The sequence below is a fragment of the Pseudomonas sp. ASL3 genome, from assembly GCF_056680425.1.
This window is the reverse complement of the sequence record NZ_CM155281.1, coordinates 1,441,545-1,498,343: the sequence shown is the minus strand read 5'-3', so window position 1 is coordinate 1,498,343 and position 56,799 is coordinate 1,441,545. Positions and strand designations below refer to the sequence as shown.

The window sequence follows — 56,799 nt, the reverse complement described above, 5'->3', positions numbered from 1 at the left end:
AGTACGACGTGCTGACGGAGTTGCCCAACAGCACGCTGCTGGGTGACCGTTTGACTCAAGCCGTTGCCCTGTCCCGCCGTCACAACAGGCAACTGGCGGTGATGTTCATCGGCCTCGATCGATTCGAACGCATCAATAACGCGCTGGGCCATCCCGCCGGCGATGAAATGCTTAAACTCGTCGCGCAATGCCTGGTCCAGACCGTGCGCCAGTCCGATTCGGTGTTTCGTTATGGCTCGGATGAATTCGTCCTGATCCTGGCCGATGTCCATCACCCCCAACAAACCAAAGGCATTGCCGAGAAACTGTTGGCCGCCCTCAAAACTCCGCGCTATATCGCCGGGCATGACCTGTGTATGACCGCGAGCCTGGGCATCAGTATTTTCCCGAACGACGGCGAAGAGGCTATCAGCCTGATCAAGAAAGCCGAAACCGCCATGCGCAACGTCAAGCTGACCGGCCCGGATGACTACTGTTTTTATGCCGACAACCTGAATCAGCGTGCCCGCGAACACCACTCCATCGAGTTGGGCATTCGACTGGCGCTGGAACACAAAGAGTTTGTCCTGCATTACCAACCCAAGTTCAACCTGGAAACCGGCAACGTGGTCGGCGCCGAAGCCCTGATCCGTTGGTTCAAGCCGGGGCACGGCTGGGTCTACCCGTCCGACTTCATTCCTGTTGCCGAAGACAGCGGCCTGATCGTCCCGCTGAGCAAATGGGTATTGCGCGAGGCCTGCCGCCAGACCTGCGCGTGGCAAGCTGCCGGGCTGCCACCGATTCGCATGTCAGTGAACATTTCTGCCACTGAGTTTCGCCAGAAGGGTTTTCTCGACGGCATTCGCACCGTCCTCGAAGAAACCGGAATGAACCCTGAACTGCTGGAGTTGGAAATCACCGAAGGCGTTCTCATGCAAAACGCCGACTCGACCATCCAGATCCTGCAGGCCATCAAGGAAATGGGCATCTGGTTGGCCATCGATGACTTCGGGACCGGCTACTCCAGCCTGAGCTATCTGCGTCGTTTTCCCATCGATGTGTTAAAAATCGACCAGTCATTTGTCCGCGACCTGAATACCGACAGCCATGATGCGGCGTTGGTCAGCGCCATCATCAGTCTGGGCAAAAGCCTCAAGTTGAACATCATCGCCGAAGGTATCGAAACCCTGGAGCAGCTTGATTTTCTGAGGGCTCACCACTGCGAAGAGGGCCAGGGCTATTTCTTCAGCCGGCCGGTAGAACCACGCGCATTCGCCAGGATATTGAGTGGAGGACGATTGGAAACGGCGCAACAGGAATAAATCGGGCATGGCTTGCCAGCGGGCGTATTTCGGATGAATCTGATGCCCGGGATAAATGTCATCAGGATCTATGTAATCAAGGAATCATCGATGCAGTTACATGGATTGGTCGCTACTTTTACGCTGTTGCTCGGCGTCTGTACTCTGGCCGGCGCCGCACCACTGGACGAACCGCTAAAACCGTTACCGGATGTCGTGATAAACAACCCTTTGCAGGTCGAACTGGGCCGTCAGTTATTCAACGATGCGCGCCTGTCAGCCAATAACAGCGTGTCCTGCGCCAGTTGCCATCACCTGGAAAAAGGCGGGGCCGACGACAAGTCTCTTTCCATTGGTCTTAAAGGCACCATGGTCGGCGTCAATACACCGACCGTGCTCAATGCGAGCCTCAATTTCAAGCAGTTCTGGAATGGTCGGGCAGATTCCCTGGAGGCGCAGGTCGAAGCGGTCGTCCAAAGCCCCATCGAGCTGGGCAACACCTGGAAAGCCGTGGTCGACACCCTTTCCAACGACCCTGGTTACCACGCGGCCTTCAACACCGCCTACCCGGACGGCGTCACGGCGGCCAATGTGCAGAATGCCCTGGCGACCTACGAGCGAACCCTGCTCACACCCAACTCGCGCTTCGACCTCTACCTCAAGGGCGATACCGACATCCTGACCATCGAGGAAAAATACGGTTATCAGCGCTTCAAGCAATATGGCTGCATCGCCTGCCATCAAGGTGTCAATATCGGCGGCAACATGTTCCAGAAATTCGGCGTGATGGGTGACTACTTCAACGCTCGGGGCAACCCGACCGAGGCCGACCAGGGACGTTATCTGGTGACCAAGGATGAAGAGGACCGTAACGTCTTCAAGGTACCGAGCCTGCGCAATGTCGCCCTCACAGCGCCGTACTTCCATGATGCCTCGGCCAAGACACTCGATGAAGCAGTCGATGTGATGTTCAAGTATCAGCTGGGGCGCACGCCGTCGGCGCTGGACAAATCCCTGATCATTCAATTTCTCAAGACGTTGACGGGTGAATTGGGAGGCAAGCCATTATGAAAGCTTCCCGGCGGATTCTCAGCCAGATCTTCCTGACGGCAATGACTGTACTGCTCATCTCGGTCCTGGTGTTTCTCTATATCAAGGCGAGCGCCAATGAACCGTCTGACTACTTCCAGTCCCAAAACTTGACTCGCCAGATCGGGCAACTCGATGCGCGCTGGGAAGCGGAAGTGCTGAAGTCGAGAATTGGTGTAAACCGTAATTACGACCCACTGGTCGAGCCGTTGAACAAGATCAACCAACTGTGGGCACAGTTCGAGGAGTCCGACACCTCCGTCAACTGGCGAAAAGGTCGCGAGGCCTACCTGGCTGCGATCAAAGAAAAAACCCGGCTGATCGAACGGTTCAAATCCCATAACGCCGTATTACGCAACTCCCTGGACTTCCTGCCCACGGCTGAAGAGGATATCGACAACCAGCTCGCCTCTCTCAAGGACAGCGATCAACAAATGCTGCAATCGGTCACGGCGAATGTCGACGATCTGCTGCTCTCCAGCCTGGAGTTCGCTCAACTGGCTACCGACGACAAGGCCGCCGACATCCTGGTTGGCCTCGGCCGGCTGGCGATAGACCAGCAACGCTTGCCTGTAGAGCTCCAGTCCTCGGTGGACCTCCTCGTCCAACATATCAACCTGATCCTGCGCGAACAGCCAGTGGTCAACCAATTGCTTGAGAAAATCTCCGCCGTACCGGTAGCCGCCTCGCTGAACAACATCACCGACCTCCTCGATATAGACCAAGAGAAGGCCGTTGAACTGGATCAGCAATACCACAAGTACCTGCTGATTTTATCGACGCTGCTGGTTGCCCTGCTGCTGTACATGGCCATTCGTTTACTGCGCAGCTACACCGAGATCAACCGTGTCAACAAAGCGCTTCAAGCCGCTAACGAAAGTCTCGAGCAGCGAGTGGAAGAGCGCACCCGCGAACTCAAGGACACCCAGAGCGCGCTACTCGATACCGCCCGCCTGGCCGGGATGGCGGAAATTGCCACCAACGTGCTGCATAACGTCGGCAATGTACTGAACAGCGTGAATATCTCTGCCGATCTGGTCACCCGCAAACTGCGCGCCAGCAAGGCCATCGGACTCAGTAAGGCGGTGCAAATGATCAACGAGCATGCGCAGGACCTCGGCGATTTCATCACCCACGACGAGAAAGGCAAACTACTGCCGGGCTACCTGATCCAACTGGACAAAGCCTTGACCGCGGAACAACAGAGCATGACCGAGGAGCTTGAGCAGTTGACCAAAAGCGTCGACCACATCAAGGATATCGTCGCCACTCAACAGTCCTATGCCGGCGCCTCCAGCCTGGCCGAATCCCTGAACATCAGCGACTTGCTTGAAGATGCCCTGCGCATGAATTCCGGCGCATTGACTCGCCACCAGGTCACGGTGGTCAAGGATTTCAGCGATGTGCCCTCCATCATGGCGGACAAACATCGGCTGTTGCTGATTCTGATCAACCTGATCAGCAACGCCAAATACGCCATGTCCAACATGGATGACCGTGCGAGGGAGATGACCCTGGGGGTGAAATTCATCGACGACGCGATCTTGCGGATTAGCGTCAAAGACGAAGGTGAAGGCATCCCGCCCGAGAACATGACGCGCATTTTTGCCCACGGTTTTACCACCCGCAAAGAAGGCCACGGCTTTGGTCTTCACAGTTGCGCCCTGGCCGCGATCGAGATGAATGGACAGTTGAGCGCCCACAGCGACGGACCGGGTAAGGGCGCCATTTTCACCCTTGAATTACCGTTGAAAATCGCGATGGGTGGCCAATGAAAAGCTTATCGAACCGCCGCATCCTGCTGATCGATGATACGCCCGCCATTCATGACGACTTTCGCAAAATCCTGCTCCCGCAAACGGACGTGAGCCCTGGTCTCGATCTGATGGAGGCCGCGTTGTTCGGCCACACAACCAAGGCCCAGGCCCCACCGTTCGAACTCGACTCGGCCTACGGGGGGCAGGAAGGTCTGGCCAAGGTGTGCACATCGCTCGAGGAGAGTCGCCCGTATGCGTTGGCATTTGTCGACATGCGCATGCCTCAGGGCTGGGATGGCGCCGAAACCATCGAGCATCTCTGGGAACAAGATCCGCGCCTGCAAGTGGTGGTCTGCACCGCTTACTCCGATTACTCCTGGGAAGAGTTGCTGGACCGGCTGCATGCCCACGATCGGCTGCTGATTCTGAAGAAACCCTTCGACAACATTGAAGTCCATCAACTGGCCAATACCCTCACCGCCAAATGGGAAATGACCGAGCGCGCGTCGGTGCAGATGAGCCAGCTTGAGCACTTGGTCGAACAACGAACCCTCGAATTCAAGCAGGCCAGCGAAGCCCTGCAGCGCGAAATCGACGAACGCAAACAGCTGGAAAGTCAGCTGGTGCAATCCGAAAAGCTGGCGTCCCTGGGGCAACTGGCAGCCGGGGTCGCCCATGAAATCAACAACCCCATCGGCTTTATCTCGTCCAACCTCGGCACCCTTGAAGGTTACTTCAGCAAACTGCAGAGCATGCTCAACGCTTACCAGAGCGCAGAAGAAGGCATCGCTTCGACCGACATTCTCGAGCAGCTGAAAAACATGCGCGAGCGCGTCGAACTGGACTTCCTGAGAGAAGACATTCCGCTGCTGATCAAGGAGTCCAAGGAAGGCATTAGCCGCGTCGGGCAAATCGTCAAAGACCTCAAAGACTTCTCCCGCGTCGACTCGAATCAGGAATGGCAATGGGCCAACCTGCAACAGGGGATCGACTCGACCCTGAACATCGTCGCCAACGAAATCAAATACAAAGCCGACGTCATCAAGGAATACACCGACCTTCCCGACATCGAATGCCTGCCCTCGCAGATCAATCAGGTGATCATGAACCTGGTGGTCAACGCCGCCCAGTCCATAGGCCCCCAGCGCGGCAAAATCACGCTTCGCAGCAGGGCTGAAGCAGAGAACATCTGGCTTGAAGTGGCCGACACCGGCTCAGGTATGGCGCAAGACACCTTGCAGAAAATCTTCGACCCCTTCTTCACCACCAAGCCCGTCGGCCAAGGCACAGGGCTGGGCCTGTCGCTCTCTTACGGCATTGTGAAAAAGCACGGCGGCCATATTACCGTCAACAGCGAAGTCGGCGTGGGCACCACATTCAGGGTGACTCTGCCTATTCGGCAAAGGCAATTGAGTGCTTGAATCACGGACTTGCTGCGCGAGAGCCGACCGGCTGTACCCATACTTTCCGCCAACGCTGCGGGCAGACTAAGCTCCTTTTGTAGTTTTCCAGCCCCTTAATCTGGGGGCATCTGAGGAGCCACGTCATGTCTACGCCTACGATGAAGCTTTATCAGGCCGTTGCCTCGCCGAACTCACGCAGGGTTCGGATCTTTATCGCCGAAAAGGGTATCGAGGTGCCAAAGATCGACCTTGATCTGGGCACCAAGCAGCAGTTCTCGGACACCTACCGCGCCATCAACCCACGCAGCGTGGTGCCTACCCTGGTACTGGATGACGGGACGTCGATTGGCGAAGTCCCGGCCATCTGCCGCTACCTTGAGGAGGTGTACCCGGAGCCTGTGCTGCTGGGGAGCAGCATAAAAGAGAAAGTATTAGTGACCATGTGGGACCGGCGCATGGAGCTTGAAGGTTTTGCCGCGGTCATGGACGCCGTTCGTAACTCTCTGTCGGGCCTCAAGGGTCGCGCACTCACCGGGCCCTACGACTACGAGCAAATCCCCGAACTCGTTGATCGCAGCAAGCTACGGGTGGTCAATTTCTACACCGATCTCGACAAGCGCCTGACAGAAGTACCCTTTTGTGCTGGGGAGCAGTTTTCCATCGCTGACATTACCGCGATGGCCACCGTCGACTTCGCCACGCGGGCCTTGAACTTGCCGATCATCAACAAGCACAAAGCCATCAAGCGCTGGTACGACGTGGTCGCTGCCCGGCCCAGTGCGTCGGCCTGAAGTCATGCCCCCTTTATCGCGAACACGTTCGCCCCACAGAAGACCGCATACCCCGTAAGAGTGAACTTGTTCGCGATCTGGCAGGCGAGGCTGAAGACAATGGCAATGGCAACTATCACTTGCGCTTCAGTTCATCTCGCCACGCGATTGCTTCGAGTTCGACCCGGACCGCGTCCTCTACGGCAACCACCGGGCGCGCCTGGAATTCAAACGCAGGAAACGTCGAGCAAACCTTGTGAACCGCCAGCGGATCGTCGCAGTCCACCAACATGTGCCCACCCCACTCACCCACGCGCACGACAAACACCTCGATCTTGAAATTGTCCGGTGCCTTCCATTGACTGAACACTTCAAGGATCCGTTTCTGCGCATTCTCGTACTCCGCAGGCGAACCTTGTGGGCGCTCGAACCAGCTGATCATGTACTTCATTGCCATCCTCCTCTATTGCATTGATGCCCTCGAAACGACTACTGCTTGAGCTGGCCACCTACAAATAGACACCAAGTGGTGCATTACACCCTGTGAACCGGCTTGGCGGATAACATTCTGAAGGCTGTACGCTCTACCGCTCTGAAATGCGGTGTTTGTGAAAGAGTGGGATATGAGGTAGTTATGCGCCATGACGACAACCCCCTTTACGTGCGGATTTCAGCAGTGTCAAGGATAGTTCTCGATGCAACGGAAAGCCAACCCAGACCGGGGGCCCCTTCGACGCAGCCATCCCCATCCTGGCGCTTCAGCCTGAGTGACCGCGCCTGGTGTCAGGCCTTGACCCTGCGTAAACCGTCAACGTACCCGATACCCATAGTCGTAACGCCAGCAGCAAGTGAGCTGCCGGCGGACGAGCGACAAACGCTCGCCGACTCCCTGTATGAGCGCGGCAAAGCAAAGGCCAGTGCGGCGAACAAGAACTAGGTTCTGTACGAAGAAACCGGATGGCATAAAGGCCCAGGTCTCGTGCGGGATAGATTCCGCAGTCGCCGTGACTACCGCCTCCTATCAAACAAGGGGCTTCACCGTTTTGAGTGGGTAATCTATTCTCCTCCCCATGAGAGATATTGATTTATATGCCCAAATTCTTGGGCTCCAGGCTCCGTGGAAAGTGGTCGCAGTTAACCTTGACCGTGCGTTGGGGCAAGTCGTTGTCGGCGTTGGAGTATCTGATGCTGCTGCGTTCACCTGTCCGCAATGTGGCCTGCACGCTTCGCGTTATGACAAACGCAAACGTCGTTGGCGGCATCTTGATACGTGTCAGTTCGTGACCATTCTAGAGGCTGAGGTGCCCAGAGTTCATTGCGCCGAGCATGGCGTGGTGACTGTCGAGGTCCCGTGGGCAGACGCTGGTTCAGGTTTCACCTTGATGTTTGAAGCATTGGTGATCAACTGGATCCAGGAAGCCAGTATTCAGGCGGTCTCGCGTCAACTCCAGACGAGCTGGGGCAGCATTGACCGGATCATGGCTCGCGCCGTCAGACGCGGATTGGCGCGTCGAAAACCGTTATCACCGACCCAGATATGCGTGGACGAGACTTCGTTTCAAAAGCGTCGCGAGTACGTCACCGTGGTGACCGACCCCGCAACGGGTCAGGTCTTGCATGTGGAAGACGGCAACCTTACACAGAGCCTGGAAGCGTTTTATACGAAGCTCAATAGTGACCAGAAGCAAGCAATTACAGGCGTTTCGATGGACATGTGGCCCGCCTTCATCAGCGCGACCCAACGTCATATTCCTGATGCCATGCACAAAATAGCGTTCGACAAGTTCCATGTGGCCAAGCTGTTAAGTGAGGCGTTGGACAGAGTGCGTCATATGGAGAACCGCGAGTTGCTAAAGGCCGGCTCCACGGTGCTCAAGAACACGAAATACGTCTGGCTCAAGCGGGCTGAGAACATGACTGAGCGACAACAGGCAACCTTCGAGTCGTTGCGAGAGGGTTCGTTGCGTACAGCCAAAGCGTGGGCGATCAAGGATCTGGCCATGCAGTTGTGGCGAGGTAAGGATCGGGATGAGGTCGAACAACAGTGGAACCACTGGCTGGAATGGGCCTTGAACAGTGGGCTGCCACCGATGTGGAAAGTCGCCAAAACGATCAAGCGACGACTGTGGGGCATCGTCAACGCCATCGTGTTGAACCTGCATAACGGTCATGCAGAAAGCATGAACGCACGCATTCAACGGCTCAAGCAACGCTCTTGCGGGTTTCGAAATCGGGAGCGTTTTCGCAATGCCATTTACTTTCATTTTGGTGGTTTGGATTTATACCCGGAACGTCTCCAAAACTCATAACACCCACTTGATCCGGTGAAGCCCCTCAAACAACGCATAAGTCATTGATAAATAAGTAATAAATTCTGTTAAATTTTCAGCCAAACGCTGACCCCCTGTAGGAGCTGACTTGTCTGCGATCCAGTGCGAAGCGCTGGCAAAAATGGTGAATTCACCACTGTTGGAAGGTCCTTCGTGTCGGACGCGACCCCGGCCTTTCGCAGACAAGTCAGCTCCTACGCCCTCAGGGCAGAATCGGTACTCTGTTTGCTGTGCGACAGCGCGGCGTCGAAGACGGGGCGGACCCTCCATCGGAGCGTCCGCAAGATTGAAGACCTATTTTGCTGTGTCGTCATGAGGCTTATAGAAAAGAAATTTTTTGGTCTCGGCTGTCTTGATGTACTTCCTGGCCCAGTCGGGTTTCACCTTCCTGTCGTGGAAATACATCGCGCCATGGGTTCGGTCCGTGAGTTGCTGGTTGAGCGCTTTTCGCGCTATTTCTTTGGCCGTTGCGTAGGCGCCCTCCTCGTCTGCCTGATCCGAATGCCTGTCACACCACCACGAAAACTGACAGGCCTTCTTTTCGGAGCCTTGCTTGACCACCTCGCAAATCGTACCTGGAAAGCCCTCATGACCTATCCGGTTCAAGACAACGTTGGCGACACCTTCCATGTCGGCAGCTGCCCCACCTTTGGCTTCCCAGTAAATGGTGCGAGAGAGACAGGTGATTGCATCGTGCAACGACGCTTTGCCTGCCGGATCGACCGCCTGCACTTCAGATTTGGTGATGGTTTCGGCCTTGGGCGCAGGTGCCACGCTCTCTTTGTCGGCGGCTTTCTGTTCCAGGACCTGCGCCTTGTCGATAGTCGCTCCGGTGCTTTGCGCGCTCTCAGCTGCGATCGCCTGACTTCCGAGAAGGACTGTTGCGAGGCAGGTTGCTATCCAAATGAGGCGCATGATCGATCCTGCTGACTGAAGCAAATTTGACTCTCTATTTTGCGCCACGTCTGACCCGACTTTCCGACCCTGCTAGTCGTGAAATACGCAACAAAACTCCGACGCTATAATGCTTCGAAGGATGCACCCTGTTGGCGACGTCGCCTTATAGAATCGACACTCTGGTAGTCAAATCATTCCAACAGACTGACAACAATCTGCACTTTTGCTGTTCGCTGAACCCCCTATAAAGGGTCGGTTCATGTAGTCCACTTTCCTACCCTTTGACGCACACCACCTGGCGCAGGGTGTGCAGCACTTCCACCAGATCCTGCTGGGCTTGCATGACGTCGTCGATGTCCTTATAGGCCATCGGAATCTCATCGATTACCGCGGCATCCTTGCGGCATTCGACATGGGCGGTGGCGCGAATCTGGTCTTCCACGGTGAACATGCTTTTCGCCTTGGTGCGGCTCATGGTGCGACCGGCGCCGTGGCTGCAGGAGCAGAAAGATTGTTCATTACCCAGCCCACGGACGATGAAACTTTTTGCCCCCATTGATCCGGGGATAATCCCCAGCTCGCCTTTTTTCGCCGACACCGCACCCTTGCGGGTGACCAGTATTTCCTGTCCAAAATGCCGCTCTTTTTGCACGTAGTTGTGGTGGCAGTTCACCGCTTCCAGCGCAACGTCGAACGGTTTGGCAATCACCTTGCGCACCGCAAGAATGACTGCCTGCATCATCAGTGCGCGGTTCTGCCGAGCGAAGTCCTGCGCCCAGCCGACCGCTTCAACGTAGTCATTGAAGTGCCGGCTGCCTTCTTCGAAGTAGGCCAGATCGCGGTCCGGCAGGCTCGCTATGTGCTGACGCATATCTGCCTGAGCCAGTTGGATGAACAGGTTGCCGATGGCATTGCCCACCCCGCGTGACCCACTGTGCAACATGAACCAGACCCGGTTCGCTTCGTCCAGGCAGACCTCGATGAAGTGATTACCCGTCCCCAGAGTTCCCAAATGCTTGCGATTGTTGGTGTTCGCCAGCGTGGGGTATTTGCCGGTGATGGCCTTGAACCGGGAATCCAGCGCAGCCCACGCCTGATCGGCCTGGTGCGGAATGTGTTCCCACGCGCCTTTGTCTCGTCCGCCACGATTGGACGTGCGCCCATGGGGCACGGCTTTCTCAATGGCACTACGCAGGCCGTGCAGGTTATCCGGCAGGTCAGCGGCGGTCAGTGAGGTGCATGCCGCGATCATCCCGCAGCCGATATCCACCCCGACCGCAGCCGGAATGATCGCGCCCACGGTGGGAATCACACTGCCGATGGTCGATCCCTTGCCCAGGTGGACATCAGGCATAACCGCAAGATGCTTGAAGATGAATGGCATCTTTGCGGTGTTCATCAGCTGCTTTTTGGCGTCGTCTTCCACTGGAACACCTTGGGCCCAGAGCTTGATTGGCTTACCGCCGACGACTTCCAGCAGTTGATAAGTATGTTCGTGCATGACTCTGCTCTTCATCCTGATGGCTGATTGTACGGCGATGTACTGGTTAAGCGACGACAAGGTATGGTGAAGCGTATAGGCGCGGCACAGCCCTCGCCAGCCGCGGCATCTCATTCAGGCCGGCGAACAGCCCTCACCTTGCCGCTACCCCCGCCTCCGCAGAAAAACTGATCGCCACCATCAGACTCAAGCCCCGACACCCCGACTCCTTCCGGCATCTTGACGCTCTCCAGAACCTCTCCCGTTTTCGGATCGACTCGCCGCAATTCGCTCTCATCTCCTTCCCACGTACCGTGCCAAAGCGCTCCCTCAACCCAGGTAACCCCGGTGACAAAGCGGTTGGACTCAATGGTGCGCAGAATCGCCCCGGTCTCGGGATCGATCTGATGAATCTTCCGGTCCCGATACTCGCCTACCCAGAGTGTCCCTTCAGCCCACGTAAGCCCCGAGTCACTGCTGCCAGGCGCGGGGATGGTGGCGAGCACATTGCCGGTCTCCGGATCGATCTTCTGGATGCGATCCTCGGCGATCTGAAACAGGTGTTGGCCGTCGAAGGCGGTTCCTGCATGGGCGGCGACATCAATCGAGCGTAGCGTCTGACCGCTCGCCGGATCGAAGGCGGTCAGTTTGTCTCCGGAAGCGAACCAGACGTGCTGACCGTCATAGGTCACGCCATGCACGCTGTCGACACCCGCAAAGGGTCCATATTCACGGAGGATTTCTGCTGCTGAGCGTTTCATTTTTCCATCCTCATCACTAGGGGGCGTTCTCAATTAATTTCCACGCCGCGTTGTCGCCTTAAAGCAGGCCAGGCAAGGCGCAGGCCGCAGGTAATGGTTGTTCCCTTTCCAAGGCCTGCAACGCAGCCTGGCCCGCTTTAAGGCACAACCCGAAGGGCCGGGCCTGCTGTTGTGCAGGGCTGCGTTGCTCGAAGCTTATTTGGAATGACCAAACCACGCTTCTCGCGCCTTGCCCTGCACAACAGCAGACCCGGCGCGGTGCGGAAACTAATTGAGAACACCCCCTAGGTAGTGAAGTGATCCTAGGGTCTGTTGACGTTTGGTGACGACCGCCACCAAACGTCAACAAATCCTAGTCACTCGGTAGTGGAACGGGGAGTAACAAGGTCGTCACGAAACCCGGCACCGGCGGGGTCATCCAGCGACGGGCTCGCCCGCAACCGAACGACTGCACCTTGCCAACGGCCGCCAGCGCGTCGAGTGTCCGCTGCACCGTGCGCTGGCTGACGCCAAGGGCAAGCGCCAGGGCCGAACTCGACCACGACTCACCGTCGGCGAGCAAGGCGAACACCGCCGTATCCTTCTCTTCCACGGGCCGCGCCAACACGACGACCTCCTGTGCGCCACGGGGCACCAGGACAAACCCGCGCTTCGTCGCGGTCACGCCGGCCAGGGGCCGAAGTGCCGCGCGAAGCCTCCCGACTTCGACACGCAACCGTGCGCGATGGGACTCATCAACGAACTTCAATCGAAAGGCCCGGGCAATCAGCGTTTCCCTCGACACGTCGGCGGGCCACGCTTCGCCCAGCGCCCGTGCCAGCGCGAACAACACCGGACGCCTTGCGAGGGGGACCAACGTGCCGGCGCCACGAACCACATGACGGCACGCGTCGACGACCAACGCCTTTGACGCCAGCAACGCTTCAACCTCCTCCAGCAGCAGGGGCCGCTCCTCGTCACGGGCAATCAGGCGCGCCGCAGGTGTGTTCAGGACGAGGGATGCGCTTTCGACCTCCGCTGTCAGCGCAGGGATACCGGCGTGGCGCGCGGCGTGCTCGGCCCGAGCGAGGGCAGCGCGCGCCCTATTCGTCTGGAGTCGCCGCATCGCGATTCCGGCCACGACCAACTCGTGAGCGGCCCTTAATGCAGGCGGTAAAGGCGTGGCGTCGAGCTCGGCGAGCCGGCACTCGGCCTCGTCGAGGCACCCGATCAGCAGCCAGCGCCGGATCTCGAGATACCGCGCATGGGCGGCGTTGACCCGGTCGCCGTGTGCCTCGAGCGTCGCCCGCGCGGCGTCGAGCACCTTCGCCGGCCAGCCCAAGTCGCGGGAGGCGAGCGCGATCTCGGCCTCGGCGACGACACACCGCGCCCGGGCCAAGGACTCTTTCGGGCCAAAGGCACGGGCCGCACTGCGCAGCAGCGCCTTCGCTCGAACCAGATCGCCGAGCTGCGCCATCGCGATGCCTCGCAGCGCAAGCGCCGGCGCATCGTCGCGTAAGGCGACCCGGTTCAGCGCACCAAGAGGGTCACCCGCCGCCAGCGCAAGCGCCGCAGCCGTGATCAGCGAGTCCATCTGAATCCCGCCACACTTGTCACTCCCACCGTCCGATGCCCAGCGTTTAGTCTATCTCACGACCACCCACCACGAAGGACGACACCCAAGGGAGCGAACAATCATGACCAGACACATGACCGGCACACGTGAACAATGGCTGGCAGCACGGCTCGAACTGCTCGAAGCGGAGAAGGCGCTGACCCGGCGCAGCGACGAACTGGCGCGGCAACGTCAGGCGCTGCCGTGGGTTCGGGTCGACAAGGCTTACCGATTCGACACCGATGACGGCAGTGCTTCGCTGGCCGACCTCTTCAACGGGCGCTTGCAACTGCTCGTCTACCACTTCATGTTCGGCCCCGACTACACGGCCGGGTGCCCGTCCTGCTCGGCAATCGCGGACGGGTTCGACGGCTTCGTCGTCCACCTGGCGAACCACGACGTCACGCTGGCGGCGGTGTCCCGGGCGCCGCTGGCGAAGCTGCAGGCGTACAAACGGCGGATGGGCTGGACGTTTCCCTGGGCGTCCGCATCCGACAGCGACTTCACCGCCGACTTCAACGTCTCGTTCACCGAGGCGCAACAGCGCGAAGGACTCATCGAATACAACTACCAGCGCGGCGGCCACACCATGGACGCCACACAAGTCCCCGAGCCCGTCGCGCAATTCGCCGCCACCTGCGGAACCGACGCACCTACGTACTCACGTGACAGGCCAGGCCTGAGTGCGTTCGTACTCGAGGATGGTGTCGTCTACCACACCTATTCCACCTATGCGCGCGGGCTGGATGGGCTCTGGGGCATGTACCAATGGCTCGACCGAGCGCCCAAGGGACGGAATGAGACGGGGCCTTGGTGGCGCAGGCATGATGAGTACAACGAGGGCTGATCTGAAGATCATCTGCGTTCGTGCTACCACCATCGCAGCCTTCGGCAGCTCCTACAAATATCGAGTCGCGCATGCCTCTGTAATAGGAGCTGCCGAAGGCTGCGATCTTTTGATCTTCAAGATGTAAAAAGCCTATTTCACCCACGCAACTGACTCGTCATTGTCCGTCCGCCCACCCCGGCTGCCGCTCAAACTCGTCGAACAGTTCAAAAATGGTCGCCTTGACCTTTTGCACCGCGTTGCTCTGCACGGCCGTGTCATGCCAGCACAGCGATAGATCACGTGTGAAGAGTCGATGATCGATCCTGGCCAGCTTGAGCTTATGTTGTTCAAGTTCAACATAGGCAGCCGCCCAAGGCAGGATCGTGACACCGAGCTTTGCCTTGACGGCCGAGAACAACAAGTCCGTGGAATTGGCTTCGAACTCAACCTCACAGTGCAGTCCGGCCTCCTGCAATGCCGACTCGACCCGACTGCGAATCGTGTTCGGTGCACAGGGCAGCACCAGCGGCATCTTCGCCAAGGCGTCGATCGACACCGGTTCATCCGCTATCGAAAACTCCGGCCACGCCACCAGATACAGGGTTTCGGTAAGCAGCCGCTGCGAGACCACACCACGGGTTTCGACCGCATCGACAATCACCGCCAGTGCAACCCGTCCAACCGTGATCAGGCCGCCCAGGTCGGCGCTCGGTGCATCGATCAACTCCAGCTTGATACCCGGATAGCGACTGCGGATCGTGCGAGCGAGCGGAATCGCCAACATACGAGCAGTACTCGACGGCATGCCGACCGATACCTTTCCCTGCGGGAATTCGGCGTCCTGACGCAGCAGTTCCCGGGTGCCATCGGCCTGGCGCAGCAGCTCGATGGCATGCCGGTACAGCGTCTGGCCAGCCGCGGTGGGCACCACGCCCTGCACGCTGCGCTCGAGCAATTGCATGTCCATATCCCGTTCCAGATTGCGCATCTGCTGACTGATCGCGGGCTGCGCGATATGCAGCGCTTCACTGGCGCGGGTGATGTTGCCGCACTCAACCACCTTGATGAAATACCGCAACTGGCGCAGGTCCATGAGGGGCGTCCAAAGAACCTGACTCTATATAAAAATCCGATGGGATCAAAGGAATTTCATATTTGATGCTTATGAGATGCGCTGCCTAGACTGATTTCACAATAAACGAAGCGCTGACGGCCATAACGGTCTCGCGGTGCTTCTATAGGCCTGATCAGGGCCAATGGGAGATCTTGATGTTTAGAGCATTAACAACATCGGCAACGAGCGTGAAACCCATCAAAACGCCCCTGACCCGCGAGCAGATTCGCGGTTTCTGGGCGGTCTACCTGGGATGGGTTCTGGATGGCGTGGATTCGGTGATCTTCGCACTGGTTTTGATTCCCGCCCTGACCGAGCTGCTCCCCAACTCGGGCATTACCCCAACCCCCGCCAACATCGCCATGTACGGCTCTGTGATGTTCGGGCTGTTCCTGATCGGTTGGGGTCTGTCATTCATTTGGGGGCCCCTCGCCGACCGCTTCGGCCGGGTCAAGACGCTGGCCGCAAGCATTCTGGTCTACTCGCTCTTTACCGGAGCGGCGGCTTTCTCAGACAACATTTGGCAGTTGGCCATTTTTCGGCTGATCGCCGGGATCGGCGTCGGTGGCGAGTGGGCACTGGCCGGCACCTACGTGGCCGAGAGCTGGCCGGAAGACCGGCGCAAGATGGGTGCAGGCTATCTGCAAACGGGCTACTACCTCGGTTTCTTCATTGCCGCGTGGCTGAACTACACCGTCGGCGCAACCTATGGCTGGCGCGTGATGTTTCTATGCGGCCTCGCCCCGGCGGTCGTTGCGATCTATACCGCGTTGAAGATCAAAGAACCCGGCCAGATACGCAACGCTGCGCATAACGTCGCACGCCCCCACTCGCCAACTGCTTGCGCGCGTGCACCGTGGTGGGAAATCTTCGCACCGGCGTTTCGGCGCCGCACGCTGACCAGCTCTGCCCTGGTCGGGGTCGCTATCGTCGGCTTGTGGGCCGGCTCGGTTTACGAAGCGACGGCCGTCGTGACACTGGCGACGCGCGCCGGTATCGACCACGTCGGGGCGGTGCATCTGGCGTCCATTGGCGCGGCGGTGCTGTCGCTCAGCACGATTCTCGGGTGCCTCGTGGCGCCTTGGCTGGCCGAACGACTCGGTAGACGGGTTGCACTGGGCATCTACTTCGGCGGCATGGCCGCGTCGATCGTCTTCGCGTTCGGCTGGGTGTTCTACATGGACGACGGCCTGCATCTGTTCATGGTGTCGTTGGTGTTCCTCGGCTTCTTCGGCGGCAATTTCGCGATTTTCTCGCTCTGGCTGCCCGAACAGTATCCGACCCGGATACGCGCCACGGCCTTCGCCTTCAACGCATCGGTCGGCCGCTTCATCGGCGCGGGCGTCAACTTCCTGCTGGCCGCTGCGATTCACTGGTATGGCTCGATAGGCGCACCGATCGCATGGACGACCGCCGCCTTCGTGCTGGGTGTGCTGATCCTGCCGTTTGCCGTAGAAACCCGGGATCAGACGTTGCCGCAATAAAACCGCACCGCTCAAACATTCACTGGAGAACCGTATGCAAGCTTTGCAAGGCGTGAAGATCGTCGACCTGAGCCGTGCGCTGTCCGGGCCGTTCTGCACCATGGTGCTGGCGGACCTCGGCGCCGATGTGATCAAGATCGAGCCCGGCCCGACCGGCGACATGAGCCGGACCTGGGGCCCGTTCGACCGGGGCGTGAGCACCTACTATCTATCGTGCAATCGCAATAAACGCGGCATGTGCATCGACTTCCGCAATCCCCAAGGGTTGGCCACGATCCAGCAGTTGATCGATGATGCCGACGTCGTGATCGAGAACTTCAAACCCGGCACCCTCGAGAGCATGGGGCTCAGCTATGACGTGCTCAGCGCGCGCAACCCGCGGCTGATCATGGGCAGCATCAACGCCTTTGGCACCGACGGGCCGATGAGCAGTTGGCCGGGTTTCGACCAGATCGCCCAGGGCTACTCGGGGCTGATGAGCCTGACGGGTTTCGTCGATGGCGACCCGACCCGCACCGGTACGGCCATCGGCGACCTGACCTCGGGCATGTGGCTGGTGACGGCGGTATTGGCCGCCTTGCTGGAGCGCGAACGCACCGGGCACGGCCAGCACGTCAGCACGTCGTTGCTGGCCAGCCTGGTCGGGTTGTTAAGTGTGCACGGTCAACGCTACCTCAGCCTGGGCGATGTCCCCTGCCGCACGGGCAACGCCCATTCAGTCATTGCGCCTTACGGCGTGTTCCAGACGCAGGACGGCCCGCTCAATCTGGCGCCGATCACCTCGGCCATGTGGGGACGTTTATGCGTGCTGCTCGATTTACCCACGCTGCCGGACGACCCGCGCTTCGCGACCAATGAAGCCCGGGTTGCGCGGCGTGACGAATTGAAAGCCATCCTGGAAAGCCGTTTAAAAACCCGCAGCAAACGAGCGTGGACAGAACTGCTCATCGAGGCAGGCTTACCCGCCGGCCCGATCAACACACTCGACGAAGTGTTCGACGACCCGCAGGTGCTGCATAGCCAGCTGACCAAGACACTCATGCACCCAACGCTCGGCGCACTGCGGCAGGTCGTGACCCCCGTGTTCAGCGCCACTGACGCAGCTGAACCGGCACCAGGCGTCAGCCAGCGACCACCGCCCCTTTTGGGCGAACACACCCTCGAAGTACTACGCGAGGCAGGTTTCGACGCCGCGTCGATCAATGCGCTGCTGGCCGCGAAGGCCGTGTACCAGGACACAAACGATTCGCCAGCAATGGCTTCCGGACAATCAACAGGAACAGCACAATGACCCCGACACAAACCTCTTCCGCCACCGTGACGGTCAACATTGTCGATGAACGAATCGGGCGGTTGGTCTTCAGTAACCCCACACACCGGAACGCACTCAGCGCGCAACTGCTGACGGCGTTCGACGAAAGTCTTGCCGCACTGGCGTCACAACGCATACCGGTGGTGATACTGGGCAGCGAGGTGGGCCAGGCAGTGTGGAGCGCTGGCCACGACATCCGCGAACTGCAACATGACCGCGACCCGATTGCCTACGGCAAGCCACTCGAACAGGTATTACGCCGCTTACGCGCCTACCCCGGCGTGGTGATTGCCATGGTCTCCGGCTCGGTGTGGGGCGGCGCGGTCGACCTGGTAATGAGCTGCGACCTGGTCGTCGCGGATCACAGCGCGAGCTTTGCCATGACCCCGGCCAACATCGGTTTGCCTTACACCACCAGCGGGTTGCTGCGCTTCTTCAACAACCTGCCGATTCACGTGCTGAAGGAAATGTTTTTCACCGCACAGAAACTCGATGCAGAACGCGCTGAACGCTTCGGTGTGATCAACAGGCTGGTCGACAGCGACGCGCTGGAGGCGACAGCGCTTGAACTGGCACGCGGTATCGCAAGCAAGGCGCCGCTGGCCGTTCAGGCGGTCAAGGAGCAATTGCGCATCCTCGAAGACCTGCAACCGATGCCTGTGCAGGCAATGGAGCAGATTGCTGAACTGCGTCGACAGGCGTGTGAAAGCAGCGACTTTGATGAGGGGCTGGCGGCATTTGCGGAGCGTAGGCCAGCGGTGTTCTACGGTAGGTAGGCCGCGAGGGGGCGAAAGAGAGTAACGTTCGCAGAACCTCGCGGCTGACCTCGGTTGTTTTCAGAAGCGGCGCTGAGCAATCCTTTCTAGTAGTGGTGAGGTTGGGAGCACAGTGCACGGCACTCATCACTCAGAAGCGAGCGCGGCGTCCCCCCTCACCTGTTGGGTGCCAGCGGCCGTCTGGCGACCCACCTTGAACCATGCGGCGTACAGCGCCGGGACGAAGAAGATCGTCAGTAGCGTCGCCACGGTAAGGCCGCCCATGATCGCAATTGCCATCGGCCCCCAGAACACACTGCGCGTCAGCGGGATCATTGCAAGCACGGTGGCCAGCGCCGTCAGCATCACCGGACGGGCCCGGTGAATGGCGGCATCGAGCACAGCATTCCACGGGTCGCGCCCTTCTGCGATCTCGGTTTGCACCTGGTCGATCAGGATCACCGAGTTGCGCATGATCATGCCACCCAGTGCGATGATGCCCAGGATCGCGACGAAGCCCAGCGGCGACTGAAACACCAACAGCGCCGGCACCACACCGATCAGGCCCAGCGGTGCAGTCAGGATCACCATCCACATGCGAGAAAAGTTCTGCAGTTGCAGCATAAGCAGCAGCAGGATCGTGACCAGCATCAGCGGGGCCACCGCGAGCAGCGCCTTGTTGGCCTTGTCACTTTCCTCCACCGCGCCGCCAACGTCTATGCGGTAGCCCGTCGGCAGCTTGGCTTCGATGTCCTTAAGCAACGGCTGGATCTCCTGCGTCACCGATACACCCTGCTCGCCATCTTTCACATCGGCACGCACGGTGATCGCCATGTCGCGGTTGCGGCGCCACAGCACCGGCTCTTCCAGCTCAGAGTGCACCTGTGCGACTTGCGACAGCGGCACCACCGTGCCCTGGCGCGTGTATAAGTTGATGTCTTTCAGTGTGTCGAGGTTCAAGCGTTCCTCAGGCACGGCACGCGCCACGATGTCGATCAGGTCCTCGTGCTCACGCAACTGCGACAAGGTTGCGCCGTTCATCACGGTCTGGGTCGCCAGCGACACGTCGGCCGGCGTGAGGCCCAGCGCGCTCGCCTTGTCCTGATCAAGCTCCACTTTCAGCGTGCGAACCGGGTCGTTCCAGTCGAGCTGGAGGTCACGCACCTTCGGGCTGGACCCGACCACCTTTTCTACCTCGCGGGCGACTTTGCGCACTACCTGGGTATCGGGGCCCACGATGCGGAACTGCACTGGGTAGCCGACGGGCGGCCCCAGTTCAAGCCGGGTTACGCGCACCCACGCCTGAGGGAATTGCTGGTCGGCTGCGGCCATCAGCCGCGCACGTACCCGCTCGCGCGCGTCCAGATCCTTGGTCATCACAACGAACTGGGCAAAGCCCGGATTCGGCAGCTCGGGATTGAGCGAGAGATAGAAGCGCGGTGCGCCGGCGCCGGTGTAGGCGGTGAAGTACTTGACCTCCTCGTCCTTCGACAACTCCGCCTCCATGCGCTTCACCTGCTCGGTGGTCGCCGCGAAGGACGAACCTTCTTTCATGCGCAGGTCGACGACCAGCTCAGGGCGCGAACTGTTGGGGAAGAACTGCTGCGGCACAAACTTAATGCCGGCCAGAGCAAGCACCAGGGCACCAAACGTTGCACCGATGACAACCCAGCGGCGCTCAATGGCGGTGTCGATCAGGCCGCGCAGCTTGCGGTAGAACTTCGAGTCATACGGATCGCCGGCATGCTGGTGCTTGCCGAAGTCATTGGGCAGCATCTTGACCGCCAGGTACGGCGTGAAGATACCCGAGCAGATCCACGAGAACAGCACCGCGGCGCCGACGATCCAGAAAATGCCACCCGCGTACTCGCCGGTGGTGGACTTCGAGAGGCCGATGGGCAAGAAGCCCACGACGGTGATGAGTGCGCCGGTCAGGCGCGGCATGGCGGTGGACTGATAGGAGAAGGCGGCCGCCTTCACGCGGTCCATGCCGGCCTCCATCTTCACCACCATCATTTCGATAGCGATGATCGCGTCATCGACCAGCAGGCCGAGCGCAATGATCAGTGAGCCGAGCGAGATGCGCTCAAGGTTCCAGCCCATTGCCAGCATCACCAACGCCACGCCACCCAACACCAGCGGCACCGAGGTCGCGACCACAAGACCTGTGCGCCAGCCCAGACTGGCCAGGCTCACCGCGATCACGATGATCAGCGCCTCCATCAGCGACCGCTCGAAGTCCCAGATCGCGTCCTTCACTGTGGAGGGCTGGTCGGCCACGCGCTCCAGTTCCACGCCGTGCGGCAGCTCGGACTGGATCTTGTCGACCGCTGTCTCCATCGCCTTGCCGAGGTCTACGATATTGCCGTCGTTGGTCATCGTGATGCCGAGCATCAGCACCGGCTGGCCATTGTGGCGGACCGTGTAGGTTGGTGGATCCTCAAAGCCACGCGAGACGGTCGCGATGTCGCCGAGCTTGATCAACCGGCCGCCCGCGGTGATGGGCACGTTGCGGATAGCGTCTTCGCTGGCGAACTGGCCGCTCACGCGCACCATGACGCGGTCGCCGTTGGTGTCGATCTGGCCTGCGGGCAACATGGCGTTCTGGCTCTTGAGGCTTTCGGCGATGGCCAGCGGTGTAATGCCCAGCGCTGCCAGGCGTTCGTGCGAGAACTCGACGTAGATACGCTTGGCCTGCTTGCCGATGACATCGATCTTCTTGACCATCGGTACCTTTAGCATGCTGCGCTTGATGTCCTCGGCCGCGTCCGACAGGTCGGCATGGCCGATGCCGTCGCCCTTGACCGCATACATCAGGCCATACACGTCGCCGTACTCGTCGTTTACGATTGGGCCGATCACGCCGTCAGGCAGCTCACGGTTCAGGTCGTTGAGTTTCTTGCGCGCCTGATACCAGGCCTCGCGCTGGTCGGCCTTGGAGGTGCCGCCGCGCACGGTAAGCGTCATGCCTGCGTAACCTTGCCGCGCGTAGGTGACCACCTTCTCGAAGTTGTCGATCTGCTCGAATTTCTTCTCCATGCGATTGAGGACCTGGTCTTGCATCTGCTGGGCGGTTGCGCCCGGCCAGATGACGATCGCGGTCATGGAGGGCACGGAAAAGTTCGGGTCCTCGAGCTGACCGAGCCTGGTGAAGCTGAAGACGCCGGCCACCGCTACGATGAGGAGCATGAACAGGACGATGGCGCGATGGCGCAGCGCCCAGTCGGTGAGGTTGAAGTTGTTCATCGGGCGGCCTGCTGCGTGATATTCGCGTCAACGATCGCCGCGCCGGGGAGCGCGACCTTGAGTCCGGACGTCATCTTCTGGACCCCGGCGGTAACGACCAATACGCCAGCCTGCGGCCCGGAGACGAGCACCTCGTCGTTGCGGTAGCCCCACACCGCCACAGGCATCAGTTCGACGGTGCCTACCGGATCCTTGCCCGCGGGCGTGACCACCCACAGCGCCGGCTGGCCGCCGCTTTGCGTCAGTGCCGTGGCCGGCACCGCCGCCACCGATATATGTGTCATCTTGCGCTCGGCCATTACCGTGGCGGTGGCGCCCAGTGGCAGCGCCTTCACCGGCTTAAGCCGCGCGCGATAGGTGCGCGTCTGCGCCGCCGCCTGCGGCGACAGCTCGCGCAGCGTGACATCGAAGGTCTCGTTCGGCGCACTGGCCAGCGAGGCCTTGAAACGCGCCTCCTTGAAGACGGACAACTGATCCTCGGGTACATCGACGACGATTTCGGATTCATCCGGATTTGCAATCGAGACAACCGGTTGACCCTCTGCCACGACTTGCCCCGCCTCAAAGCGTACAGACGTGACGACACCACCACGAGAGGCGCGCAGCACGGTGTACTTGAGTCGGTTGCGCGCGAGTTCGAGCTTTCGCGCCTCGGCTTCGGCGTTCGCATGAGCGGTCCGGGCATTGGTATGGGCACGCTCGTCGTCGGCCGCACTGACCGAGCCGTCAGCCTTCAGCGCGGTCAGGCGCTGGCGCTCCGAGTCGGCCTGGTGCGTCTGCTCGACGGCAACCGCCCACTGCTGTTGCGACGCTTCTTCAGCGAGGCGGTAGTCACTGTCGTCCAGCACAGCCAGTATGTCGCCTTCGCGCACAAACTGGCCTACATCGACCTTGCGCTGGGCTACCTTGCCGCCCACGCGGAAGGCCTGGTCGACTTCATGCCGCGACTGTACGGTGCCCACGTAGCGACTGACTTCGCGGGCATTGTCGTAGTTAATTTCAACGGTGCGTACCGGCCGTGGTGCCTGCACGGTGGGCTGGTCCGGGCTACACGCGGACAGCATGACGGCTACGGCCAAGGCGCCGGCCGCAGTAAGGGAATTCTTCAAGGCGGTTCCTCTTTGAAAAACGACAGGTTCTTAGGAAAGTGGTGGTCGGTCGGCTTCGGTGGCTGCAGTGGGGTTGGCGGGTTGTTCGAACACCTGCCAGCCCCCGCCCAGTGCTTTGTAGAGCTGCACGCTATCGAGCAGCATCCGGGTGTTGCTGTCGTTGGCGCTCAGGCGCACCGCCAGGCGCGCCCGTTGCGCGTCCAGCAGCGGCAACAGGTCGATCTGCCCCTTATCGTAGAGCGACTGCGCGTGGCTCAGCGCAGCCTCCGCGGACTCGGTGGCCGAGTGCAACGACTCGGCGCGGTGGCGTTCTTGCGCCTGCGTGACGAGGGCGTTCTCCACGTCCTCGAGCGCCCGCACAATGCCGTCCTCGGCGCGAAGTAGTGCCTCACGCTGGCCGCTCTCGGCGACCTCGTTGATCGCGCGCGTGCGCCCGGCGTTGAAGATCGGCATGGTGAGCAGACCGGCCACGTTGGTGAAGCGGGCGGCGCCGAGATCCAGACCGTTCATCTCAAGGCCCTGGCGGCCGTAGGATGCACCGAGGAACAGTCGCGGGAACCACTCGGCCGCGGCTTGTTTACGGCGCGCATTGGCGGCATCGAGCTGCGCCATCAGCGCCAATACATCAGGTCGGCGTTGTAGCAAGGTGGCGGGCTGCCCCTGCCGCGCCTCGGGCGCCACCACGTTGCCACGGGAGGGCTGGATGCTCGTGGCGTTAAAGGCCTGGTCACCGATCAGCACTGCGATGCGGTGCCGCGATACGGCTGCCAGCGTCTCCAGCGGTGGGATCTGCGCGCGCGCCGATGCGGCATCGGTCTGCGCGCGCTCGACGTCGAAGGAAGTTGCCAGCCCTACACGGTGGCGCGCGTTAACCAGGCGCAGTGTTTCGTCCTGCGCCGCCGAGATCGCGCGTAATGTTTCGACCTGGCGCAGCGCGCCGACCAGCGTGAAGTAGTTGCTGGCGACGTCGCTCATCACTAGCAGACGCACACCACGTACACCGTCCTCTGCAGCCAATGCCTCGGCCTCGGCCGCGGTCGCGCCAGCGCGCAGGCGTCCGCTCAGGTCAAGCTCCCACGAGACGTTCAGGCCCGCGCCGACGGTCTTGGTGTCTGGAAAGCCCTGCTTCTTGGCAGTGTCGTAGCTGCTGCTGCCGTCGGCGCCGAAGGCGGACACGCCGACACTCGGAAACAGCCAGGAGCGACTGATCGTCTCGCCGGCGCGTGCGGCGCGCACGCGCTCGGCGGCGATCTTGACGTCCCGGTTCTCGCGCATCGCGCGGCGCACCAGATCCGTCAACACCGGGTCGTTGAAAGTTTTCCACCACGCAGCTTCGGGTTCCATCTCGGAGGCGGTGCTTGCGGCGAACTTGGCCGGTAGGTCTACCGACGGCTTGGCGACCTCCGTGGAGCAACCGGTCAAGACCAGGGCGATAGACGCGGCGAGCGCCGCACCAACGACGACGCCGAGCAGGCGTTCAACATGTTGCAGGGGCGTCTGCCCGGCGTAGCGGATCAGCGGATGGGAGGTTGGAAGTCGCGGCATCGGATTGGACTCGTGTAGATTCGAGATTGCATCAGCGTAGGGCCCGGTGTGCGCGAAGTCGTCAGCGAAGCGTCGCCGTTCGGTCGCCATATCGAGCGCTCATTCATGTTGGAGACGTCACTCGCCGTCGGCATCTGCCGTGTGCTCGCCGGCCGCCGACACGAGGTCCGAGGCAATCGACTCCAGCAGCTCTTCGGCGGACGAAAACTCGCGCTGACGTCCGGTGACCAGGTTTTCGAGGCGGCCCACGAGGGCCCCCGGCGCGGCATCGCCACGCAGCTTCACTACGTACGAGCGGCGGCTCGGGTACTTGGATTCAGGGTTCAGGCTCATCGCAGACCAAGGGATCAAGAAAGTTCGACGACAGCGTAGGCCGCCCCCTGGGTCAAGTCGTAAGCGAAAGGTCAGACTTCGGTCAGGACAGGCACCCGCGCGCCAAAAGCGGCTGGCGCATGAGCGTCAAGCTCATCCCTGGAACGGGCTCTCCCTGCCCTGCCCGCTGAGCAGAGACAGCGATCACCGGAACGCTGGCGGCCACGCGGTTCCTGACCCACGCTGCAGTGGCGCGATGCCAGTCCGCCAGGCAATGAATGAAGGGTGCGCACCTGTCGCTTCAAGCCAAATTAGCAGCTTGAAGCAGCGAGCGCGCACGTTTCACCAGCTCGGTTCCGTCAGTTTCGGGTAACTGGTCAACCAGCGTCGCCAATGCCTGGCGGTCCTCGGCCGTGGCGTCGTGGTGCTCGCACAGCTCGACCAGCGCGAGCAGCTCCAGCCACGGTGCTTCCTGGGCGCGAGCCTCCTCAACCGCACGCCGCACCGCGGTATTGCCGGCATCGAGCCGGCCCTGCATCCGCGCAATCGCTGCCTCCAGCAGCAATAGCTGCGGCAGATACACGCGCTCGCCCAGTTCCTCCCCCACCCGTAGTGCTTCCTCTAGCTCGACTTGCGCGGCGTTGCAATCACCTGCCAGCAGCAGCGCCTCGGCGGCGTAGCCGAGCACTTCGCTGGCACCGGAGCGCATGCCGAGCCCGGTGTGTTCTTCGTAGGCCTCGCGGATGCGGCGGTAGCCGTCGCGCGGCGCGCCGTTGCGCGCGTCGGCCCAGCCGCGCCACCAGCGGCAAGCCGTACGCCCCAGTGCGAGCGAATACTCATCGACCAGCTTCTGCATGTCGTCAGCCAGCGCTGCCACACGCACAGGGTTCCCCATCCGTACCTCGATCAACACCTCATGCCAGGTGGCGACCAGCCAGGTCATAGGTTGGCGAAGCGCCTGCGCGCGGGTCCGCGCCCGCTGTATGTGGGCTCGGCCTTGCTCAACCAGGCCAGAACGCACGAGTTCTATGGCCAGCATACCGTGCAGCATGACCTGAGGATCGGCCGCAAAGATCTCGTTCGCCCCGATGTCCAGCGGCTCGGCGATAGCGAGGGCGCGCTCTAGCCAACTGCGGGTCGTCTGCGTGCGACCCTGGAGGTGATGCACCTCGCCCTGCACAATGCACGCCGCCAGCAAGAGCACTGGATCGTTCGCCTCGGACGAGAGGGCTTCGGCACGTTCCGCCATCTCCAGCGCCAGCGCATAGTCGCCGCGCAGACCGAGCAGATAGCCGAATCCGTGCAGCAGGCGACCGCGCATTGGATGCTCGGGTACATCCGCTAGCAGCGTGTACGCGCGTTCGAACGCGTTCTTGGCTTGGCTGCCGACACCGAACGTGTGGAAAGCCGACACCCCCTGCAGCGTGGCCAAGGTAATTTCGAGCGCATCGCGCTCCGTCCCTTCTGGTGCCTGCGTCAGCAGGACCAACGCACGCTCAGTGAGACCGATGCACAAGGCCGGGCTGAAGTGCAGCAGCGCGGCTTCTGCGGCCTCGGCGTAGTAGCGCAGCGCGATCATCGGCTGCCGAGCCCGGTCGAAGTGCATTGCCAGCTCCGAGGCAGTAACCGGCACGCCGGCCGTGCGCTCGCGTTCGAGGGCAGCGCCAACCTGGCGATGGAGGTGGGTGCGCAATGAACGCGGCGTGCGGTCGTACAGCACCTGGCGGAAGAGAGCATGCCGGAACAAGTAGGGTAGCTCTACCGTCTCTTCAACTTCGGTGGTCCGCGACCGTGTGAGCCATACCTGCTCGCGCACCAGTTCCTCGCAGGTGTCGGCCACAGAAGCGAGATCGCGCTCAAGGGCCAGCGAAACCGTCTCGACCCGGAATTCGACTCCGCACACCGCTGCCGCCGAGAGCAGCGCACGCTGCTCCTGTCCGAGCTTGGTGATGTAGTGATCAATGATGGCCGCGAGGTTCTCGGGGACCGCCAATCCCACCAGCCGAGCCTCGATGGTGGCGTCGTCGTCCGTTGGATCCATCACTTCACTGATGACTGACGATACGAACAGCGGCACACCGTCGGTGCGCTCGTGTAGGGCACGCACGAAGGCTTCATCGCGCGCCAGCGAGGCCGAACGCAGCGCAACATAGTCAGCGACCTCGGTTTCCGAGAACGGATCGAGCACCACTTCCTCGCACAGACGTTGCAGGCGCAGTTCGTGGCGCAACGAGTTGAGCGGATGATCGAGCGCTACCACCTCGGCGACGCGGAAGCTTGACAGCCACATAAGCCGCGTGCAGCCACGTCGCCGCGCCACATAGTCGATGAGCTGGACCGTCGCCCGATCGCTCCAATGCAGGTCTTCGGTCACCAGCAACAGCGGTCGCTGCTCCGTGTAGCGGTCCAGCAGTTCGCCCATTTCCCGCAGCATGCGATCCGGGCCGATGCCGGCAAGCTCGCGCCGCAATGCGTCTCGCTCCTCCGCAGTGCTCAGCCACGGCAGTTGCAGCAGCCAGGTCGGCGCGACGGCGCGCAGCAGCGCCGGCAGGGTGGGGTCGCTGCGGCACAGATCGGCCAACGCCTCTAGCACCGGCAGGTACGGCTCGCCGGTGCCGTAGTGTTCCACGCAATGGCCGCGTGCGCAGGCGATGCCGCCAAGGCTGGCGAGGAAATACTCGATCAACGTGGTCTTGCCAATCCCCGGTTCTCCGGCGAGCCAGACCACTGCACGTTGGCCGCCGCAAGCCCGCTCCCACGCCCTTTGCAGCTTTGAGACCTCGTCGGTGCGACCGATGAATGACGGCGACGGATGCGTGCCGGCCGCCGGTACCGTCACGGATGCAGGTGGCATCGAAGGTGCGGGGGACGGAACGGCGATGAAGCGATAGCCGCGCCGCGACACAGTCTCGATGAAGCGGGGACGCCTGGGGTCGTCGCCCAGCACCTTGCGGAGATCGCTGATGGCCGTCTTCAGCACCGAATCGCTGACAAACCGATGCCCCCACACTGCATCAAGCAAGGCATCCTTGGTCACCAGCGATCCCGGCTGGCGTGCAAGTGCGCACAGCAGTGTGAAGGGAGTTGGCGCCAATGCCACGGCTTCTCCGTTACGTAACAGGCAGGCGTTGGCCTCGTCGAGCTCGAACTCGACGAAGCGGAGCTGGACTGGGTTCGGATGGGGCTGCGGACGCGCCACGTTTGATTCCTAAAGACTAAAACATAGTTGTGCGCTGTGAGGCATGGCATGTGGACTAAACACCGTAGTGCCCGGCTTCCTGGTCCTGTCAACCAACAGCTTCTTGAACCGACTGTTCTCCAGCCTCAGCTCCAGCGCCTTGGGGGTAGTCCACTCTCTAGTATTGGGCCATTAATCCAATGACAACGCTGATCGGCTCAGAAGCCAAGCCTCACCGGTCGGAAACTGACGCACGCGTGACTTCACTCCTCAGGCATCCGGGATTCATCTCTTCGGACCGGACTCGATTCGCAAGCCCCCTGCCCCCCTCAGCACAGCCCACATGGCCTCATCTTGGTGCGGTAATGATCTCAAAAATTAATGACATAAACATCAATATTGAAATATTCCTCATTTTTGCATACCTTCACATTGCCTGACGATGAGACCTCCGCGTCTCACGACTTCAATCACAACAAGGGCTCGATATGAACAACAACAAAAAAGTTTCCGAACTGCCTCCCTCCGCCGTCGATGTGCTGGTCGTCGGTAACGGTCCGGTAGGTGCGACAATCGCGGCGCTGCTCGGCCGCTATGGGGTAAAGACACTGGTACTGGACAAGACCCATGAGGTGTTGCTGATGCCCCGCGCCATTGCCCTGGACAACGAGGCGCTGCGCATCCTGCAACTCGCGGGATTGTCGGAGGACGCGTTCGAGAAGATCGTAATCCCTGAAGTGAAGATGCACTCCCCGGTTCTCGGGCAATTCGGTCGGGCCAATACCGCGGGGTGCATCGACGGCCATCCTAAACTTGTGACGTTCTATCAACCCGACCTCGAACACGCGATGCGCAGCCAGGTTTCCCGGCTGAAGTCAGTGACCAGCCTGGGCGGCTTCGAGCTCGAGAGCCTGGTCGATGAGTCGGACTGCGTCGTCGCCTCCGTACGGGATCAGGATGGTCACTCGCATTCCGTTCGCGCCCAGTACCTGGTAGGTGCGGATGGCGCAAGCTCCAGGGTCAGAACGCTGATTGGCCAGGAATTCGAAGGACAAACCTATGCAGAGGATTGGCTGATTGTCGATGCCAAGAATCGGCATAAGTCAGCCATTGATCACATTGAGTTTATCTGTGATCCGCGGCGTCCAACGCCTCACATGCCCGCTCCCGGCGGAAGGGAGCGTTGGGAGTTCATGCTACACCCAGGCGAATCCCGGGAAGAGCTGGAAAGCCCGGAAAGCATAGCCCGGCTGATCGCGCCATGGGTCAATCCGCAGGAGCTGGAAATCGAGCGCAAGGCGGTGTATCGATTCCACGCGCGCTGCTGCAACAAATTCAGCAAGGGACGCATCTTCCTCGCAGGCGACGCAGCCCACGTTACCCCGCCCTTTGTCGGGCAAGGTCTTGTAGCGGGACTTCGAGATGGCGCCAACCTGGCCTGGAAGCTGGCCTGGGTCCTTCGCGGCTATGCCGCGCCTTCAGTCCTCGATACCTATGACGTAGAGCGCCGCCCCCATGCCCAAGCGATGATCAATCTAGCGAAACTCATGGGCCGTTTGGTGATGCCCAGAAACAAGATCGCAGCTTTTTTCATCCACGGCCTGATGCGCATGCTGGCGTTGACTCCCGCTACCAGAAGGTACTTCGAGCAGTTGGACATCAAGCCGAAGAACATCTTCAAACACGGTCTGTTCATGCAGCATCGTCGTGGCGACAAGCTGGTTCGTGGCAGTCTGTTTCCCCAAGCCTGGGTTCGCAACATGCAAAAGCAGATCAAACTGAGCGACGATGCTCTTGGAGACAACCTGACCCTGGTTGGATTCGGTGTTGACCCGTTGTCACTGCTGACCACTGCTCAGATCGTTTCCTGGGAAAAAATGGGAGGCCACTTCTTAGAGATCAGAACACGCGGCCAGCGCTCCGGCGGCAGTTGCGACTTCATCGAAGACCTGAACCATGACATCCTGCCGCTGGCTGCTAAAGGAACGCTCGTCGCGGTTCGCCCCGACCGCATCATCATGCACCACGCCCCTGGCGCAGAAGCGGCCAGTCTCCTCAGAGACTGCCGGGGTCTTTTGGCCAGCGAAGACGTCACTGCCGGTAGCATTTCCATTACCATCAACGAGCCCACTCGATTGCGAGCTTGAAATGCATTCCCCCACACCTCCTTCAGAAGCGGTTGCGCCACCACCCCTTACGAGAGGCCATAAGAAGCGTGAACGCACCCGCCGCGGCCTGGTGGACGCGGCATTGCGTCTTGTCGCACGTAAGGAGGTGGGGGAGATTGCACTGCTCGAGGTAGCCGCAGAGGCTGCGGTATCCAACGGCACCATCTACAACTACTTCCGAACTCGCGACGAAGTACTCGAGGCGGTTGGCATCGCCATGGCAGCCGAGTTCTCCGATGCCATTTCCGCCCTGAGCTCGGACGTGCACTGCGGCGCACAGCGGCTTTCGATTGGCGTGCGCATGTTCGTATGCCGGGCCGCCGACGACCACCAGTGGGCCAACGCACTGCTGCGCATCATCCATTTCGATCAGGCCATGCGCTCGCGATTGGCTGCCCATGTGCTTGGCGACCTGCGTGAAGGTCTGCGTGCGGGCACTTTCGCTTACGAGGACGAAGGGATCGCCCTGGACATGGTCGTATCCTGCACAACCGGAGCAATGCGCTCGGTTGTCGAGGGGCGCAGGGTGGCGGAGCACGATCTGCGGGTCGCCGAGATGATTCTCAAGGCTCTGGGCGTAACACCTGCCAGAGCCAAGCGAATCGCCGGTAAGCCGCTACCCTAGTCCTGATGTCATCTTCGGCCCGCTAGGCCCGGCCAATCCATTGCCGATAGTTCTTCGCCTGGCGACGAGATTTCAGCTGATTGCCGATCAATGCTATGAGTGGCGACGTCCTGGGTTTTGTCCGCTTCCCTTGGCTCAACAAGCCGAGCTGCTTCTTGACGACCGACGCCAATGCAAGCGATGCCAGCGCCTTGTTCTTCCAACGCACGACGATGGGCTCCACTTCGGTGTTCTGACCTGCCATCCACTGGCTTGGCAGGGCCGGCTCGATTGCCAGTGCAGTGGCAAGCCCCACCATCGACACCGAGCCGCTCACCACTCGCTCCGCGACCTCCTTTCTACGCACGCCGCCGGTGACCATCAGCGGCATGCGCGCTATTTCTCCTATTCTTTCCGCGAACTCGAGAAAATAGGCTTCTCGAGCCAAGCAGCTGCCATCGCGGGTCTGCCCCTGCATCGCCGGGCTTTCGTAGCTGCCACCTGACAACTCGACCAGGTCGACCGCCTTGGCGTTGAGCATTTCCACCACGCAAGCCGCATCCTCGGCATCGAAACCGCCTCGCTGAAAGTCCGCGGAATTGAGCTTCACAGCGACGCAAAAGGTCGGCGCCACTCGCTGACGTATTGCGTCGATGGTTTGCAGGAGAATTTGCGCACGATTTTTCAGGCTGCCACCCCAGCGGTCGCTACGTCTGTTGGTCAAGGGCGAAAGGAATTGGCTGAACAGGTAGCCATGCGCGGCATGAATCTCCACGCCGGTGAATCCGGCACGCTCGGCCAGCGCTGCAGCATGGGTATAGCGCTCAATCAGCTCTTCGATCTCCTGCTCATTCAAGGCCCTGGGAGGCACAAAAGCCTTTGATAGTCCGGGAATGTCGACGGCAACCGCGGAGGGCCCCCGTGCCGATTGCCCCATTGAAGCCAATAGCTGCCGTCCGGGATGATTGATTTGCATCCAGGCCTGGGCTCCACGACTGCGGCAAGCGTCGGCCCATAGCCTGAATTTGCCCAGGTTCCGATCGTCCTCAAGCACCACGCCAGCCGGTCCGGTCAAGGCGCGGCGATCAACCATGACGTTGCCAGTGATGATCAGACCGGCCCCACCGTCCGCCCAACGCCGATAGAGCCTGGCCAGCGCTTCCCCTGGAGCGTGATCCTCATTGGCAAGGTTCTCCTCCATGGCAGCCTTGGCGATTCGGTTTGGAATCACCGCGCCGTTAGGCAATCGAAGCGGTTCGAAGAGCTTTGAGCCGGTCATGTTCTGTCCTTCAGTTAATGAAAAGTCGGCCAGCCATCGCCGAGGGTCAATACCTAAGGAGCACCGTCGGGCACGGTGCTCCTTAGGTTTGTTGAGGTCCTGGTTTACATCGATGGGCCGGTTTGATGGCCCTATCGAGAGGGCCAGCCAGAAGCACGATGAGCTGAACATGCGTGTCCAGTCAAGTCAATGTATAGAAATCTAAAGATCCTTCCTTGACTTTGCCTATCACCCTGAACATCCAGAATTTCAGGGCATATAACGGTTTTCATTGTGAAAAACGTACTTAATTCAAAAAACATTGTTGACGACAAACGAACACGCGTGTTCAATTAAGGCATAAGGTAATCCTGGAGAGAGAAACCGTGGAATCCCTAAATCCGACACAGCGCCGCATTCATCAAGCCGCCTTTCGCCTGTTCGCTGAAAAAGGCACCTCTCAGGTGAACATCCTCGACCTTGCGCAAGAGGCAGGAGTGGCGCGCGGAACGATCTATAGCAACATCGACAGCATGGAAAGCCTATTCGAGGCGGTCGCCAGCTATCTCGCGAGGGAGATGCATGAGCGCGTCAATAAGAGCTTCAATTCCCTCTCCGATCCGGCTCAGCGACTTGCCAATGGCATTCGATTCTTCATTCGTCGAGCTCACGAGGACTCCCAGTGGGGGGCATTCATACATAAGTTCGCCATGAGCAATTCTTCGTTGCGCGAAATGTTTAGCAGCCAAGCGACTACGGATCTTCTGAGCGGACTTTCCAGTGGGCGGTACACGTTTCAGCAGGAGCAATTGCTCTCAGTACTGACGCTGATTTCGAGCAGTGTCCTCGGCTCAATTTTCCTGGTGCTGGAAGGGCACAGAACGTGGCGCGAATCGGGCTCTGACACCGCCGAGTTGGTACTGCGGGCATTGGGTGTGCAGCCAGAGGAGGCTCGTGCGGTGGCGACCAAAGAGTTGCCAGCACTTCCCTCTCTCGACTGAGCTCGTAAGCGATTCAACTAGACAACACCCCTGGTATTTTCAGGGGTGCGGGGACAGCTTTACCCTAGAAACCCGGAAAACAAGAACAATGAACAACAAAAATGAAATGCCCCCGTTGGCGACACAACAACCTGCCCGGCATCCGCAGCCGACGGTGAAGGCCCAAGATCTGACTCACCTGATCTTTCAAAGGCCGGACTTGAATGAGGCGGCCCGATTCCTGACTGACTTCGGCCTTTCGGTACGTCAGAAGGATGCTGATACGCTCTACCTACGCGCCACCGAACCCACTCCATACTGTTACCGTGTCCATCGTGCAGAACATGCACGTTTTATTGGGTTCGGACTGGCAGTCCAGTCTCTCAAGGATCTGGAAAAGCTGGCTCGAATCCCAGGCGCGTCACCGGTAGAGAAATCGGAACATCCTGGTGGCGGGTATTGCGTCAGACTGACCGATCCTTCCGGTTTCATTGTGGAAGCCGTTTGCGACCAGACTCCAAGTAAAACGCAGGTACACAGAGCTCCTCTTGCTTGGAACCTGGCGCAGGAGCAACCGCGAATCAACGCCACGCAACGCTCGCCGATTGCTCCGCCTGAAGTACTCAAACTTGGCCACATCGTAATTGAAGTGGCCGACTACCAGGCGACCTGTGCCTGGTATACGCAGCATTTCGGGTTTATTCCCAGCGACGTGCAGGTACTTCCCGACGGCACACCTATCGTCGCCTTCATGCGCCTTGACCTCGGTGAAATTCCCGCGGATCACCATACGCTCGCGATAGCGCAAGGGTTTATGGCTACCTATAGCCATAGCGCCTATGAGGTCGTCGATGCAGACGCGGTGGGCATGGGGCAGCGCGTCCTGCGGGAGCGGGGTTGGGAACACGCATGGGGAATCGGCCGACACATCCTGGGCAGTCAGATCTTCGATTACTGGCAAGACCCTTGGGGCGATAAGCACGAGCATTACTGCGACGGGGATATCTTCACGGCCGTACAGCCTACAGGCATTCATCCCGTGAGCCCCGAGGCAATGGCGCAGTGGGGGCAGCGCATGCCCAAGAGTTTTACAAAACCCAAGATGAGCTTGACCAATCTGCGTGCGCTGATCCGTAACCTGCGACGCAGCCCGGACCTGACAATTCGCAAGTTGATAACGCTTATGCGGATGTTCGGGTAGATCCGCCAGCCCTTCCACAGAACAACACCACAGTTCTCGCGCCACCGAGCGCGGGACAAACGCCGCTCCAGGAGTACCTTCAATGTCTGCTGTACACGTAGTCCGCTTTGAGTTTCAGAACGGTATCCACTGGGGCGTGCTACGCCAAGGCCGTATCACGGTTATCCCCGGTGCTTTTGAAACCACCGGTGACTTCATTCGCCAGAACAGTATCGACGACCTCGCTCAAATGAAAGGTACGGAGTTGGATGAGGGCGAAGTGAAACTGCTGTCGCCGGTGACCCGTAACCAGCAGTTCGTCTGCCAGGGCGCCAACTACCGTCAGCACATGATCGAGTCGGGCATGAACCCGGATGCGAAGAAATTCAACATGATCTTCACCAAGGCGACGAGTTGCCTGGTGGCGGCTGATAGCGACCTGATCAAGCCGCGTACCGTGCGCTTCCTTGACTACGAGATCGAACTGGGGCTTGTGATGAAACGCGCGATCACTGGCGCTGTTGCTGTCACCGACGCCAATCTGCATGAGTTCATTGCAGGCGTCGTCATTGTCAATGACTACTCGGCTCGTGACATTCAGATTCCCCAGATGCAGTTCTACAAGGGCAAGAGCTTCCGCACTTTTGGCCCGGTCGGTCCCTACCTCTGCCTTCTGGATGCCAAGGACATGCATTACCTCAAAGCACTGCAGCTGCGCCTGACGGTCAACGACCAGGTGCGACAGAACGACAGCACCGCCAACCTGGTTTACGGCCCCGCTGAAACCCTTACCGAGCTCTCCTCCCTGCAAGATCTCGCCGCTGGAGACCTGATCGCCACCGGCACCCCTGCGGGCTGTGCTCTAACGGTACCTTCGCCGGCCAAACAGCGCATTGCGGCCCTGATGCCAGAAGCCACCAAGTGGAAACTTTTCCTCAAGGCGCAGGAGGGCCGGACGCAGTATCTCAAGCCAGGTGACGTGGTCGAGGCGCGCATTCGCAGCGCCGATGGCGTGATTGACCTCGGCGTGCAACGCAACCGAGTCGTGGGGGAAGCCTGATGGTAGTGCAGACCCTGAGCGACATCGAAAGTCTCGAACAAGTCCCCTTGTCGGAGCGTGGCCTGGCTTCCAGCACTTATGAAGCGCTGCGACATGCGGCCGGGTGCACTCCCGACGCGCCCGCATTGAGTTTCTTCGCAGACGCCACAGACTTCAAGAGCACCCACGACTGGAGCTATTCCGAGCTCTTCGCGGATATCACTCGCGCGGCAAATGCCTTCCATGACCTGGGCATAAAACCGGGCGAGGTGCTTGCCTTCATCCTGCCTAACCTGCCGGAAACCCACTTCACTATATGGGGCGGGGAGGCGGCGGGCATCGTCATGGCGATCAATCCTCTGCTCGAGGCCAAGCAGATGGCTGGCTTGCTGAATGCCGCGAAAGCATCCGTGGTGGTGACGCTCGCGCCGACTGCGGGCAGCGATCTGTGGCCTAAACTGGCTTCGCAGCTGGATCAGTTACCCGCGATCAGGTCTGTCGTTTGGGTCAGCATGGAGCCCTATGTCGCCGAACCTGTGCGTGGCGCCCTGAAAGCCGTGGCACTGAAGGAACGAGACTTACACAGCGGTATCGCGATTCACGATTTGCTATCGCTGATGAATGCTCAGCCGCACACATACCTGAAGAGTGGTCGGCAAATCCGCCAAGATGAATGCTCCTCCTACATCTGTACTGGCGGCACCACCGGGCTCCCCAAGATCGCCGCGCGTACCCATGGCTCGGAAGTATTCAATGCATGGGCCATGGCCGCTCACTTGCAGCCACGCAGCAGTGGCCAGGTTATCTTTTGTGGCCTGCCGCTATTTCATGTCAATGGACAACTGGTTACTGGACTGATGCCTTGGACTCAAGGCGACCATGTGATCCTTGGGACGCCTCAGGGGTATCGTGGCGAGGGGGTGATCCCACGATTCTGGGAGATGGTCGAGCACTTCGGTATCAACTTCTTTTCCGGCGTACCAACTGTCTATGCTGCACTTTTACAAAATGAATGGCAGGGCCGCGACCTATCCAGTCTTCGCTATGCAATGTGTGGCGCCGCACCAATGCCGGCTGAGCTTCTCCGAGAATTCGAGCGCCGGACCGGGCTAAAGATCCTTGAAGGTTACGGTCTTACAGAGGGCGCCTGCGTTTCCTCAATCAATCCGCCCTATGGCGAGCGCCGTATCGGCTCCACTGGGATACGGATCGCCTACCAGGATATGCGCGCGGTCTTGCTCAATGATTCTGGAGAGTACCTGCGCGACGCCAACGTGGATGAGATCGGCCTCATCACGATCAGTGGTCCGAACCTCTTCGGTGGCTATCTGGAGGAGCGTCATAACCAGGGCCTTTGGATCGATATCGACGGTCAGCGATGGCTGAATACGGGTGATTTGGGGCGCCAGGATGCGCAGGGTTACTTCTGGCTGACCGGACGTAAGAAGGAGTTGATCATCCGCGGCGGCCACAACATCGATCCCAAGCAAATTGAGGAGGCCCTGCAGGCGCATCCTGCCGTCGCCTTAGCCGCTGCAATCGGCAGCCCCGACGTTTACTCGGGCGAGGTGCCGGTCGCCTACGTTCAACTGCGACCCGGGCAAGCCTGCAACGCCGAAGAACTTGAGGCGTTCGCTCATCTCAACATCAGCGAGCGGGCAGCAGTTCCCAAGCGCATTGAAATCCTCGAAGCACTGCCACTGACTGCCGTGGGCAAGATATTCAAGCCCGCCTTGCAGCAGCGGGAGATTGCCAGAGTGGTCCATCAGGAAGTGGAACGCCTGGGGCTTTTGGATATTGCAGTGGAGGTCGTGCAGGATAATCGCCGTGGGCATGTCGCATGCATCAGGGCCGGAACTAGCCAAGAAGTCCTGGCTCCCCTCCTGGGGCACTATAGCTTTCAAATCGAGTGGCTTAATTGAGTTCCTGATTCGCATCTGTAGTGCAGCAATGATGCCCTGGTACTGTTCAGCCAGGGCCTTTTACACAACTTCTATCAACTCCAACCGGCACTGACAGGTGCACAGGAAGGCGAAGCCTTGCCTGCGTGCAATCAACAAAAACAATAAATAAGAGGTGGAAAATGAAACTGAATAACCGTGCGATCCCGTGTCTCTCTGCGCAGCGAAAGTGTGCTGCCTGGATTAAGTTCACCAGTGCCATGGCACTACTCAGCGCCTCTACAATTGCGGGCGCCAATGGCATTGCCCTTAACGAACAAAGTGCCAGCAGTGCGGGAACTGCTTATGCGGGAAGGTCGTCGTCCGCGCTGGACGCCAGCACCATCTATGGAAATCCTGCTGGCTTGACCAAGTTGCAGCGCAGTGAGATTTCCGGCGGGGCCGCGATCGTCTCGGTGAGCGACGACATTAGTGATGCGCAGGGCAGTGCTCCAGGAACGAATAAGGGGAACTCGGTACCTTTGGGGGTCGTGCCCTTCTTCTATATGTCGACGCCGCTTGATGATCGTCTTTCGATTGGTCTGGGCCTCTATGCTCCGAGTGGTCTGATCAATGACTACGAGAGCACTTTTCAGGGCCGCTACCATGGTTCCTATAGCACGACCAAGGAGATAACCCTTCAGCCCACCATCGCCTATCGGATCAATGATTACGTGTCCATTGGTGGCGGACCGACCATAAACCATTTCAATGCAAATCTTCAGAATTACTTGGCCACCGGCGCCCTGAACAACGGCCAGGACACACAGGTCACCATCAAGGGCGATGACACGGCACTGGGCTACAACCTCGGCCTCTTGGTTGACTTGAGTGATGCAACGAGTTGGGGGCTTAACTATCACTCGAAGGTGAGCTATCAACTCAAAGGGCATACTACGGTTTCCGGCTCCCCGGCTGTTCTCCCGGTGGACGGAAGTTATCCCGCCAAGATAGCTATTGTTATGCCCGAATCAGTGGATACGTCCATCACCCATCATTTCGATAGTCGCTGGACTGGATACCTGGGGGCCACCTGGAAACGTTGGAGCCGGCTCGATAAATTCGAGGCAATCAACAGCGGTGTTTCCCCCGTTGGCCAGAGTGTCGGCCTGGGGAGTGTGGGCGAACCATTGAACTGGCACGACACCTGGGCCACCGCGGTTGGTGCATCCTATCAATTGAGCCCGCAATGGCTGATGCGCGCAGGCTACGCCTATGATCCGTCGCCCGTTGGAAATGCCGATCGCAGCGTGCGTATTCCGGTTGGTAACCGCCAAGCCGTGACCTTGGGCGGCGCTTATTTGCCGAATCCCGATCTGACGATAGACTTTGCTTATGGTTATCTCTGGGATTCCAAAGCCTCGGTAAACCAGCCGAACACCTCCGGTCTTCAACCTGCATACAGTGCCAATTACGAAAACAGTGCGAATGGAGTTTCAGTGCAGGCAACCTATCGGTACTAATCGACACGACACCCCTTTTTAAGGGAGCCCATTTTCGAAAGCCTTCCTGAAAGTTCACCTTTAATCGATAGGCAACTATCCCAGCGGGGTCGTGATGCAGTTCCGCCTGTCAATCAGTACCAACTGCCGCGAACACTTTCGCGGTAGTTGGTGGGTTGTCGGCAATAACCCATTTGAGAATGTGCCGTTCGATTTGCAGGTCCCGTCACCTTCAATGAATCGCTTCATGATCCCCCCTGCGAAAGATACTCAAGGGTAAGAGACGGTTGTTGACCCAGCTTTGCCAGTCGTCACCGGCTGCTTCTGGCCGATCTCTGCCGGTGACCACTCGCAGCAGCGGGTCGGTTCCGGTCATTCGTGACTGGCAGCAACCGACCCAGGCTGTGTGAAAACGCAAGCACCGTTTTAAAGTCATCGCTTCTACGTTAAATCTGTCAGCGTTCGGTTAGTCAGCAGACCTGGAATTTGCGTAGGAACGCAATTATTGGGACCATCGTTGATGAGTGTAGTGGTCAACAAATTCCGGACATATCGCTAGTTCGCTCTTCTGCCATTTTCCGTTAGCGGGCGGTAGAAACCCACTCATGCCAGGGTAAACATGATGAAAGCTGAAACCTCAGCGCGAACTTTTTAGAACGGTCGGGATCTACGTACAGGGCTTCAAAGAACCCAGCAAAATGACCCACGGTGCGGTTGTTATCAATGACCAGCTACATGTCGGCGTGCATCCGGCGAAGGCCCACGCTGTCCCTTCTACACGGCTCAGCAGCAAGGGACAGCCTTCGTGTTCGGGACTGACCGAACCCGCATTGCTGGTGTGATCAAGGATATTGAAAACATGCTCGCCGCAACATAACCAGAAACCGCTTCCACCCAAGCCCCGTGATTAGGGGCTTTGCTGTAAGTATCCCCTCTCAATCCAATTCGAAGATTTTAAGCATGAACCTACGCAAAATTGCAGTGGGGCTGTCGGCCCTTGTTTTGTTCTCGACGGGTGCGGCAGACGCTCGCAGCCTGCTGGACTTCATCAAACTGCCCAGCCAGCATGAAGAGCAAGGGTCCCGCTCTGGCTCAATCAGCCAGAACGCGGCGATTGACCTCTATTCAAGCAAACAGAAACAGGCATCGTTTGATGGGTGTGCAGACCTGTTCCCGGCAGCCAAGCCGATCAACATGGCCAGTGTGCCTGCAACGATGAAGCCCTTGGCCCTGTGTTCCGACAACTTTGCGGTGCTGTACTCGCAAACCAGCAAGACTCCGTTGGTTGTGGTGGAGCGCCTTAATTCTGCCCAGCTACAGGACGCCAAGGGGGAGCAACGAACCAACCAGTTCTATCCGGACCCACGCATTCCCAAGAGCGGGCGGGCAGAGTTGAGCGACTACCATGGCCAACATCCGGCAGTGGATCGTGGCCATCAGTCCCCGGCAGCAGATGCACCGAACCCGAATGCAATGGCCCAGTCCTTTGCGCTTTCGAACATGGTGCCGCAAGACCCAACCAATAACCGGAAGATCTGGAGCAAGGTCGAGTCTGACGTCAGAAAGTTCGCGAAGCGAGCCGATGGCAATGTCTTTGTCTTTACCGGCCCGCTCTTTGACGCTGGCCATACCACTGTTGGCGACAACAAGGTCTGGGTACCTACCCGCCTGTTCAAGCTGGTCTACGACGCTTCGTCCAAGCGGGCCTGGGCCTACGTGCTACCCAACGCGGAAACCCGCATTGAGAGGCCGATGGACTATGAGACTTTCGTGAAGACCACGGGACTCAACCTGCTGGAAAATCTACCGGTCTCTGGTTCGGTGGTTCGCTCTTGATCTTCGAGAGTCCACTTCCCTATCAAAAGGCCGTCCGCCTATGCTCGAGCAGCTTTCTACGCCGCGGTGTGCCTAAGAGATCGGCGGCTGACTCAGCATGAAGAGCTCCCTGCAGAGCTCTCAGCGGCCCCTCTGAATCAGAGCCTTTTGCTTTTTTCCAGCTCAGCTTCCAGATCATTCATCCCTCAACGATTTGAATTTCAGGAGAGCCTTTTTGCTTTTCCGCTCCCTGACAGCCTTTTCGGGTAGGCCTCTTACCCTTGGCCTCCATTCCCTTCTCGCCCTTCCTTTTTGGCGGTGGCTATATGGCCTTTTCGGGGGCCACGTCACAATGTGGTAGGAAACTGGTTTCTCCAGTTTCCTTTTTTGATCGAAGGATGGTGGTGCTGGCAATATCGCTGAAGAGGATTTCTTTGACCGTGCTCATGCGAGCGAGGGGAACGAGCCTCATCCCTGATCTGGGATGTCATGGTGCCAAGGCACAAGCAGGTTGTGGACTGTGGAGTTATTACCCTTAAAATCGTCGTTTTTACGCTCTGTATGTAAGTCGCTTTGTTCGTTAGCGGGTCGTCACCCAGTCCTCAATACGTAATCCAACCACGCGATCAAATTCCCGAATGTTGTTTGTCACGAGGACCAATCCCAGAGATCGGGCGTGGCCGGCAATCATCTGGTCGTAAGGGCCGATAGGCTTGCCCAGTTTCGCCAACTCGGCCCTTAGCTGACCGCTATGAACGGCCGCTTCATGGTTGTAATCAAGCACCTCAAGTCTGGCAGCGAAGCCCTCGACAACCGCCAGATTCCGCTCCGGGGTCGCTGATTTTTCTGCACCGTAGATCAATTCCATCAAGGTAATGGCACTGATGCACAGCTGACCGTGATGGAGGCTGAACGCCTCACGAACCTCCTGAGGTTTATTCTTGATGGTAAAAATGCAAATGTTGGTACCCAGCATGTACTTGAGCATCAGAGCCCCTCGCGCTCTTGATCAATTGGTTGCTCACGCTCAGCCATGAAGTCAGCGCTTACGCTTGCGCCATCGAACCAACTATCCCATGACTCGCCAGCTGGCGTAATAATTCGGGTACGCCCCACCGCAACGACATCTACTCGCGTCACTCCTTCAGGAAAAGCGACCGCTTTGGGCAGGCGTACAGCTTGGCTTCGATTGCTTTTGAATATGGCGGCTTGCTCCATGATGCGCTCCTTGGATATGCCTGCTGGACCTCCAATTGTAGTTAGCACTTGGTATATATCAATGGGATATACCATTCAAGTCGGCTAACCGATAATACTCGCGCCTATTCCTCTGCGAAAAGCCCTCCCAAGGCAAAGACATCGCTCGCGTCCTGGGTGCAACCAAACGTGGCGACGGCTGCCTGATCGGTGATTCCGTCTGCGTCACCTGGTGCATTGGCCACTTACTCGAAACCGCCCCGCCGGAGGTGTACGACGACCGCTACAAGTCCTGGTCGCTGGAGCATCTGCCTATCATTCCCGGCGACTGGAAGGTTGAGGTCAATCCAAAACGGCTACGCAATTCAAAGCAGTGAAAATGCTTTTGCGTGAGGCCAGCGAGTTAGTGATTGCCACAGATGCTGATTGCGGATTCCACGCCATCCGGCCAGTCATTCCACGTACATCCGGCCACCTGTTCCACGCTCATCCGGCCAGGCAGTCGGAGCGCAGCGACGCAGGTTCGCATTGTTAGTCTGAAGTCCCCTCCGTCGTCAATTTCGTCGTGCGCCTGCGCATCGATTCGCCCTTCAGTTCGATGCGGTAAGCGTTGTGCACCAGCCGGTCGAGGATTGCATCGCCCAAGGTCGGATCGCCGATCAGCGCATGCCATTTGTCCACCGGCATCTGGCTGGTCACCAGCGTCGAGCGGTGCCCGTAGCGGTCGTCGATCACTTCCAGCATGTCGCGTCGTTGCGCAGCGGTAAACGACTGGGGTCTGGCACCGCTGGAAGAAAACGCCCGGCACGACTTGCTGGAAGTGATCGACGACCGCGCCGGCTCCCGGTCGACGGTACTGACCAACCAACTGCCGGTCGATCACTGGCACGGCTGGATCAACGACCCGACAGTGGCCGACGCCTTGCTGGATCGGCTGGTGCACAGTGCGTATCGAATCGTGATGAAGGGCGAGTCGTTGCGACGTAAAAAGACGGAAGAAGAAGCGGCATCGTGACCGATGCGGTTAGAATTTAGACCCCGCGCAATCGGGTGGAGGAACCGGTCACGTTGTTAGCGAAATGACCGGTCACGATGAGCGAAATACGCACCATACTGAGCATGTCCTCGATACTTGCCAGGTCTTCCAGGGCGATACCGAATAGGTAGTTTTGAGTCTCATAGGTCATAGGGTGAACCGAGTTCAGGCAAATCAAGCCAGGATGCACCTCTTGGTGGAGATATAGCCCGCCTGGGCTGACGAGGCCTTTTCCGCGAAAATCCCTCGCATTGGCAGTGACCAAAATATAGTCGTGCCCGATCGCGCAACTGACGATGTCTGGATCCTTGAAACCCAGCCATCCGCGATCTCGAACACAACTGCAGTCCAGACCAGCGTTGTAAGCGTTTTGGACCAACCTGGGACTCAGACACTCATCCAGTAAAAGCCGATGAGTCATTGGCCACCCTTAGTGGAAGTGATGACCCTCCGCACTACATGACCTTGGGAGGTTTTCGGAACTGAGATAGCCTTCGGCCGACCGCGACGCGGATGCGTTTTCGCGTAGATTCTCGCGTCCTCGACAAGCTCGAGCGTCAAGAACCCATAGTCTTCCTTGAGCACCTCGAACGGGGTGCCTTCGTCGAGTGAAGCAATGACGATATCGATGGGGACCCGTGAACCTTTGAAAACAGGCACTCCGCCCATTATGTCAGGGTCAGTTATGACGACAGACTCAGCCTCCCTCAAATGCTCGAGGCGTTCTTTCACAAGGTTCATATGCTTTTCAAAACTGATTTCGTAAAGATCGGTGGACACACGTAGAGCCTGAGCATCAGGAAAAAGCTCCATCGTAACCAGACGCTCGGCCCGCGGTGAGCTCCGCAACCTATCTGTAAAAGCCTGAATAATTTCGACACGGGCCTTTTTCGAAAAAACGTCTTGGGCTGCCCGATTGAAGCTCATCAGAACTGCGGCCAAAGGCGCATACAGCCGGTAACCAGTCAGTTTTCGTCGGTAGACATAAAAGGCCGGCAGGATATTTTCATCAACAGCTTTATTGACCTCCTTCTCGGTCAAACCACTGAGATAGGCGACCTCGGCGGGCATCATTGACTCACGGACGGCAGCGACCATCAGGGGCTCCTAATAATTATTCCTTTCACCGGGTATAATAATAGCCATGTCTGTCTCAAGCACAACTGGTAGCCGACAACCTGCCCAAACGATGAAATGCAACATTCGCCAGGCTTGACACAGCACAGGTCTTTTCTCACTCTAGGTCCATGTCTCGCTGACGCCGTCAGCAGGATGCCCAGGTAGCCAGGATCTTCAAGGTTACGACGCGGTATTACGCGTTGATCGCCCCAGGATCGCCATCAGCATTCGTCAGTGCGATCAGTCGTCAGTCTCAACGACGATGGAATGCTCCAATACCACATCACCCAATCGGGGATTCATTTCCCCACTGGGCGAAGTGTTTCTCCGTTTTACTGACAGGAGAAACACATGAGCGCACTCAGTTACCAATTCGGCTACTGTCTGGGAGTCATTGTCCATCGGGCGATCACTGCCCTTCGCTCACTCCAGCACATGCCTCCCCAGCGAGATCAGTGTTCCGATCCGGACATACTCGAGCTGTGCCGGACGCCCTCCCTCGCTCGAAAGGGTGTGGACCTCAACCAGTGGGACGAGAACAACGTATCAATCTGCGTTCCCAAACCTCAGCGCAAGCGTAAAAAAGTGACACCAAAACGTAGCACGCTGATTCCCGTTGACCAGGCGTTTGCATTCCCACTGACCACCCATTTGCATTCGCACTGACCAGCAAATGGCGGGGGGCATAACGGCAGGGGGCAAACGGGCAGGTCAGACGCGTCACGGATGAAGGGGGGCATTGCGCCGAAACCACGCCCTGAAACCGGGCGTGGCGGTATTCGCTTGCGTTAATGCCACTGAGCAAGCAAGCGTAGATGTTGCCCCTGCGCGACCTCCTGGACGACGGGCGATAAACGCAGTTCGGTGCCCGGCAGGCACTGCGCCAAGCGAGCCAGCGAGCGCGGGGTCAGGGCGCCCAGGCGTGGGTAGCCGCCGATGGTCTGGCGGTCGTTGAGCAGGATGATCGGCTGGCCGTCCGGCGGCACCTGGATAGCGCCCAGGGGAATGCCCTCGGAGATCAGCGCCTTGCCCTGGTAGTGCAGGGCCGGGCCGAGCAGGCGCACGCCCATGCGGTCGGCCCTCGAGTCGACTTGCCAGGGGCTGTTGAAGGCATCGAACAGGCTCTGCCCGGCGAAGTCGGCGATCTGCGCGCCAAGCACGGTCTCCAGGGGCTTGGCCGAGCTCAGGTCGGGGATCCGGGTCGCCTCCAGTTCCCGTGGCGCCGGGGAGGAGTCGGACCAGCCGAGTCGATCGCCAGCCGTCAGCGCCCGCCCCGAGCCGTCGAGGCCGCCCAGGCCTTCACGGCAGACGGTGGACTTGCTACCCATCACGGGTGTCGCATCGAAACCACCGGGGGCCGCCAGGTAGGCGCGCGCGCCCTGGATCGGCTGGCTGAAAACGAGGCGTTGGCCGCGGCGTACGAGGAAACTGCGCCAGGGTTGCAGTGGCTGGCCGTCGAGGCTGGCGCCGAGGTCGGCACCCGCCAGGGCCAGGCAGGCATCCTGCTGGGCAATCAGGCTGAGGCCGCCGAGGGTGATCTCGATCACCGCCGCATCCAGCGGATTGCCCAGCAGCCAGTTGGCCCAGGACATGGAGATCCAGTCGGTGGCGCCGCCTTGGGTCACGCCGAGCTGGCGAATGCCGAAGCGGCCGCCGTCCTGCAGCAGGATCAAGGGGGTACTGCGTTCTACCAGCAAGCCACTCATGCGCCCGCCTCCAGTGGTGTGTCGTCGCCGCCGAGACGGATGAATTCGTCATGGCTGACTGCTTCGAAGCGCACCCGGTCGCCCGGTTGCAGCAGGCTGTAGCCATCCAGGGCGTGGTCGAACAGCCGTACCGACGTGCGTCCGATCAGGTTCCAGCCGCCGGGCGAGGCTTGCGGGTAAGCGGCGGTCTGGCGTTCGGCGATGCCGACGCTGCCGGCCGCCACGCGTTTGCGCGGGGTGCTCAGCCGCGGGCTGGCGAGGATTTCCTCGACCAGGCCCATAAAGGCGAAACCGGGTACGAAGCCCAGGGCAAACACCTGGTACTCGTGGCCGCTGTGGCGCTCGATGACTTCATTGATGGACAGCCCGCTGCGTTGCGCCAGCAGCTTCAGTTCGGGGCCGACGCTGGGGTCGTACCACACCGGCAGACTATGGCTGCGGCCACTGCCGCCGGCATCGGGTTGCAGGTCGTCGAGGGCCTGGGCGATCAACCCCCGGGCCTCGCTCGCCAGCAGCTGGCGCAGGTCGTAGTGCACCATCAGCGTGGTGTAGGACGGCACTAGGTCGATCAGGCCCTGGCCGAAGCATTCGCGCAAGCGCCGGGCTGCCGCCAGCAGCCAGGGCATATTGGCTTCGTCGATGGTGTCGAACAACCGCACCATCAGGCAGTCGACGGCGACGATTTCGATACGGATCTTCATGCCTTCTGCAGCTCCCCGAGGGCCTGGCGAATGCGCTGCACGGCAGCGATCGAGCTGGCGTTGTCGCCATGCACGCAAAGGGTATCGACCTGCAGTTGCAGGGCGCTGCCGTCACTGGCGACCAGGCTTTCGCCGCGGGCCAGGGTCAGGGCCTGGCCGATCACGGTTTCGGCGTCGCGGTGCACCGCACCGGGCAAGCTGCGCGAAACCAGGTACCCGGCCGGGTCGTAGGCGCGGTCGGCGAAGGCTTCGAACCACAGCGGCACGCCAAATTCGGCGCCGAGGGCCAGGGCGGTGGCGTTATCCCGCGAAGCCATCAGCATCAGCCGCAGCTCGCCCCCGTAGGCGGACACGGCCTTGACTACCGCTCGCAGCAACTTGGGGTCGCGCATCATGTCGTTGTACAGCGCACCGTGGGGTTTGACGTATTGCACCCGGCCGCCCTGGGCGCGGCAGATGCCCTCCAGCGCGCCGATCTGGTAGAGCAACAGGTCTTCGACTTCTTCCGGCGAGCAGCTCATGGAGCGGCGACCGAAGCCGACCAGGTCCGGATAGGCCGGGTGCGCGCCGATGCGTACGTCGTGGACCAGGGCCAGAGCCACGGTCTTGCGCATGGTGGTTGGGTCGGAGGCGTGGAAGCCGCAGGCGATATTGGCGCAATCGATATAGGGCATGACCTCGGCGTCGTGGCCCATGGTCCAGGCGCCGAAGCTTTCCCCGATATCGCAGTTCAGTAGTGGTGTGTTCATGGTCGGCGACTCCTGCTTAAGCTGTGCAGCCAGGCTGCGAAACACCCGGGGCAGGCGGACGCCCCGGGTGTCAATTTACTCTGCCTTTACTTTTCCCACTTGGCTTTGGGAATCAGCAGGCCGTGGTTACCGTTATAGGCGGCGCGCTCGGGCTGTTTCCAGCCGTCCAGCAGCGACTCGTCGAGACGGTAGACTTCCACGCCCAGCGGACGGCAGACCTTCAGCGGATCCTCGGCGTCGGGGCCCCACATCGGCAATGACAGGTCGCCACCTGGGCAGGTGGAAAGAGCGCAGAGCAGATCGATTTCAGCGAAGAATTCCAGGTAGTCACCCTGTTTCGCCGGGCAGGCCTTCATGAAGTACATGTCGTCGTGATTGAGGCCAGTGCACTGGAAAATGTTCAGCACGTCGTGCACGTCGAACTCGGTCAGGCCATGGGGCAGCACGGCGCGGGTCAGGTTAGAGTGGCAATGGTGGTGGAAATCCTCGCCGGTGAGCATCTTGTTCACGTATGGGTCGCAGCGGGTACCGAGCAGATCGTGAAGACGTCCGCCGTGCTCATCGATGCCGTAATCCGCCAGGCTGTCGTCGGTGATGGTCACCATCGGTCGCAGGAACGGCAGGTTCGACCACAGGCGGTCATAGGTGGTGACGTGCGCGCCTTGCAACTGGCGGGTACGGGCCGCCCACATGCGTTCGCGGGGGTCGTTGGCACTCCATACGTTGAAGTCGCCGACCTGCGGACCAACAGGGGTGGTCACGCGGAATACATGACCTGCCGGAACCTTCCAGGCACGACCGGTTCGGATCGGTATTTCGAACTGCTCGACCAGCGTGCGGCCTTCCTTGGTTTCGCGCACGCGGTCATAGAACGCTTTGTCTACCTGCAATGCGGCGCCTTTGCTGACTTGGTAAGCCGCTGGATAGTCCTTGTACATGGTGGGTCCTCTTTTCAGTGCTTTGGAACGCTGCTGAGAATGTCCAGCAGCACGAGTTCGGAGTCGTTGAGGTAGCTGCTCAGGGCTTCCTCGGCTTCTTTCTTGCGGCCGTCGCCCAGCAGGTCGTGGATATGCCGGTCACGTTCGAGCCAGGGTTTCTGGAAGGCTTCCTCGCTGGGGGCGTTGGAAAACACCAGACGCATCTGGGCCGCGACATGGGTGAAGAATTCGTCGAACAGCGGACTGCGCAGCAGCCCGACGATATGTTGGTGAAAACGCAGGCTGTGGGTACCGAAGGCTTGCCAGTTCTCGCGGTCCTGGGCCAGTTGCGCCGCCTCGATGGCCTCGAGCATCAGGTCGGACTGGTACTCGCGCAGCGGCTTGCTCGCGGCGATCGCCTGCAATTCGAGGGTGCGGCGGACCTTGAAAATATCGCGCACTTCGTCGATGCCCAGCCGGCGCACCATCACGCCTTTGTTGCGCACGTAGCTGGTCAGGCCTTCGCGGCCCAACTGGTGCAGTGCCTCGCGTACCGTATTGCGCGAGGCGTTGTAGGCATTGACCAACTCGCTTTCCACCAGCGGCATCCCTGGCAACAGGCGCCCGCCGATGATGTCTTCGCGCAGTTCGATGGCGACCTGGTCCGTCAGCGACAGGCTTTTTTCCTTGGGTTGGCTCATCGTTGTGCTCCCTCGGCTCACGCCAGTTGTACGTCTTTGAGGAACTTGGTCATGCGCTCGCTTCGTTGTTCCAGCATTTCTCTCGGCGCGGCGTTCTGGATAATCTCGCCGCCTTCCATAAATACCACCCGATCAGAGAGCCTGAAGGCGAAGTTCATTTCGTGGGTGACGATCACCATGGTCATGCCTTCGCGGGCCAACTCCTCGATCACGGCCAGTACATCGCCGACCAGTTCCGGGTCGAGGGCCGAGGTCGGCTCGTCGAACAGCATGACCGAAGGTCGCATCGCCAGCGCCCGGGCAATCGCCACGCGCTGCTGCTGGCCGCCGGAAAGCTGGTGCGGGTATTTGCCGGCATGCTCGAGCATGCCCACCTTGCCCAGCAGCGCCAGGCTCAACAAGCGCAGTTCTTCGCCGCCACCATGGGCGTGATAGACCGGTGCGAGCATGACGTTTTCCAGGGCGGTCTTGTGTGGGAACAGGTTGAAGCCTTGGAAAACCATCCCGACATGCACGATGCCCTGCATATGCACCTTGTTACCCAGGGTGCCCTCCGGCTCCTTGGTACCGCGCAGGAACGGCTGGCCTTGCAGAGTGATTTCGCCACGATCCAGGCTTTCCAGGCCATTCATGGTGCGGATCAGCGTGGTCTTGCCCGAGCCCGATGGGCCGATGATCGACAGCACCTCGCCCCAACGCACATTCAGCTCGACGCCCTTGAGTACTTCCAGCTCGCCATAGGACTTGCGCACGCCCCGCGCCTGCAGGGCAAACTCGCCTGGCTCGGCCTGGCCGGCGGCACGCCGGGTCGCCACTTGCCCGAGTTTGGCAGGGGCGACGCTCTTCGGTTTGCGCCGGGTCACGTCCAGGTGGTTCTCCATGAGGCGCAGCAGGCGGCTGAACACGGTGACGATAAACACGTAGTAGAAGGCCACTGCGAACATGGTCTCCATGACCAGGAAATTCTGGGTATAGAGCTGTTGGCCCACCAGGAGGATTTCCGACAGCGAAATCACCGAGACCAATGAGGTCAGCTTGACAATGGTGATGTATTCATTGGCCAGGGTCGGCAGGGCGACGCGTAGTGCCTGGGGCACCACGATCAGTCGCTGTACGCCGCGATAGCCGATGCCCAGGGCTTTGCCCGCTTCCAGCTGCCCCTTGACCACCGCCAGCAGGCCGCCGCGGTGGATCTCGGCGATATACGCCGCTTCACTGAGTACCAAGGCGATCAGGCCCGCCGAGTAGGGATTGGAAAGCAGCGCGCTGGTGGAAGGAAACACCTGGGGCAGGTTGTAGACGAAGATCAGCAGAACCAGTAGCGGTAGGCTGCGGAAAAACCAGATATAGAGGCCGGCCGCATCCCGTAACAAACGCCGCTGGGACTGTCGCGCCAGGGCCAGGAAGAAGCCGAAGACGATACCCAGCAGCCAGGTTTCCAGGCTCAGTTCGACCACAGTCGCCACGGCTCGCCAGAAGTCGCCGTTCCACAACAGGCCCAAGGTGTAGTGCCAATCGAATTGCATGTACTTACTCCGCGTTGCTGTGATCTTTTGCAGGCTGGAAAGGATCGATGAATCCGCTACCGGGTGCGCTCGGCGCGGTGTCTCAGCGTGTGGCGTTGCCCAGTGCCGCGCTGATTTCCTCGGCATTCGGTTCGGCCAGGTTGTAGCGGGCGAGCAACTCGCCGTAGCTGCCGTTCTGTTTGATCTGGCCGAGAGCCGTGGTCAGTTCTTCCAATAGCGCCTGGTTGCCTTTGCGCACGGCCAGCCCGATGACCACCGGATAGATCAGTTCGCTGGAGCTGATGACGGTTTTGCCCTGCAGTTTTTCTACGGTGATCTTGGCTACCGCGGGATCTTCCATCTGCACGTCGACCGCCTGAGCCAGTAGGGCCTGAGCCGCTTCGGGTGAGGTCGGGAATTCACGAGACTGAATCGCCGGCTTGCCCGAGGCCAGGCAGTATTCGGCGGAAACCTTGTTGAGCTTGGGAACCCAGGACGCGCCCTTGATCGAGCCCACGCGCTTGCCGCAAAGGTCTTCCGGCCGCAGTGGTCTGAAGTCGCTGGCGCTGAGCACCATCAGGGAGGAACCGGTCTTCAGGTAGCTGAGGAAGTCCACCTGCTTGGCGCGTTCCGGAGTGACATACAGCGCCGAGGCGACCACATCGAAGCGTTGGGCATTGACGCCCAAGATCAGGTTGGCAAAGCGGGTGTCGAGGAAGCGCGGCTCCAGCCCCAGTTGCTTGCCGATCAACTGCATGAATTCGGGGTCGAAGCCGGTTGGCTGCTTTTGCTCCAGATAGGTGTAGGGCGGGTAGGTGAGGTCGGAACCTACCGACAACTCTCCCTGTTTCATCGTGCCCTTGATCTCTGCGGCAGACAGTAGCGGCGCCACGCAAGCCAGGGCGATCGTCAGCGCCAGGTTGCGCGTGGTTTTCTTGCCCATCAGACCTTTTTGCATGTTCGTATCCTCGGTTGGTGGAAGCAGTAGAGTGATTAGATTGTTCAACAATTTGTTACTTAATGATATGCGGTTATCATGCCAACTATTGAATTTAAGGCCTATTTTAATGTTTTTTGTCTGTAAAACGCCTTTTATGGGTAAGCGGGTACGCCACGACGGTGCGATTCGTTACCGAACGCTACGTTACGGAGCAAAAAAATGGTTTTTTGCGCGGGTGAGGTCCAGAGCTGTTACCGAGGGCGCGCGGTGCCCGCATAGCTCGTAGCTGATGGAAAGCTGCAATGGACTGATCGTCATTCTGGGGTGTTCCAGTTTCACTACCAGGCTCGTTCCACTGGTTTGCCTGCAGCGCATTTTCGCCCGTGGAGGTGCTCGAGCGTTCTCCATGCTTTTGGTCGAGGTGATACGTAATCCATCGCTGGTCAGTGCCCTCGGGAAACACAACCCCTAGTGAAACGGACCGCCACATAACCGACCTTTTGAAAAAGGCATTGGATTTGATCGACGTCACAGTGCTGGACCATTTCATCGTCGGAAAAGGCAAAGCCCTTTCCCTCGTTGAACACGGCTGGCTTTAACCCTCATCAAGGCGCCTTCGGGCGCCCTACTTACCGCCCCGTCGTCCTACGCGAAACACCTCACCCAGGAATCCCCCTCCCCTCGTACGCACCGCATTCACGCATGCGCGCGGCCGCTGACTCGGAAATCTGGACGGGACCGCACCAGGGATCGATTGGACCATGCCGTGATGGCTCTGCATGGTGGACAGTTGAACCCGGAATGGGTCGAGTGGCTGATGGGAAATAGGGACGTTTCCGTCCCCTCAACGAAACTGGTGCCACCGTGGGTCAGCTCTTGCTGGCTGCTAGATAAGCGCCCAGGCGCCGCCCCATCTCCTCCCCCAGAGCCTGTAAGCCGCTCATGGGCCGAATCATTACCTCGAACTCGACGATCTTGCCTTGCTCGTTGAAGCGGATCATATCGATGCCCTTGAGCTCCCGACCGCCGACACGGGCGCTGAACTCCAACACCACGCTAAGAGCGTCGGCAGTCGCTAGTTCGCGGTGGTAGGTGAAGTCCTCGAACACCTTGCTCACGGTATTGAGGATCGTCGATACCACGGGCGCGCCAGGATATGGGGTGTGCGCCATGGGGGAGCGGAAAACGGCCTGCGGATCCAGCAGGTCAGGCAAAGCGCTCAGGTCGCCTTGCGCAATCATGGTGTGCCAGCGCTGGAGGGACACGGTGGCCTGGGGGTGTAGTTTGAGCTCAGACATTTTCAAATCCTGTTGGTCACTTGTGTTGGGGTTGGTGTTCTGGGGAGGCAAATCAGAGCTCCGCGGCCAGTCGCGAGCCCTGATTGATTGCACGCTTGGCATCCAGTTCAGCTGCAATATCGGCACCACCGATTAGATGCACGCTCTGCCCGGCTGCGACCAGGCCGTCATGCAACTCGCGTAGCGGATCTTGGCCAGCGCAGACGATTACGGTGTCCACCGGCAACACCTGTGGCTCCCCCTCGGCGATGCGGATATGCAAGCCGGCGTCGTCGATCTTCAGGTACTCGACCGAGTTGAGCATCTGCACCTGTTTGTTCTTCAAGCCGGCGCGGTGGATCCAGCCGGTGGTCTTGCCTAGGCCATTGCCGACCTTGGATTTCTTGCGCTGCAGCAGGAACACCAGCCTGCCGGCCAATGCCTCGTCCTGGCTGGCAACGCCCACGCCCGCAGCGGCGGAGTCGCCGAGAACCAGCAAGCGCAGGGCCGGGCCGCTACCGCTGACACCCTGGCGCTCACCATGAGCTTCGGGCAGCCTGTGCGTCACCCAGCGGGTGTAGAGCCCCTGCATGAGCAGCAGCGGCCCCAGGGCTATCTTCGTGAACATTTCCGTCATGTTGCAGGTCTGCTTCCCTGGGAATAAAAACGGGACGGCCAAGGGCGTGGCGCTCGACCATCCCGAAACTTTGAAACCGTTTAGAAAGCCGGTTAAATCTGGCCGCGCAGTTCCGCGCGCAGGATCTTGCCGACGGTGGACTTCGGCAGTTGCTCCCGGAAGACGATCTGCTTCGGCACCTTGTAGCCGGTCAGCCGCTCACGGCAGTGGCGGATGATGTCCTCGTCGTTCAGTCCAGGCCGGCGTACCGCGACGAAGGCGCGTATCGCCTCGCCGGTGATCTCGTCCGCCACACCGACCACCGCTACCTCGGCCACATCAGGGTGCTCGGCAATGACGGCTTCGACCTCGTTGGGGTACACGTTGAATCCCGAGACCAGGATCATGTCCTTCTTGCGATCGACGATCTGGATGAACCCATCGCTGTCCATCACCGCGATATCGCCGGTATGGAACCAGCCATCGACAATCGCCTCGGCTGTCTCGCTTGGCCGATTCAGGTAGCTCTCGATAATGTGCGGCCCGCGCACGAGCAGTTCCCCAGGCTGCCCGGGCTCCAGCACACGACCAGCCTCGTCGACGATCCGCACCTCGCTGCCCGGCATCGGCAGGCCAACCGTTCCTGCGCGGGGAATCCCGCCAGGCGGGTTGAATGCGACGAAACAACTGCTCTCTGTCAACCCATAGCCTTCGAGCATCGGGCAGACCTGCGTCTGCCAGCGTTCGGCGGTGCCAGGACGCAAGGCCGTACCGCCAGAAACCGCGAACTTGAGTTTCGGCGGATTGGCTTGTAGCCACGGCTCGTTGAGTAGCCCGGCATAGAGCGTATCGACTCCGGTCATCCAGCTCACCGGGAACTTGTCGAACGCGGGAAAGAGGTTAGATAGCGGTCGAGGGTTAGGTACCAATAGATTGCGCCCGCCCAACCTGAAGAACAGCAGGAAGTTAAAGTTGAAGGCGAAGATGTGGTAGAGCGGCGGCACGGTCAGGATCGTCTCGCCATGACCGACTTTCTCGCCATAGGCATTGAGGAAGTCCTCGGCTATGCGCAACACGGCGAGCAGGTTGGCATGCGTCAGGACCGCGCCCTTGCTCCGCCCCGTGGTTCCCCCCGTGTACTGATAAAGTGCCACCGGGTGATGCAATCCGACGACAGGAGCATGTGCCTGGCCAATGGCGAGCGCATCGCTGAAGCGCTCATGAGGAATGCCAGGAGCAAGATTGCCCCCGCTGTCAGCCGCCAGCTTCTGCTGGATAGCAGAGCCTATCGCTGATGGAAAGAAGTCCCCCAGGCTAGCGGTGACCAGCTTCAGGCCGCGCGCGGCCACCACGTTCTCGGCACGTTTGACGAACAGATCGCAGGCCACTAGCAGCTTGGCGCCACTGTCGGCGAGTTGCGCGTCCAACTCACGCTCGGTATAGAGCGGATTGACGTTGGTGACGATGAGCCCAGCCTTCCAGGCACCCAGCACAGCGATGGGATAGTGCAAGCAGTTGGGGAGTTGGATCGCCATTACATCGCCGTGGCGCAGGCCCTGCTGGATGACCAAATAGGCGGCGAAGGCACTCGAAAGCTCGTCGACAGCCTCGAACGACAGATCGGTGTGCAGACCAGACGGCAGTACAACAGTGAAAGCAGGATTACCTCCATAGCGTCGCGCTCCTTCGCTGGCGAAGTCGGCAATGTTGCCCTGTAGGGTTTGTGGGTCGAGCCTGTAGCCGCGCAGACTTTCTGGATAGCTCTTTTCCCAGGGATTGGCGTAAGTCATTTCAGTCTCCATGTTCTTGTTTTAGGACACACCAGCACTGCAACACGGCGTGCGACTCGGCTGGCCAACGAGCAGGCAATGCCCCTCATCGACCAATCACATTGAGTGGGCTGGAGAATCACGATGTCTTCGGTCGGAAGCGCGACGCAGGAATAGATCCAGCTGAAGTTACGATCGGACTATCTCAGGTGCGCTTTCGGTGGGTTGAATACAGCGCCGGAAACCAGCTTCACCCGACACAGGCTGCACCCGCCCGAACGGCAGGCGTTTTCGGCCGAGTAGACCGGCGTTGCCGGCGCCGATTACGACGGGTCATAGTGTTTTATATCCTTCCTTAAAACTTATCACCGATAAGATCTAGTCAAAAAAACGCCCTCAGAGGGCCGCACGAATTTCGCTCAGGTCCGCGAACTGGGCGGTGGCGCCCGACGTCCTGGCCTGGATCGAACGGAGGATGTCTTCGCCGCTGAGGATCGAGCTTTGTAGCAGCGCGGTCTGCTGCAGCGACTCGTAGACACCGTGGTCGCGGCTGTAGAGCATCGCACGCTTGATCCCGCTCACGGCGATTGGCGGGCGCTCCGCAATGCGATGAGCCGCGGCGAGCGCGCCATCGAGCAACGTCTCGGTGCTCGAAAAAATCTGTGCGACAAGCCCTAGGCGGAAGGCTTCGACCGCACCCAGGGTTTCGCCAGTCAGCGCGAGATAGCGCGCTTTACCGGCGGGGATCAGGTGCTGCAAGCGTTGGAGAATCCCTAGGTCGGCCATCATGCCGAGGTTGGTTTCCTCGATCCGGAACTTCGCCGTCTCGGTAGCGAAGCACAGGTCGCAGGCAGCTATCAGATCGAACCCTGCCCCAACACAGGTGCCTTGTACGGCTGCGATCACCGGGAAGCGCGCGCGCTCAAGAGCATTCAAGGCATCCTGCATCTGCAGCAGCCCGGCATGCATGGCCTCTCTCGCCATAGCGTTGGTGGCGTGGAACTCCTGAGAAGAGGCGAATATCTGCAAGTCGAGGCCGCCGCAGAACACCTTGCCCTGGGCCGACAGCACCAAGGCTCGAACCTTGCCCGAGCGACTCAGTTGGTCGATAGCCGCAGGCAGTTCGCTCCAGAAGGCGAGCGTTAGACTGTTGGCCTTGGCTGGGCGATTCAGTTGCAGATGAGCAACTCCGTTATCAACGGAGACCTCGAAGCACTCGTAAGACTGGTTAAGCGGCATGGTTGTCGTCTCTTTCGGGTTTTAGGTAGTACGAATCTCCACACACCAACCCACGCCCTGCGGCATTGGCGGCCTGTGGAAGAGATTGGGGCGCAGACCCCAGGCATAGCCGAAATGATCATGCTATCGGGCCCCTCCACCCCTAACTGGCGAGGCGCCTGGTGCGCTCAAGCGAACTGCGAGAGGCTGTCTGGTCGAGATGGAGCGGTTCGCAAGCCACCCTGTTGTCTCTGCCCAGCTCTGCCGAAAAATCGAGAAGGACATGGCTGCTCCTTAGACTTGTTGTGAGCGGAGGCTATGCTCACATCTTATCAGTGTCAAGATACTTAGCCGTGTTAGGATTTCGCCATGAGGACGCCCATCCGCAACGCCGTACCTACCTTCTGGAGTCGAGCAGGCGATGACGAAAACGAACCTACGAACACGCGACACGTACCACGTAGGAAATCTTGCGCCGCTGCTGCTTAGTGCCGCCCGGGAAATGCTCGACGAGGTGGGACCTAACAAGCTCTCGCTACGCGCCGTTTCCGAAAGGGTCGGGGTCAGCTCCACCGCCGCCTACCACCACTATGCAAACCGGGCCGAACTCATCGGGCATCTTGCCGCCCAGGGTTTTCGCGAACTTGCCAAGGTGCTAGCTGCCAGGGATTCAGCAG

At 59.7% G+C, this 56,799-nt stretch carries 46 protein-coding genes and 7 pseudogenes (2 of these 53 running past the window's edge); 23 read left to right on the top strand and 30 right to left on the bottom strand.

Features of this window, described 5'->3' with window-relative positions:
- The 5 genes from AC1MEE_RS06780 to AC1MEE_RS06760 form a co-directional block, all read left to right on the top strand.
- Window positions 1-1,301, top strand: partial view of an EAL domain-containing protein gene (locus AC1MEE_RS06780; protein ID WP_480414548.1) — the 3' portion only. It extends 574 nt beyond the left edge of the window; the window shows 1,301 of its 1,875 coding nt (coding positions 575-1,875); its start codon lies off the left edge, out of view; the stop codon is at window positions 1,299-1,301.
- Window positions 1,302-1,391: 90 nt separating this feature from the next.
- Window positions 1,392-2,351, top strand: coding sequence for a cytochrome-c peroxidase (locus tag AC1MEE_RS06775; RefSeq protein ID WP_480414547.1), 960 nt, complete (start codon window positions 1,392-1,394; stop codon window positions 2,349-2,351).
- Complete coding sequence (locus AC1MEE_RS06770; protein ID WP_480414545.1) at window positions 2,348-4,144, top strand: DAHL domain-containing protein; 1,797 nt, start codon at window positions 2,348-2,350, stop codon at window positions 4,142-4,144. Before AC1MEE_RS06775 ends, AC1MEE_RS06770 begins: the two co-directional genes overlap by 4 nt.
- Window positions 4,141-5,547 (top strand): ATP-binding protein, encoded by a 1,407-nt coding sequence (locus AC1MEE_RS06765; RefSeq protein WP_480414544.1) that lies wholly within the window; start codon window positions 4,141-4,143, stop codon window positions 5,545-5,547. Before AC1MEE_RS06770 ends, AC1MEE_RS06765 begins: the two co-directional genes overlap by 4 nt.
- 125 nt (window positions 5,548-5,672) lie before the next feature.
- Window positions 5,673-6,320 (top strand): glutathione S-transferase family protein, encoded by a 648-nt coding sequence (locus AC1MEE_RS06760; protein ID WP_480414543.1) that lies wholly within the window; start codon window positions 5,673-5,675, stop codon window positions 6,318-6,320.
- A 115-nt stretch (window positions 6,321-6,435) separates the two neighbouring features.
- Here the strand turns inward: AC1MEE_RS06760 and AC1MEE_RS06755 are convergent, their stop codons facing one another.
- Entirely contained in the window at window positions 6,436-6,750 is a 315-nt protein-coding gene (locus tag AC1MEE_RS06755; protein ID WP_480414542.1) for a DUF3303 domain-containing protein, read from the bottom strand.
- Between the two features lie 619 nt (window positions 6,751-7,369).
- Between AC1MEE_RS06755 and AC1MEE_RS06750 the strand changes: the two genes are divergently transcribed.
- Complete coding sequence (locus AC1MEE_RS06750) at window positions 7,370-8,608, top strand: ISL3 family transposase (RefSeq protein ID WP_480410596.1); 1,239 nt, start codon at window positions 7,370-7,372, stop codon at window positions 8,606-8,608.
- Between the two features lie 315 nt (window positions 8,609-8,923).
- On the opposite strand, the gene AC1MEE_RS06745 is transcribed toward AC1MEE_RS06750, so the two are convergent.
- The 4 genes from AC1MEE_RS06745 to AC1MEE_RS06730 all read right to left on the bottom strand — a co-directional run bounded on the left by AC1MEE_RS06745 (window position 8,924) and on the right by AC1MEE_RS06730 (window position 13,340).
- Window positions 8,924-9,544: a cell wall hydrolase gene (locus AC1MEE_RS06745; protein ID WP_480414541.1), complete on the bottom strand. Its 621-nt coding sequence runs from the start codon at window positions 9,542-9,544 to the stop codon at window positions 8,924-8,926.
- A 256-nt stretch (window positions 9,545-9,800) separates the two neighbouring features.
- Window positions 9,801-11,027: an RtcB family protein gene (locus AC1MEE_RS06740; RefSeq protein WP_480414540.1), complete on the bottom strand. Its 1,227-nt coding sequence runs from the start codon at window positions 11,025-11,027 to the stop codon at window positions 9,801-9,803.
- A 110-nt stretch (window positions 11,028-11,137) separates the two neighbouring features.
- Window positions 11,138-11,767, bottom strand: a complete 630-nt coding sequence (locus AC1MEE_RS06735; RefSeq protein ID WP_480414539.1) for a Vgb family protein — start codon at window positions 11,765-11,767, stop codon at window positions 11,138-11,140.
- 352 nt (window positions 11,768-12,119) lie between these two features.
- Window positions 12,120-13,340, bottom strand: a complete 1,221-nt coding sequence (locus AC1MEE_RS06730; RefSeq protein WP_480414538.1) for a helix-turn-helix domain-containing protein — start codon at window positions 13,338-13,340, stop codon at window positions 12,120-12,122.
- Window positions 13,341-13,443: 103 nt separating this feature from the next.
- Between AC1MEE_RS06730 and AC1MEE_RS06725 the strand changes: the two genes are divergently transcribed.
- A complete protein-coding gene (locus AC1MEE_RS06725) occupies window positions 13,444-14,208 on the top strand; it encodes a DUF899 domain-containing protein (RefSeq protein WP_480414537.1) in 765 nt (254 codons plus the stop codon).
- A 157-nt stretch (window positions 14,209-14,365) separates the two neighbouring features.
- On the opposite strand, the gene AC1MEE_RS06720 is transcribed toward AC1MEE_RS06725, so the two are convergent.
- Complete coding sequence (locus AC1MEE_RS06720) at window positions 14,366-15,283, bottom strand: LysR substrate-binding domain-containing protein (RefSeq protein WP_480414536.1); 918 nt, start codon at window positions 15,281-15,283, stop codon at window positions 14,366-14,368.
- 176 nt (window positions 15,284-15,459) lie between these two features.
- On the opposite strand from AC1MEE_RS06720, the gene AC1MEE_RS06715 reads away from it, so the two are divergent.
- Genes AC1MEE_RS06715 through scpB form a run of 3 tightly spaced genes read left to right on the top strand, consistent with a single transcriptional unit; the run spans window position 15,460 to window position 18,876 of the window.
- Window positions 15,460-16,788 carry an MFS transporter gene (locus AC1MEE_RS06715; RefSeq protein ID WP_480414535.1) on the top strand — a complete coding sequence of 443 codons (1,329 nt, stop codon included), beginning with the start codon at window positions 15,460-15,462 and terminating at the stop codon, window positions 16,786-16,788.
- A gap of 34 nt (window positions 16,789-16,822) precedes the next feature.
- Window positions 16,823-18,079 carry a CaiB/BaiF CoA transferase family protein gene (locus tag AC1MEE_RS06710; protein ID WP_480414533.1) on the top strand — a complete coding sequence of 419 codons (1,257 nt, stop codon included), beginning with the start codon at window positions 16,823-16,825 and terminating at the stop codon, window positions 18,077-18,079.
- On the top strand, window positions 18,076-18,876 hold the full coding sequence (gene scpB, locus AC1MEE_RS06705; RefSeq protein WP_480414532.1) for a methylmalonyl-CoA decarboxylase: 801 nt from the start codon (window positions 18,076-18,078) through the stop codon (window positions 18,874-18,876). The genes AC1MEE_RS06710 and scpB overlap by 4 nt, the downstream gene beginning before the upstream one ends.
- Window positions 18,877-19,002: 126 nt before the next feature.
- Here the strand turns inward: scpB and AC1MEE_RS06700 are convergent, their stop codons facing one another.
- The 5 genes from AC1MEE_RS06700 to AC1MEE_RS06680 form a co-directional block, all read right to left on the bottom strand.
- Window positions 19,003-22,101, bottom strand: a complete 3,099-nt coding sequence (locus AC1MEE_RS06700) for an efflux RND transporter permease subunit (RefSeq protein WP_480414530.1) — start codon at window positions 22,099-22,101, stop codon at window positions 19,003-19,005.
- Window positions 22,098-23,210 carry an efflux RND transporter periplasmic adaptor subunit gene (locus AC1MEE_RS06695; RefSeq protein WP_480414529.1) on the bottom strand — a complete coding sequence of 371 codons (1,113 nt, stop codon included), beginning with the start codon at window positions 23,208-23,210 and terminating at the stop codon, window positions 22,098-22,100. Before AC1MEE_RS06695 ends, AC1MEE_RS06700 begins: the two co-directional genes overlap by 4 nt.
- 30 nt (window positions 23,211-23,240) lie before the next feature.
- On the bottom strand, window positions 23,241-24,755 hold the full coding sequence (locus tag AC1MEE_RS06690) for an efflux transporter outer membrane subunit (RefSeq protein ID WP_480416168.1): 1,515 nt from the start codon (window positions 24,753-24,755) through the stop codon (window positions 23,241-23,243).
- A 117-nt stretch (window positions 24,756-24,872) separates the two neighbouring features.
- Window positions 24,873-25,088 (bottom strand): hypothetical protein, encoded by a 216-nt coding sequence (locus AC1MEE_RS06685; protein WP_480414528.1) that lies wholly within the window; start codon window positions 25,086-25,088, stop codon window positions 24,873-24,875.
- Window positions 25,089-25,368: 280 nt separating this feature from the next.
- Complete coding sequence (locus AC1MEE_RS06680; RefSeq protein ID WP_480414527.1) at window positions 25,369-28,266, bottom strand: ATP-binding protein; 2,898 nt, start codon at window positions 28,264-28,266, stop codon at window positions 25,369-25,371.
- A gap of 467 nt (window positions 28,267-28,733) precedes the next feature.
- Here AC1MEE_RS06680 and mhpA point away from each other — a divergent pair, with 467 nt between their 5' ends.
- Both mhpA and AC1MEE_RS06670 read left to right on the top strand, forming a co-directional pair.
- Window positions 28,734-30,392, top strand: a complete 1,659-nt coding sequence (gene mhpA / locus AC1MEE_RS06675; RefSeq protein WP_480414526.1) for a bifunctional 3-(3-hydroxy-phenyl)propionate/3-hydroxycinnamic acid hydroxylase MhpA — start codon at window positions 28,734-28,736, stop codon at window positions 30,390-30,392.
- 1 nt (window position 30,393) lies between these two features.
- On the top strand, window positions 30,394-31,038 hold the full coding sequence (locus AC1MEE_RS06670) for a TetR/AcrR family transcriptional regulator (protein WP_480414524.1): 645 nt from the start codon (window positions 30,394-30,396) through the stop codon (window positions 31,036-31,038).
- A gap of 22 nt (window positions 31,039-31,060) precedes the next feature.
- On the opposite strand, the gene AC1MEE_RS06665 is transcribed toward AC1MEE_RS06670, so the two are convergent.
- Entirely contained in the window at window positions 31,061-32,296 is a 1,236-nt protein-coding gene (locus tag AC1MEE_RS06665; RefSeq protein WP_480414523.1) for an NADH:flavin oxidoreductase/NADH oxidase family protein, read from the bottom strand.
- 365 nt (window positions 32,297-32,661) lie between these two features.
- Here AC1MEE_RS06665 and AC1MEE_RS06660 point away from each other — a divergent pair, with 365 nt between their 5' ends.
- From AC1MEE_RS06660 to AC1MEE_RS06635, 6 genes are all read left to right on the top strand, one after another.
- Window positions 32,662-33,276 (top strand): TetR/AcrR family transcriptional regulator, encoded by a 615-nt coding sequence (locus AC1MEE_RS06660; RefSeq protein ID WP_480414522.1) that lies wholly within the window; start codon window positions 32,662-32,664, stop codon window positions 33,274-33,276.
- 88 nt (window positions 33,277-33,364) lie between these two features.
- Window positions 33,365-34,456, top strand: coding sequence for a VOC family protein (locus AC1MEE_RS06655; protein WP_480414521.1), 1,092 nt, complete (start codon window positions 33,365-33,367; stop codon window positions 34,454-34,456).
- A gap of 82 nt (window positions 34,457-34,538) precedes the next feature.
- The gene (locus AC1MEE_RS06650) at window positions 34,539-35,495 is read left to right on the top strand and encodes a fumarylacetoacetate hydrolase family protein (protein ID WP_480414520.1); all 957 of its coding nucleotides are present in this window, start codon (window positions 34,539-34,541) and stop codon (window positions 35,493-35,495) included.
- Window positions 35,495-37,396, top strand: coding sequence for an acyl-CoA synthetase (locus AC1MEE_RS06645; RefSeq protein ID WP_480414519.1), 1,902 nt, complete (start codon window positions 35,495-35,497; stop codon window positions 37,394-37,396). The genes AC1MEE_RS06650 and AC1MEE_RS06645 overlap by 1 nt, the downstream gene beginning before the upstream one ends.
- Before the next feature lie 161 nt (window positions 37,397-37,557).
- A complete protein-coding gene (locus AC1MEE_RS06640; protein WP_480414518.1) occupies window positions 37,558-38,877 on the top strand; it encodes an outer membrane protein transport protein in 1,320 nt (439 codons plus the stop codon).
- Between the two features lie 939 nt (window positions 38,878-39,816).
- Entirely contained in the window at window positions 39,817-40,692 is an 876-nt protein-coding gene (locus tag AC1MEE_RS06635) for a DNA/RNA non-specific endonuclease (RefSeq protein ID WP_480414517.1), read from the top strand.
- Window positions 40,693-41,251: 559 nt separating this feature from the next.
- On the opposite strand, the gene vapC is transcribed toward AC1MEE_RS06635, so the two are convergent.
- On the bottom strand, window positions 41,252-41,659 hold the full coding sequence (gene vapC, locus AC1MEE_RS06630; protein ID WP_480414515.1) for a type II toxin-antitoxin system tRNA(fMet)-specific endonuclease VapC: 408 nt from the start codon (window positions 41,657-41,659) through the stop codon (window positions 41,252-41,254).
- Window positions 41,659-41,889, bottom strand: coding sequence for a type II toxin-antitoxin system VapB family antitoxin (gene vapB, locus AC1MEE_RS06625; RefSeq protein WP_480414514.1), 231 nt, complete (start codon window positions 41,887-41,889; stop codon window positions 41,659-41,661). Before vapB ends, vapC begins: the two co-directional genes overlap by 1 nt.
- A gap of 140 nt (window positions 41,890-42,029) precedes the next feature.
- Here vapB and AC1MEE_RS06620 point away from each other — a divergent pair.
- Window positions 42,030-42,295 (top strand): annotated as a pseudogene (locus AC1MEE_RS06620) (toprim domain-containing protein); the annotation flags it as partial.
- Between the two features lie 104 nt (window positions 42,296-42,399).
- On the opposite strand, the pseudogene AC1MEE_RS06615 reads toward AC1MEE_RS06620, so the two are convergent.
- Window positions 42,400-42,636, bottom strand: a pseudogene (locus tag AC1MEE_RS06615) (ATP-binding protein); the annotation flags it as partial.
- Between AC1MEE_RS06615 and AC1MEE_RS06610 the strand changes: the two are divergent.
- Window positions 42,632-42,883 (top strand): annotated as a pseudogene (locus tag AC1MEE_RS06610) (ATP-binding protein); the annotation flags it as partial. The pseudogenes AC1MEE_RS06615 and AC1MEE_RS06610 overlap by 5 nt on opposite strands.
- 16 nt (window positions 42,884-42,899) lie before the next feature.
- Here AC1MEE_RS06610 and AC1MEE_RS06605 read toward each other — a convergent pair.
- From AC1MEE_RS06605 to AC1MEE_RS06595, 3 genes and pseudogenes are all read right to left on the bottom strand, one after another.
- Window positions 42,900-43,055, bottom strand: a complete 156-nt coding sequence (locus AC1MEE_RS06605) for a hypothetical protein (protein WP_480416395.1) — start codon at window positions 43,053-43,055, stop codon at window positions 42,900-42,902.
- A 93-nt stretch (window positions 43,056-43,148) separates the two neighbouring features.
- Window positions 43,149-43,325: pseudogene (locus AC1MEE_RS06600) on the bottom strand (DUF5615 family PIN-like protein); the annotation flags it as partial.
- Window positions 43,322-44,002 (bottom strand): DUF433 domain-containing protein, encoded by a 681-nt coding sequence (locus AC1MEE_RS06595; RefSeq protein ID WP_480414513.1) that lies wholly within the window; start codon window positions 44,000-44,002, stop codon window positions 43,322-43,324. The pseudogene AC1MEE_RS06600 and the gene AC1MEE_RS06595, both read right to left, overlap by 4 nt.
- Window positions 44,003-44,374: 372 nt before the next feature.
- On the opposite strand from AC1MEE_RS06595, the gene AC1MEE_RS06590 reads away from it, so the two are divergent.
- Window positions 44,375-44,689 (top strand): hypothetical protein, encoded by a 315-nt coding sequence (locus tag AC1MEE_RS06590; RefSeq protein ID WP_480414511.1) that lies wholly within the window; start codon window positions 44,375-44,377, stop codon window positions 44,687-44,689.
- A gap of 122 nt (window positions 44,690-44,811) precedes the next feature.
- Here the strand turns inward: AC1MEE_RS06590 and AC1MEE_RS06585 are convergent, their stop codons facing one another.
- The 7 genes from AC1MEE_RS06585 to AC1MEE_RS06555 all read right to left on the bottom strand — a co-directional run bounded on the left by AC1MEE_RS06585 (window position 44,812) and on the right by AC1MEE_RS06555 (window position 51,260).
- A complete protein-coding gene (locus tag AC1MEE_RS06585; RefSeq protein ID WP_480414510.1) occupies window positions 44,812-45,729 on the bottom strand; it encodes a 5-oxoprolinase subunit C family protein in 918 nt (305 codons plus the stop codon).
- Complete coding sequence (gene pxpB / locus AC1MEE_RS06580) at window positions 45,726-46,430, bottom strand: 5-oxoprolinase subunit PxpB (RefSeq protein WP_480414509.1); 705 nt, start codon at window positions 46,428-46,430, stop codon at window positions 45,726-45,728. Before pxpB ends, AC1MEE_RS06585 begins: the two co-directional genes overlap by 4 nt.
- Window positions 46,427-47,179: a 5-oxoprolinase subunit PxpA gene (locus AC1MEE_RS06575; RefSeq protein ID WP_480414508.1), complete on the bottom strand. Its 753-nt coding sequence runs from the start codon at window positions 47,177-47,179 to the stop codon at window positions 46,427-46,429. Before AC1MEE_RS06575 ends, pxpB begins: the two co-directional genes overlap by 4 nt.
- 86 nt (window positions 47,180-47,265) lie before the next feature.
- A complete protein-coding gene (locus AC1MEE_RS06570) occupies window positions 47,266-48,117 on the bottom strand; it encodes an urea carboxylase-associated family protein (RefSeq protein ID WP_480414507.1) in 852 nt (283 codons plus the stop codon).
- A gap of 14 nt (window positions 48,118-48,131) precedes the next feature.
- Entirely contained in the window at window positions 48,132-48,797 is a 666-nt protein-coding gene (locus tag AC1MEE_RS06565) for a GntR family transcriptional regulator (protein ID WP_480414506.1), read from the bottom strand.
- 17 nt (window positions 48,798-48,814) lie between these two features.
- A complete protein-coding gene (locus AC1MEE_RS06560; protein WP_480414505.1) occupies window positions 48,815-50,323 on the bottom strand; it encodes an amino acid ABC transporter permease/ATP-binding protein in 1,509 nt (502 codons plus the stop codon).
- 82 nt (window positions 50,324-50,405) lie between these two features.
- A complete protein-coding gene (locus AC1MEE_RS06555) occupies window positions 50,406-51,260 on the bottom strand; it encodes an ABC transporter substrate-binding protein (protein ID WP_480414503.1) in 855 nt (284 codons plus the stop codon).
- Between the two features lie 431 nt (window positions 51,261-51,691).
- On the opposite strand from AC1MEE_RS06555, the pseudogene AC1MEE_RS06550 reads away from it, so the two are divergent.
- A pseudogene (locus AC1MEE_RS06550) lies at window positions 51,692-51,841 on the top strand (JAB domain-containing protein); the annotation flags it as partial.
- A gap of 270 nt (window positions 51,842-52,111) precedes the next feature.
- Here the strand turns inward: AC1MEE_RS06550 and AC1MEE_RS06545 are convergent.
- From AC1MEE_RS06545 to AC1MEE_RS06525, 5 genes and pseudogenes are all read right to left on the bottom strand, one after another.
- Complete coding sequence (locus AC1MEE_RS06545) at window positions 52,112-52,540, bottom strand: nuclear transport factor 2 family protein (protein WP_480414502.1); 429 nt, start codon at window positions 52,538-52,540, stop codon at window positions 52,112-52,114.
- Window positions 52,541-52,592: 52 nt separating this feature from the next.
- A pseudogene (gene fadH / locus AC1MEE_RS06540) lies at window positions 52,593-52,955 on the bottom strand (NADPH-dependent 2,4-dienoyl-CoA reductase); the annotation flags it as partial.
- 293 nt (window positions 52,956-53,248) lie between these two features.
- Window positions 53,249-54,925 carry an AMP-binding protein gene (locus tag AC1MEE_RS06535; protein ID WP_480414501.1) on the bottom strand — a complete coding sequence of 559 codons (1,677 nt, stop codon included), beginning with the start codon at window positions 54,923-54,925 and terminating at the stop codon, window positions 53,249-53,251.
- A 179-nt stretch (window positions 54,926-55,104) separates the two neighbouring features.
- Window positions 55,105-55,191: pseudogene (locus tag AC1MEE_RS06530) on the bottom strand (2Fe-2S iron-sulfur cluster-binding protein); the annotation flags it as partial.
- A 109-nt stretch (window positions 55,192-55,300) separates the two neighbouring features.
- Entirely contained in the window at window positions 55,301-56,143 is an 843-nt protein-coding gene (locus AC1MEE_RS06525) for an enoyl-CoA hydratase-related protein (RefSeq protein ID WP_480414500.1), read from the bottom strand.
- A gap of 400 nt (window positions 56,144-56,543) precedes the next feature.
- On the opposite strand from AC1MEE_RS06525, the gene AC1MEE_RS06520 reads away from it, so the two are divergent.
- A protein-coding gene (locus AC1MEE_RS06520) for a TetR/AcrR family transcriptional regulator (protein ID WP_480414499.1) crosses the window boundary here: on the top strand, window positions 56,544-56,799 show its 5' portion. The gene runs 377 nt beyond the window's last position; the window shows 256 of its 633 coding nt (coding positions 1-256); the start codon lies at window positions 56,544-56,546; the stop codon falls past the right edge of the window.

What these genes read in the sequence shown, in the direction of transcription:
- AC1MEE_RS06775 (WP_480414547.1), top strand. Translation starts at nt 1,392, where the DNA reads ATGCAGTTACATGGATTGGTCGCTACTTTTACGCTGTTGCTCGGCGTC.
- AC1MEE_RS06770 (WP_480414545.1), top strand. Translation starts at nt 2,348, where the DNA reads ATGAAAGCTTCCCGGCGGATTCTCAGCCAGATCTTCCTGACGGCAATG.
- AC1MEE_RS06765 (WP_480414544.1), top strand. Translation starts at nt 4,141, where the DNA reads ATGAAAAGCTTATCGAACCGCCGCATCCTGCTGATCGATGATACGCCC.
- AC1MEE_RS06760 (WP_480414543.1), top strand. Translation starts at nt 5,673, where the DNA reads ATGTCTACGCCTACGATGAAGCTTTATCAGGCCGTTGCCTCGCCGAAC.
- AC1MEE_RS06755 (WP_480414542.1), bottom strand. Translation starts at nt 6,750, where the DNA reads ATGAAGTACATGATCAGCTGGTTCGAGCGCCCACAAGGTTCGCCTGCG.
- AC1MEE_RS06750 (WP_480410596.1), top strand. Translation starts at nt 7,370, where the DNA reads ATGAGAGATATTGATTTATATGCCCAAATTCTTGGGCTCCAGGCTCCG.
- AC1MEE_RS06745 (WP_480414541.1), bottom strand. Translation starts at nt 9,544, where the DNA reads ATGCGCCTCATTTGGATAGCAACCTGCCTCGCAACAGTCCTTCTCGGA.
- AC1MEE_RS06740 (WP_480414540.1), bottom strand. Translation starts at nt 11,027, where the DNA reads ATGCACGAACATACTTATCAACTGCTGGAAGTCGTCGGCGGTAAGCCA.
- AC1MEE_RS06735 (WP_480414539.1), bottom strand. Translation starts at nt 11,767, where the DNA reads ATGAAACGCTCAGCAGCAGAAATCCTCCGTGAATATGGACCCTTTGCG.
- AC1MEE_RS06730 (WP_480414538.1), bottom strand. Translation starts at nt 13,340, where the DNA reads ATGGACTCGCTGATCACGGCTGCGGCGCTTGCGCTGGCGGCGGGTGAC.
- AC1MEE_RS06725 (WP_480414537.1), top strand. Translation starts at nt 13,444, where the DNA reads ATGACCAGACACATGACCGGCACACGTGAACAATGGCTGGCAGCACGG.
- AC1MEE_RS06720 (WP_480414536.1), bottom strand. Translation starts at nt 15,283, where the DNA reads ATGGACCTGCGCCAGTTGCGGTATTTCATCAAGGTGGTTGAGTGCGGC.
- AC1MEE_RS06715 (WP_480414535.1), top strand. Translation starts at nt 15,460, where the DNA reads ATGTTTAGAGCATTAACAACATCGGCAACGAGCGTGAAACCCATCAAA.
- AC1MEE_RS06710 (WP_480414533.1), top strand. Translation starts at nt 16,823, where the DNA reads ATGCAAGCTTTGCAAGGCGTGAAGATCGTCGACCTGAGCCGTGCGCTG.
- scpB (WP_480414532.1), top strand. Translation starts at nt 18,076, where the DNA reads ATGACCCCGACACAAACCTCTTCCGCCACCGTGACGGTCAACATTGTC.
- AC1MEE_RS06700 (WP_480414530.1), bottom strand. Translation starts at nt 22,101, where the DNA reads ATGAACAACTTCAACCTCACCGACTGGGCGCTGCGCCATCGCGCCATC.
- AC1MEE_RS06690 (WP_480416168.1), bottom strand. Translation starts at nt 24,755, where the DNA reads ATGCCGCGACTTCCAACCTCCCATCCGCTGATCCGCTACGCCGGGCAG.
- AC1MEE_RS06685 (WP_480414528.1), bottom strand. Translation starts at nt 25,088, where the DNA reads ATGAGCCTGAACCCTGAATCCAAGTACCCGAGCCGCCGCTCGTACGTA.
- mhpA (WP_480414526.1), top strand. Translation starts at nt 28,734, where the DNA reads ATGAACAACAACAAAAAAGTTTCCGAACTGCCTCCCTCCGCCGTCGAT.
- AC1MEE_RS06670 (WP_480414524.1), top strand. Translation starts at nt 30,394, where the DNA reads ATGCATTCCCCCACACCTCCTTCAGAAGCGGTTGCGCCACCACCCCTT.
- AC1MEE_RS06665 (WP_480414523.1), bottom strand. Translation starts at nt 32,296, where the DNA reads ATGACCGGCTCAAAGCTCTTCGAACCGCTTCGATTGCCTAACGGCGCG.
- AC1MEE_RS06655 (WP_480414521.1), top strand. Translation starts at nt 33,365, where the DNA reads ATGAACAACAAAAATGAAATGCCCCCGTTGGCGACACAACAACCTGCC.
- AC1MEE_RS06650 (WP_480414520.1), top strand. Translation starts at nt 34,539, where the DNA reads ATGTCTGCTGTACACGTAGTCCGCTTTGAGTTTCAGAACGGTATCCAC.
- AC1MEE_RS06645 (WP_480414519.1), top strand. Translation starts at nt 35,495, where the DNA reads ATGGTAGTGCAGACCCTGAGCGACATCGAAAGTCTCGAACAAGTCCCC.
- AC1MEE_RS06640 (WP_480414518.1), top strand. Translation starts at nt 37,558, where the DNA reads ATGAAACTGAATAACCGTGCGATCCCGTGTCTCTCTGCGCAGCGAAAG.
- AC1MEE_RS06635 (WP_480414517.1), top strand. Translation starts at nt 39,817, where the DNA reads ATGAACCTACGCAAAATTGCAGTGGGGCTGTCGGCCCTTGTTTTGTTC.
- vapC (WP_480414515.1), bottom strand. Translation starts at nt 41,659, where the DNA reads ATGCTCAAGTACATGCTGGGTACCAACATTTGCATTTTTACCATCAAG.
- vapB (WP_480414514.1), bottom strand. Translation starts at nt 41,889, where the DNA reads ATGGAGCAAGCCGCCATATTCAAAAGCAATCGAAGCCAAGCTGTACGC.
- AC1MEE_RS06605 (WP_480416395.1), bottom strand. Translation starts at nt 43,055, where the DNA reads ATGACCTATGAGACTCAAAACTACCTATTCGGTATCGCCCTGGAAGAC.
- AC1MEE_RS06595 (WP_480414513.1), bottom strand. Translation starts at nt 44,002, where the DNA reads ATGGTCGCTGCCGTCCGTGAGTCAATGATGCCCGCCGAGGTCGCCTAT.
- AC1MEE_RS06590 (WP_480414511.1), top strand. Translation starts at nt 44,375, where the DNA reads ATGAGCGCACTCAGTTACCAATTCGGCTACTGTCTGGGAGTCATTGTC.
- AC1MEE_RS06585 (WP_480414510.1), bottom strand. Translation starts at nt 45,729, where the DNA reads ATGAGTGGCTTGCTGGTAGAACGCAGTACCCCCTTGATCCTGCTGCAG.
- pxpB (WP_480414509.1), bottom strand. Translation starts at nt 46,430, where the DNA reads ATGAAGATCCGTATCGAAATCGTCGCCGTCGACTGCCTGATGGTGCGG.
- AC1MEE_RS06575 (WP_480414508.1), bottom strand. Translation starts at nt 47,179, where the DNA reads ATGAACACACCACTACTGAACTGCGATATCGGGGAAAGCTTCGGCGCC.
- AC1MEE_RS06570 (WP_480414507.1), bottom strand. Translation starts at nt 48,117, where the DNA reads ATGTACAAGGACTATCCAGCGGCTTACCAAGTCAGCAAAGGCGCCGCA.
- AC1MEE_RS06565 (WP_480414506.1), bottom strand. Translation starts at nt 48,797, where the DNA reads ATGAGCCAACCCAAGGAAAAAAGCCTGTCGCTGACGGACCAGGTCGCC.
- AC1MEE_RS06560 (WP_480414505.1), bottom strand. Translation starts at nt 50,323, where the DNA reads ATGCAATTCGATTGGCACTACACCTTGGGCCTGTTGTGGAACGGCGAC.
- AC1MEE_RS06555 (WP_480414503.1), bottom strand. Translation starts at nt 51,260, where the DNA reads ATGCAAAAAGGTCTGATGGGCAAGAAAACCACGCGCAACCTGGCGCTG.
- AC1MEE_RS06545 (WP_480414502.1), bottom strand. Translation starts at nt 52,540, where the DNA reads ATGTCTGAGCTCAAACTACACCCCCAGGCCACCGTGTCCCTCCAGCGC.
- AC1MEE_RS06535 (WP_480414501.1), bottom strand. Translation starts at nt 54,925, where the DNA reads ATGACTTACGCCAATCCCTGGGAAAAGAGCTATCCAGAAAGTCTGCGC.
- AC1MEE_RS06525 (WP_480414500.1), bottom strand. Translation starts at nt 56,143, where the DNA reads ATGCCGCTTAACCAGTCTTACGAGTGCTTCGAGGTCTCCGTTGATAAC.